At 41.7% G+C, this 57,671-nt stretch carries 35 protein-coding genes and 1 riboswitch (2 of these 36 cut by a window edge); of the genes, 9 read left to right on the top strand and 26 right to left on the bottom strand.

Translation table 11 applies throughout. The features are described 5' to 3' along the window. From proC to pfkA, 3 genes are all read right to left on the bottom strand, one after another. Nucleotides 1–562: the 5' portion of a pyrroline-5-carboxylate reductase gene (gene proC / locus C4S54_RS02750; RefSeq protein WP_103868171.1), read on the bottom strand. Its footprint begins 233 nt before the window's first position; only the first 562 of its 795 coding nucleotides appear in the window; the start codon lies at nucleotides 560–562; the stop codon falls past the left edge of the window. A 5-nt stretch (nucleotides 563–567) separates the two neighbouring features. Beyond that, the gene (locus C4S54_RS02745; RefSeq protein WP_022775862.1) at nucleotides 568–1,371 is read right to left on the bottom strand and encodes a TrmH family RNA methyltransferase; all 804 of its coding nucleotides are present in this window, start codon (nucleotides 1,369–1,371) and stop codon (nucleotides 568–570) included. 121 nt (nucleotides 1,372–1,492) lie between these two features. Beyond that, nucleotides 1,493–2,461: a 6-phosphofructokinase gene (pfkA, locus tag C4S54_RS02740; RefSeq protein WP_022775861.1), complete on the bottom strand. Its 969-nt coding sequence runs from the start codon at nucleotides 2,459–2,461 to the stop codon at nucleotides 1,493–1,495. 241 nt (nucleotides 2,462–2,702) lie between these two features. Here pfkA and C4S54_RS02735 point away from each other — a divergent pair, with 241 nt between their 5' ends. After that, on the top strand, nucleotides 2,703–6,188 hold the full coding sequence (locus C4S54_RS02735) for a DNA polymerase III subunit alpha (protein ID WP_103868170.1): 3,486 nt from the start codon (nucleotides 2,703–2,705) through the stop codon (nucleotides 6,186–6,188). Between the two features lie 23 nt (nucleotides 6,189–6,211). Here C4S54_RS02735 and C4S54_RS02730 read toward each other — a convergent pair whose 3' ends face one another. The 17 genes from C4S54_RS02730 to C4S54_RS02650 all read right to left on the bottom strand — a co-directional run bounded on the left by C4S54_RS02730 (nucleotide 6,212) and on the right by C4S54_RS02650 (nucleotide 34,037). Next, nucleotides 6,212–8,362, bottom strand: a complete 2,151-nt coding sequence (locus C4S54_RS02730) for a glycosyl hydrolase 115 family protein (protein WP_103868169.1) — start codon at nucleotides 8,360–8,362, stop codon at nucleotides 6,212–6,214. A 21-nt stretch (nucleotides 8,363–8,383) separates the two neighbouring features. Continuing rightward, a complete protein-coding gene (locus C4S54_RS02725; protein WP_103868168.1) occupies nucleotides 8,384–10,354 on the bottom strand; it encodes a hypothetical protein in 1,971 nt (656 codons plus the stop codon). A gap of 1,376 nt (nucleotides 10,355–11,730) precedes the next feature. After that, entirely contained in the window at nucleotides 11,731–12,921 is a 1,191-nt protein-coding gene (metK, locus tag C4S54_RS02720) for a methionine adenosyltransferase (protein ID WP_103868167.1), read from the bottom strand. Between the two features lie 95 nt (nucleotides 12,922–13,016). Continuing rightward, nucleotides 13,017–13,136: riboswitch (SAM riboswitch) on the bottom strand. A 170-nt stretch (nucleotides 13,137–13,306) separates the two neighbouring features. Continuing rightward, on the bottom strand, nucleotides 13,307–14,776 hold the full coding sequence (gene xylB / locus C4S54_RS02715) for a xylulokinase (protein WP_103868166.1): 1,470 nt from the start codon (nucleotides 14,774–14,776) through the stop codon (nucleotides 13,307–13,309). Between the two features lie 219 nt (nucleotides 14,777–14,995). Further along, nucleotides 14,996–17,206 carry an ATP-binding cassette domain-containing protein gene (locus tag C4S54_RS02710; RefSeq protein WP_103868165.1) on the bottom strand — a complete coding sequence of 737 codons (2,211 nt, stop codon included), beginning with the start codon at nucleotides 17,204–17,206 and terminating at the stop codon, nucleotides 14,996–14,998. 33 nt (nucleotides 17,207–17,239) lie between these two features. Continuing rightward, complete coding sequence (locus C4S54_RS02705; protein ID WP_103868164.1) at nucleotides 17,240–19,420, bottom strand: cysteine peptidase family C39 domain-containing protein; 2,181 nt, start codon at nucleotides 19,418–19,420, stop codon at nucleotides 17,240–17,242. Beyond that, nucleotides 19,411–19,923 (bottom strand): hypothetical protein, encoded by a 513-nt coding sequence (locus tag C4S54_RS02700; RefSeq protein WP_103868163.1) that lies wholly within the window; start codon nucleotides 19,921–19,923, stop codon nucleotides 19,411–19,413. Before C4S54_RS02700 ends, C4S54_RS02705 begins: the two co-directional genes overlap by 10 nt. Before the next feature lie 15 nt (nucleotides 19,924–19,938). Then, a complete protein-coding gene (locus C4S54_RS02695) occupies nucleotides 19,939–21,696 on the bottom strand; it encodes a B12-binding domain-containing radical SAM protein (protein ID WP_103868162.1) in 1,758 nt (585 codons plus the stop codon). Next, on the bottom strand, nucleotides 21,696–23,414 hold the full coding sequence (locus C4S54_RS02690; protein ID WP_103868161.1) for a YcaO-like family protein: 1,719 nt from the start codon (nucleotides 23,412–23,414) through the stop codon (nucleotides 21,696–21,698). Before C4S54_RS02690 ends, C4S54_RS02695 begins: the two co-directional genes overlap by 1 nt. Before the next feature lie 6 nt (nucleotides 23,415–23,420). Beyond that, nucleotides 23,421–24,071 carry an ATP-binding protein gene (locus tag C4S54_RS02685; RefSeq protein ID WP_103868160.1) on the bottom strand — a complete coding sequence of 217 codons (651 nt, stop codon included), beginning with the start codon at nucleotides 24,069–24,071 and terminating at the stop codon, nucleotides 23,421–23,423. Between the two features lie 9 nt (nucleotides 24,072–24,080). Then, nucleotides 24,081–25,205, bottom strand: a complete 1,125-nt coding sequence (locus tag C4S54_RS02680) for a radical SAM/SPASM domain-containing protein (protein ID WP_103868159.1) — start codon at nucleotides 25,203–25,205, stop codon at nucleotides 24,081–24,083. A gap of 4 nt (nucleotides 25,206–25,209) precedes the next feature. Further along, entirely contained in the window at nucleotides 25,210–26,643 is a 1,434-nt protein-coding gene (locus C4S54_RS02675) for a radical SAM protein (protein ID WP_103868158.1), read from the bottom strand. Nucleotides 26,644–26,660: 17 nt separating this feature from the next. Next, complete coding sequence (locus tag C4S54_RS02670; RefSeq protein WP_103868157.1) at nucleotides 26,661–28,181, bottom strand: radical SAM/SPASM domain-containing protein; 1,521 nt, start codon at nucleotides 28,179–28,181, stop codon at nucleotides 26,661–26,663. A gap of 77 nt (nucleotides 28,182–28,258) precedes the next feature. Next, nucleotides 28,259–28,498 carry a hypothetical protein gene (locus C4S54_RS02665; protein ID WP_103868156.1) on the bottom strand — a complete coding sequence of 80 codons (240 nt, stop codon included), beginning with the start codon at nucleotides 28,496–28,498 and terminating at the stop codon, nucleotides 28,259–28,261. Between the two features lie 27 nt (nucleotides 28,499–28,525). Continuing rightward, nucleotides 28,526–28,735: a hypothetical protein gene (locus C4S54_RS02660; RefSeq protein ID WP_103868155.1), complete on the bottom strand. Its 210-nt coding sequence runs from the start codon at nucleotides 28,733–28,735 to the stop codon at nucleotides 28,526–28,528. Nucleotides 28,736–28,863: 128 nt separating this feature from the next. Further along, nucleotides 28,864–31,266 carry an ABC transporter permease gene (locus C4S54_RS02655; RefSeq protein WP_103868154.1) on the bottom strand — a complete coding sequence of 801 codons (2,403 nt, stop codon included), beginning with the start codon at nucleotides 31,264–31,266 and terminating at the stop codon, nucleotides 28,864–28,866. Nucleotides 31,267–31,370: 104 nt separating this feature from the next. Beyond that, nucleotides 31,371–34,037 (bottom strand): Tex family protein, encoded by a 2,667-nt coding sequence (locus C4S54_RS02650; RefSeq protein WP_103868153.1) that lies wholly within the window; start codon nucleotides 34,035–34,037, stop codon nucleotides 31,371–31,373. A gap of 188 nt (nucleotides 34,038–34,225) precedes the next feature. On the opposite strand from C4S54_RS02650, the gene C4S54_RS02645 reads away from it, so the two are divergent. From C4S54_RS02645 to C4S54_RS02630, 4 genes are read left to right on the top strand one after another with little or no spacing between them, the layout of a single operon-like run. Then, nucleotides 34,226–34,630, top strand: a complete 405-nt coding sequence (locus tag C4S54_RS02645) for a DUF4190 domain-containing protein (RefSeq protein WP_103868152.1) — start codon at nucleotides 34,226–34,228, stop codon at nucleotides 34,628–34,630. A gap of 32 nt (nucleotides 34,631–34,662) precedes the next feature. Continuing rightward, nucleotides 34,663–35,160 (top strand): hypothetical protein, encoded by a 498-nt coding sequence (locus tag C4S54_RS02640; protein WP_022772414.1) that lies wholly within the window; start codon nucleotides 34,663–34,665, stop codon nucleotides 35,158–35,160. A gap of 19 nt (nucleotides 35,161–35,179) precedes the next feature. Then, nucleotides 35,180–35,914, top strand: coding sequence for a DUF975 family protein (locus C4S54_RS02635; RefSeq protein WP_146059958.1), 735 nt, complete (start codon nucleotides 35,180–35,182; stop codon nucleotides 35,912–35,914). A gap of 14 nt (nucleotides 35,915–35,928) precedes the next feature. Then, nucleotides 35,929–37,854 (top strand): glycoside hydrolase family 2 protein, encoded by a 1,926-nt coding sequence (locus C4S54_RS02630; RefSeq protein WP_103868150.1) that lies wholly within the window; start codon nucleotides 35,929–35,931, stop codon nucleotides 37,852–37,854. Nucleotides 37,855–37,910: 56 nt separating this feature from the next. Here C4S54_RS02630 and C4S54_RS02625 read toward each other — a convergent pair whose 3' ends face one another. The 4 genes from C4S54_RS02625 to C4S54_RS02610 all read right to left on the bottom strand — a co-directional run bounded on the left by C4S54_RS02625 (nucleotide 37,911) and on the right by C4S54_RS02610 (nucleotide 46,827). Continuing rightward, nucleotides 37,911–39,281 (bottom strand): MATE family efflux transporter, encoded by a 1,371-nt coding sequence (locus C4S54_RS02625; RefSeq protein WP_103868149.1) that lies wholly within the window; start codon nucleotides 39,279–39,281, stop codon nucleotides 37,911–37,913. A 164-nt stretch (nucleotides 39,282–39,445) separates the two neighbouring features. Further along, nucleotides 39,446–43,219, bottom strand: coding sequence for a glycoside hydrolase family 3 N-terminal domain-containing protein (locus tag C4S54_RS02620; RefSeq protein ID WP_103868148.1), 3,774 nt, complete (start codon nucleotides 43,217–43,219; stop codon nucleotides 39,446–39,448). Between the two features lie 19 nt (nucleotides 43,220–43,238). Beyond that, nucleotides 43,239–44,768, bottom strand: a complete 1,530-nt coding sequence (locus C4S54_RS02615; RefSeq protein ID WP_103868147.1) for an MFS transporter — start codon at nucleotides 44,766–44,768, stop codon at nucleotides 43,239–43,241. Nucleotides 44,769–44,874: 106 nt separating this feature from the next. Next, complete coding sequence (locus tag C4S54_RS02610) at nucleotides 44,875–46,827, bottom strand: glycoside hydrolase family 2 protein (RefSeq protein ID WP_103868146.1); 1,953 nt, start codon at nucleotides 46,825–46,827, stop codon at nucleotides 44,875–44,877. A gap of 125 nt (nucleotides 46,828–46,952) precedes the next feature. On the opposite strand from C4S54_RS02610, the gene C4S54_RS02605 reads away from it, so the two are divergent. The 3 genes from C4S54_RS02605 to arcC all read left to right on the top strand — a co-directional run bounded on the left by C4S54_RS02605 (nucleotide 46,953) and on the right by arcC (nucleotide 49,973). After that, nucleotides 46,953–47,666, top strand: coding sequence for a LytR/AlgR family response regulator transcription factor (locus C4S54_RS02605; protein ID WP_022772424.1), 714 nt, complete (start codon nucleotides 46,953–46,955; stop codon nucleotides 47,664–47,666). Between the two features lie 7 nt (nucleotides 47,667–47,673). Continuing rightward, nucleotides 47,674–48,960 (top strand): ATP-binding protein, encoded by a 1,287-nt coding sequence (locus C4S54_RS02600; protein WP_103868145.1) that lies wholly within the window; start codon nucleotides 47,674–47,676, stop codon nucleotides 48,958–48,960. A 74-nt stretch (nucleotides 48,961–49,034) separates the two neighbouring features. Beyond that, nucleotides 49,035–49,973, top strand: a complete 939-nt coding sequence (gene arcC / locus C4S54_RS02595) for a carbamate kinase (RefSeq protein WP_103868144.1) — start codon at nucleotides 49,035–49,037, stop codon at nucleotides 49,971–49,973. A gap of 67 nt (nucleotides 49,974–50,040) precedes the next feature. Here arcC and C4S54_RS02590 read toward each other — a convergent pair whose 3' ends face one another. Then, nucleotides 50,041–55,173, bottom strand: a complete 5,133-nt coding sequence (locus C4S54_RS02590) for a hypothetical protein (protein ID WP_103868143.1) — start codon at nucleotides 55,171–55,173, stop codon at nucleotides 50,041–50,043. Nucleotides 55,174–55,195: 22 nt separating this feature from the next. After that, on the bottom strand, nucleotides 55,196–56,716 hold the full coding sequence (locus tag C4S54_RS02585) for a glycoside hydrolase family 32 protein (protein ID WP_103868142.1): 1,521 nt from the start codon (nucleotides 56,714–56,716) through the stop codon (nucleotides 55,196–55,198). A 236-nt stretch (nucleotides 56,717–56,952) separates the two neighbouring features. Between C4S54_RS02585 and C4S54_RS02580 the strand changes: the two genes are divergently transcribed. Beyond that, nucleotides 56,953–57,671 carry the 5' portion of a LacI family DNA-binding transcriptional regulator gene (locus tag C4S54_RS02580; RefSeq protein ID WP_103868141.1) on the top strand. Its footprint extends 346 nt past the window's final position, so only the first 719 of its 1,065 coding nucleotides appear in the window; the start codon lies at nucleotides 56,953–56,955; its stop codon lies beyond the right edge, outside the window.

Genomic DNA, 57,671 nt, shown 5'->3' with positions numbered 1-57,671 from the left:
CAGCATCTGCCATTGCTTCGATGAAAAGAAATACATAAGCAGGTGATGAACCGCTAATACCTACTACTACGTCCATCATAGATTCCGGAACTGTGTAGGCTTTTCCAAAGCTCTCCAAAAGTTCGATAACGAAATGGAAGTCATCATCTGTAACGAGATCATTTCTACAAACTGCAGAGCAGCCTTCCAAAACAAGAGCCGGTGTGTTAGGCATTACTCTTATGATCTTAACCGGTTTCTCGAACTCTTTTGCCAGCCAGTTAATAGTCTTTCCGGCTGCGATGCTGACAATGATCTTGCTGTCATCTACGCTGTCCATGATGTCCGCAATAACAACCTTAAGATACTGTGGCTTAACTGCAAGGATGATGATGTCTGCATCCTTGGCTACTGCTTCGTTAGAGCTTCTTGTCTGAATTCCGTACTTGTTTGCAACCTTTGCTCTTGTGGTCTCAGTTGCCGCTGTTCCTATGATCTCATTTGGTCCCATAAGTCCCTTGGCTAAGATGCCACCAATCATGGCCTTTGCCATGTTTCCAAGTCCGATAAAACCTATTGTCATTTTAATTACCCCCTTCTTTGTCTTGATGCTTCAAATGTAAGTATTGCCGCTGATGTTGCAGCATTCATTGATTCAACTTCACCCTTCATTGGTATCAGAATGTACTCAGTTGCTGCATCCGCAGTCTCTTTTGTAAGGCCATTGCCTTCATTTCCTACCAAAAAAGCTGTGGGCTTCGTATAGTCGAATTCATCATAGTTTTTGGTTCCTTTAAGATGCGCAGCATAAGTATTTATGCCATTTGCAGAAAGTTTTTTTATCATTTCTGCAAGGTTTTCTACATATATAAAAGGCATTCTGAAAATTGAGCCCATGGTGGATCTGATGACTTTTGGATTGTAGATATCTGCTGAGCCTTTGCTGAGGATAACTCCGGTTACGCCCGCGCCTTCGCCCGAACGAAGCATTGTTCCAAGATTTCCCGGATCCTGAATGTTCTCAAGGATAAGAATAAGTGGCTTAGCACCTTCATCGTCCTTATTATAGCCCTCCAAAACTTCCTCTTCTGTGTAGTGATACTGGGAAACTACCGCCAGAACGCCCTGAGGTGTCTGAGTGTCTGCCATTTTTTTCATGACATCATCTGAAACTTCCTCTGCACCATATCTCCAAAGGATCTCTTTATCTTCCTCAGTAGCCTTATCAAGAAATCTTCCTGTCACATAGACTTCTCTTACCTGAAGAACAGGCGCCTCTCTGAGCATTTTCATGCCTTCAATGACAAAGACATCTCCGTCCTTGCGGGCCTTGCTCTTTTGCACATAGGCTACTACCTGTTTTACTCTATCGTTATTAGTACTTGTTATCATTATCTTTCCTCTTATTCCACTTACCCGATTAGTGTATATAGTATAACACATTAAACAAAGGATAAAAAAACGGCGGATATAAAAAATCCGCCGTTGAATCATTTCGTTATAAAATATGCTATTAAAGAATACGTGCAATTTCGTACATATACTCGTTAATATTCTTTTTCATTGCAAGAGCTTCGTCAATATCGTAGTCAACGAACTGGCCATTGCGATATCCTACAACTCTGTTTGTCTTGCCTGCTGCAAGGATATCTGCTGCATAGCATCCCATCATTGAAGCATATACACGGTCCTTACATGTTGGGCTACCACCACGCTGCATGTAACCAAGGATAGAAGCTCTTGTCTCAAGACCTGTTGCAGCCTCAATTCTACGAGCCATTGATGTTGAATGTCCGATACCCTCGGCATTTACGATGATGTGGTGTGTCTTACCTTTCTTACGGTTATCAATGATATTATCAATGATGCGCTGCTCATTGTAATCATACTTTTCAGGAAGAAGGATATCATCAGCTCCGTTAGCGATTGAGCACCAAAGAGCGATGTAACCTGCATGACGTCCCATAACTTCTACGATACTAACTCTCTCATGTGATGAAGATGTATCACGGATTTTGTCGATAGCTTCCATAGCTGTGTTGATAGCTGTATCAAATCCGATTGTATAATCTGTGCAGGAAATATCAAGGTCGATTGTTCCAGGGATACCTACTGTGTTGATGCCCTGCTGTGAAAGCTTCTGAGCACCTCTGTAAGAACCGTCACCACCGATAACGATAACTCCATCTATACCATGCTTACGGCAAATCTCAGCTCCCTTAGCCTGTCCCTCAGGTGTTGTGAACTCCATGCAACGTGCTGTTCCAAGGATTGTACCACCGCGCTGGATAATATCGGATACGCTTCTTCTGTCCATATCAATGATTTCTTCATTGAGAAGACCCATGTATCCTTTTTTGATACCCTTAACCTTAAGACCATTAGCTAAAGACTTACGAACAACTGCTCTAATCGCAGCATTCATTCCAGGTGCGTCACCACCACTTGTTAATACGCCGATTGTTTTTATCTGCTTTGCCATATGATTTCCTCGATTCCTATAATGCAATACCTTAACACAAAAATTATTGATAAATTTATGACATTTTTTCTACAATATATTAGCGCAATTAATTTAAATCTGCAACGGAAACGTTTCTTATTTCAATTTTTTTTAACATTTTCACTAATTTTTTTATCATATTGTCTGCTTTCTTGTGGTATTGGATGTTAATCCCATTGATGCTATAATCTTCTAATAATCATTAAAGTTGAGGGAAAACATGGCATTTACGCATCTTCACGTCCACACTGAGTACAGTCTTTTGGACGGATCTAACAAAATAAAAGAATATGTTAAAAGGCTTAAAGAGCTTGGCATGACCGCCGGCGCAATTACCGATCACGGAGTAATGTACGGTGTGATTGATTTCTATAAAGCCTGCAAAGAGGCCGGAATCAACCCTGTTATCGGCTGTGAAGTGTATGTTGCTCCTTCTTCACGTTTTGATAAAGAAGCTTCTGCCACTGACGACAGGTACTATCACCTTGTTCTTTTGGCTGAGAATAATGTAGGCTACGCCAACCTCTCGCATATTGTAAGCCGCGGATTTACTGAAGGTTACTACTACAAGCCCCGTGTTGATATGGAGCTTTTGGAGAAATATCACGAGGGTATCATCGCCTTGAGCGCGTGTCTTGCCGGCGAGATTCCCCGCAACATATTAAAAAGAGAAAACGCCAAAGCTAAAGAAGCTGCCATCCGCATGGACAGGATATTCGGTCATGGCAATTTCTTTTTAGAGCTGCAGGATCACGGAATTCCTGATCAGAGAACTGTGAACAACACTCTTTTAGCTCTTTCTGACGAACTTGATATTCCGCTTGTTGCAACCAACGACTGCCACTACACTTATGCTGACGACGCGGAGGCTCATGATCTTTTACTGTGTATTCAGACAGGTAAAAAAGTTGGTGACGAGGACAGGCTTCGCTATGAAGGCGGGCAGTACTACGTAAAAAGTGAAGAGGAAATGAGAGCTCTTTTCCCTTATGCAAAAGAGGCTCTTGATAATACACAGAAAATTGCGGACAGATGCCATGTAGAAATTGAGTTCGGTGTCACAAAGCTCCCGCATTTCGAGGTTCCCGAAGGATACGATTCCTGGACTTACCTGAATAAGCTGTGTCTTGATGGACTTCATGAGAGATATCCAGATGACGACGGCACTCTAAAGGAAAAGCTTGACTATGAGCTTGGCGTCATCAAGCGCATGGGTTATGTGGATTACTTCCTTATTGTATGGGATTACATCAACTATTGCCGTGAGCACGATATAGCAGTTGGCCCGGGCCGTGGCTCCGCTGCGGGAAGTATCGTCTCCTATTGCATGCACATAACCAACATTGATCCTATTAAGTATGACCTTCTCTTTGAAAGGTTCCTTAACCCTGAGCGTGTGTCCATGCCTGATATTGACGTGGATTTCGAGTACGAGCGCAGGCAGGACGTTATCGACTACGTAACCGAAAAATACGGTGCAGACAAGGTTGTTCAGATCATCACTTTTGGTACTCTTGCTGCCAAAGGTGTTATAAGAGATGTGGCAAGGGTTATGGATCTTCCTTACAGCTATGGCGATCAGATTGCAAAGATGATCCCCAACGAGCTTAACATAACGCTTGAGAAAGCTCTTTCCATGAACCCGGAGCTTAGAACCCAGTATGAAACTGACGAGACAGTGCATAAGCTCATCGACATGTGTAAAAAGCTTGAGGGTCTCCCAAGGCACACATCCATACATGCGGCAGGTGTTGTTATCTGTCAGGCTCCGGCTGAGGATTTGGTTCCTTTGTCCCGCTCTGCTGAAGGAAATATAACAACTCAGTTCACCATGACCACCATAGAAGAGCTTGGTCTTCTTAAGATGGACTTTTTGGGACTGCGAACTCTTACAGTTATCAAGGACGCTGTGCGTTTTGCCAACAATTCCATCGGTGCCAAAAAAGGTGACCCTAATTTCATCGATATAGATAAAATTGATTACAATGACCCCAACGTCCTTGCGCTTATTGGAAGTGGCAAGTGCGACGGTATATTCCAGCTTGAATCCGGCGGTATGCAGGCCTTCATGAAAGAGCTCCGCCCCCAGTCTCTGGAAGACATCATAGCGGGAATATCTCTTTATCGCCCGGGCCCAATGGATTTCATTCCTAAATATATTTCAGGAAAAAACGATGCTGCATCCATCAGCTATCAGACCCCTGAGCTTGAGCCAATATTAAAGCCCACCTATGGCTGTATCGTATACCAGGAGCAGGTTATGCAGATAGTTCAGCAGCTTGGTGGCTACACTCTCGGACGAGCTGATCTTGTAAGACGTGCCATGAGTAAAAAGAAACAGCACGTCATGGAAGTTGAAAGAGCTAACTTCGTTAACGGCAATCCCGATGAAAATGTTCCGGGATGCGCTTCAAAAGGCATTTCTCCTGAAATTGCCAATGCAATTTACGATTCCATGATGGACTTCGCAAAGTACGCCTTTAACAAGTCACACGCTGCCTGTTACGCAGTAGTTGCCCTGCAGACAGCATGGCTCAAAAACTACTATCCTGTGGAATTCATGGCAGCACTCATGACTTCAGTTATTGATAACCCCGGCAAAGTTTCAGGCTATATTATGAGCTGCAGAAACATGGGAATAACTCTTTTACCTCCTGATATCAATGAGGGGTACTCAGGCTTTTCTGTTACTGACCACGATGGCAAAAAGGCCATAAGATACGCACTCACTGCCATCAAAGGTGTCGGAAGGCCGGTTATTTCTGCCATTGTAAAAGAGCGTGAGCTTCGCGGAAAGTTCAAGAATATCAACGATTTCCTGACTCGTATGCAGGGAAGAGAAAGCGACGTCAACAAAAGAGCTATTGAAAACTTCATAAAAGCCGGTGCTCTTGACTGCTTCGAGGGAAGCCGCAAACAGCTCATGACTGTTTATGTGCAGATAATGGACCAGCTCCACAACAGCGGAAGAAACTCTATGGCCGGCCAAATGTCGTTGTTTGATTTTGCCGGAGAAACGGAGAAAAAGCAGTATGAGGTCCCACTTCCGGATGTAGGAGAGTTCCCCCGTGAGCTTCTCTTGGAATTTGAAAAGGAAGTCCTTGGAATCTATGTTTCAGGGCATCCTCTCGAAGAGTATGTGGGAATGTGGAAAAAGAACATCACAAATACCACAGCAGATTTCTATCTTGATGATGAGACAGGAGTTCCTAATGTAAAGGATAATGCCACTGCAAAGATAGGTGGAATCATAAGTGATAAAAAGATTAAGTACACCAAGACTGATCAGGTTATGGCATTCCTGTCCTTAGAAGATATGGTTGGCACTGTGGAAGTTATTGTTTTCCCAAAGACCTACGAGGCCAACGCCCCAAGGCTCAACACCGATGCCAAGGTATTTATTGAAGGCCGCGTATCTGTCGAAGAAGACCGCGACGCCAAGCTCATTGCCAGCAAGATCACGCTGTTTGATGAGATAGCCAGAACAGTGTGGATAAGATTTGCCAATATAGATGAATACTCTGCTAAGGAGCAGGAGCTCTTTTCACTGTTATCGGATAGTGACGGCAAAGACGAAGTCACTGTTTACCTCACAGACACCAAGCAGGTAAAAAAACTTGGCAAGGGCTACACCATTAAAGCCGATAAAGATATGATTGAAATGCTGTCAAATGCATTTGGAAGAGAAAACGTTCAGGTTGTTTGATACAGCCTGAACGTTTTTGTTCCTCACCTGGTCATAAGATTCCACAGCTCATCATCTGTCAAGTGCGCCTTAATTCTAAGGATAAGATGCACTTTTTCTCCACCGGATTCTTTTTGGAACTTGCGCTGCCACTTGTAAAAGTGAGGGCCATCGCCTAGTACTCTAAGATATGACATAAGGCTCTCAGCTACAAACCCGGACTGTCTGATATCTGCTTCGCAGTCATTCTCATAAAATCCTTCCCAAATGTCATGTTCATGGCTTCTCATAGCCTCATATCCTTCAAAGAATGCTTTCTTTGCCAGGCCTGCTTCATAAAAAGCTGTGAGGTAATCCACAGGCTTGCCATTTGGACCTTCTTCAAGAACATCTATAAATTTGCCACCTTCACTTTTATCATCGAGACAGGTAAGAATAGCCCTGCAAATATGGTATGCTCCAAGATAGCTGTAGTAGTGGTACTGAACCTGACAGATAAGGTTGTTATCGAATCTTTCTGCTGCCGTGAGGTTTCCTTTTGCTACCAGGTCTTCTTTTACCTTATTGCAGTCTGCAAGGTATTTTTCGTAACCATCAAGTGCTTCATTATATTTTTCCTCATGCCACTTTACCTGTTCTATCAGTGTATCTCTTTTACATATCCAGTTAAGTTCAGGTAGTGACTTGGTATTTGCTGGATCCAGCTTATTGAAATTGCTTATAAAGCCGCAGGTTAAAATCCTTGCTCCGTGATTGCTAAACTGTTCTCCCGCATGGTCGTCTTCATTTGGTCCGTACTTTGGTGTGCATTTTGGCCATTCCCTGTAGGCATCTTCTATCCTTGAAGTAAGGTCAGGTGCTGTGATGTCGCCGTAATATTTTTTTACATAGTCTTGTATATGTTCAATTTCATATTTCTGCGCATCCAGGCTCTTGATCTCGTTGGCATTTGAGCGGTCGCCTTCATGGCCGCTCCACATTTTGGCTATCAGATCAAGGTAGTAAGTGTGGGGCTTAACATTTGAGCAGTTGATTATCCAGAAATCATCTACTCCATGAGCATATACGTCTTTTAGCTCATTTACCACAAATTCAGGAGAGTTAGGAAGCATGGTCATCATGGCTGCCGCCTGAAGATCATAGAAAGACGCATGGTAGTATATTCCATGGGCGCTGTTATCTCCTTCGTGAGGAAGGGCATAAACTCTTGGGTTATGGTTGTTCTGCCTTCTTGAAACCATCTTACCAAAACCGTTATCTGCCCAGATCTTTATTACGTCACTTGGGAAAGTCAGGTATCCATCCTTGTAGAGCTCCATGGTTTCACCATAAAGGTTTGTACAGCAAACTGCATCCTTATCTGACTCTTTTACCAGATTGTACTGCTCAAGGATAAGCTCGCTCATGAGCTTGCCGCGGGCCTTTGGTGTATCGTAGGTTGGATCATCAGCCCAGAACGGCCTGTCTCCCTGACCTCTAAAGCCAAGATTCCACACCACTTTACAGTTCTTTTGGTCCTCAATCGCCTGCTGCCAAAGCCCCCTAAAAAGATCCGGATGTTTATTAAAACTCGCCTCCAGATCAGGATAAGCTCGCGCAAACATCTGGGCTCCCAAGGGCTCTGCATGATGGTGAGTTATCCACAGGCCATAATCATTAGCGAGGTCTTTGTACCTATGGGAATTGTGGTCTGTGCCGGGAATCGTCATATTTCCACCGCAGCGAAGAAGGGCTTCAAAGGCCATTTCCCACGGGAAGTTCTCACCCACCTTTTCTCTCCATCCGTCAAAAAGGACCTCATCATTAATAAACCATCCGCGAAATCTTACTTTTGATGGCTTGGACTCATAGTGATAATTATCAGGAACTATGTGCTCTGATTCTTTCGTAAGCTCCTGTTCATTCCAAAACCAGAAATTCTGAACTCCCAAAAATTCTCTGCTGACATGGTAAATGCCATAGATAAGGCCAAGACTGCTGGCAGATGTTATGGTAAGTTTGTCTTCATTTCTGACTATTGTAAAAACTTCAGATGACGCATCATAAGCAATTGACACCAGCTTGATCTCAAGTCCTGGCTCTGTGGTGTCTTTACATGTATTTTTAATATCTCTCTCCAGTGCCTGCACCGCTTTACGTACAGGTACCAGGTTAATATCCCCAATTATTTTAGTGTTGATGTTGATCTGCATCATGCATATCCCCCTTTATAAAAATTACTGCGCTTCTAATTCCATAATCCACAGATCGCACGGCTCAATGGTCATGTTTTCCACATATGTTCTGCTCTCCAGTGTATAAGGATTCCATAGTGACACCGCTCTAAACTCGCCGGATTTAATATTCACTGTTATAGGCTCCATACCTTCGTTGGCGAGGATAAGCAGGTCTTTTCCATCCTTAACTATGTGACTGCATCGAAGGTTATCAGTATCGCCGCTAAAAAAAAGCTCTCTGTAGACACTATTCAAAACAAACTGTAGTAGTTCCTGGTCATTTCTTACAGTCACTGCATCATCTTCATTAATAGCATTATTGGCGTATATCTCACCATTTACACTGGCAGCTTCACTGGCAGATGAATTCAAGAGTTTTCCACCTGCTATCAATAGTTTTCCGCCACTTTTCGCAAACTCTTTTAACAGATTCTTATCGCTTTCATTGAGAGATTCGTACTCTTCCTGCTCTGCGATCAGAACCGAATACTTCTGAGCTGCAATACTTATCTTTCCATCTGCGATCTTGCACTCAGGCAAGAGCTCCGCTTCCAAATAATTAAACTCAATCTGATTTGTAAAAAGAGACTTTGCGATTTTCCAGGACAGTGTATCTGCGCCGCACAAGATTGCAACTTGCGCGCAATTATATGAATCCGTATTGATGTAGCACATCCTCTTGATAAAATCACTCATCTTGCGGTACTGCGGCCAAAATGGATTATTAAGTCCTACCTCCGGTGGACGCTCGTCACCCCTGTCTTCTCTTATTGAATAGTAGAAAGCATGAGGATAAACAAGATTAACCCCTCTGACAAAAAGCCAGTTAAGATACCATCGCATATCCTGTTCTGTAAAAAGCTTTGGATCCTGCCTTTCGCCACAGCAGCCAAAGCACTCATTACCGTTTCTTCTTTTGCCTCGATGTCTTGCACTGTCTGAGGAGCATTTTCCCATTGTGGAATGTTCCCCTTCTATAGCATGACCATCCTCAGGCTCAACAAATCTCCAGACTATATCCTGGCAAGGTCTCTGGAAATACTTAAGATAGCCGATGTCCGTGCTCTTCTCCGGGTGGCCTGTAAGGTCGATGCCGTGGGATACGCACCAATCGGAAAGCTGTTTATAGTAGCTATTAGCAAGCCTTTCATGAATAACCTGTTTGTAGATACGTTTTGCCAAAAAAGCTCTATTTCCAGTCTCGACTGTCATAGAGTTATCACTGTTATTAACGCTTATGTTGCTGACATTGGGATTATCACTACCGTCGATATTTTCACTCTTGGCATTAAATGCCTCACTTTTATCAACACATCCACTTTCAAACAAGTACTTCAGCTCTTCTTCAGTTCCACCTGCTGACTTAAATTCTTCAAGAAGTCCCTCACTCCAAGGAATAACATCCTCTCTTGAATTTCTTCCTAATATGTTTGGTTCATCAGTAAAGAAAGCTATTATGGTATCTCCAAAGTATTCCGAGAGCTCAGAGTAGTATTTTTCATGAGTAATCTCTATAAATTTAGCTACAGCTTTTGGATTTAAAAGGTCCGCGCTCTTCGGAGCATTTTCCTCTCCGTCATCTTCACCAGGATGAACACCTCTGATCGTGCCGCCACTTGGAACAAGCTCATAACTATCACCATTTTTTAGAAGTCCCTTCGACGCAAAAGAAGGATCGGCCTTTACCACTTCCCCATGGGCTGAACCCGAAGGATACATGGCTTCGTCATAAAGCACCACCTTCATATCCATTTCTTTTGCTTTTTTCACTGCGAACTTAACATAATGAAAATACTCATCAGATAAATAACCAATGGAAGAGGGCAGCCCCTTTCTGGGATGAATTACAAAACCATCCACCCCCTTATCCTTCATCTCCTTCATCTGTCTTAAGATTTCTTCTTCAGAAAGATAATCATTCCAAAACCAAAAAGGAATTGGTGTAAACTCCTTAAGTATCTCTATTTCCATACCCTCTCCTAATACCTCGATAATACGCTAGTTCCCTATACTGATATTATCACTTACGAAAATATTTTCTTCGCATTTTTTGTCCAATAATTTGTAATTTCTTCTATTTATAATCGGTATGTTTTTTGTTACGAATGCGTACGCCACCCTTGACTGAATCTTCTGGAAACGCCGTCAATACTCTGCCGACGGTGAAGATGATGGGAACAGTAGGGGCGGCTGCTTTCAAGAATGTGTAGGGCTATATGCTCATTTTACTGTGGCAATTTATATATTAATCTGCAATCTGCACGAATATTGCCATGCTGTTACGCCTTGCAATTACAAAATTCATGACCTAATCAATGGTTTTCCTATGTCTAGGTCATGTTTTCAATAGCTCAATTTCCGATTTCTCGGCTTTGGGCATATAGCATGATATCAAGCTTCCAGCCACCTCTCTCCCAAGCTTTTATCGCAGGCAATTGGGCATATACGGCGATTATCCGTCCGCAGCCACCATTTTAAGGGGTGGCCCAAGTCTTGAAATCGGCCTATATGCCCAGTTGAGGGGTGGCTGATCTCGCAAAAAGTTGCTATATGCCCAAAATAATAAAAATCAAAGGTGGCTGGAAGCTTTCAAAAGCGCTATATGCCCAATGCAATTTCTATTGGTTGGCGATTCAAATTGGATAAAAGTGAGATTAACTGAGATGTGGGATAAGATCAAAAAACTGTAACGTTTATCCTATTATGTCCTAGCAATCCTGCTGTGATGTAGGATAAAAGCGAAAGAATTATAATACTTATCCTATTCAATCCAAGCCGATTTTCGGAGGCGTGGGATAAAAACTGAAATTCTATTGAAGTTATCCTACATTTTCAGCCTTCTGAACACTGCGCTTGAATGAAAGTAGGATAAACGCGAAAAAACTATCGTTTTTATCCCACAAATCAACAGAATTGTTAACAAAAATGATAAGAAGAGTGGGATAAAAAGCGCTAAAATCAAGCAGTTATCCTACTCATGAGAAAACACACTATACGGATTGTTAAGTCCATAGGATAAGATGAACAATATCTAAGCATTTATCCTACATCCACTCCTACATCAGTTCCTATCTCCAGATTGTCACAGTGAAATGAGCATATAGCCCTACACATTCTTGAAAGCAGCCACCTCTACTGTTCCTGGATTCAGAGCCGCAATCTAAACTTTTCCAAGAAAGTCCAGAGAGATGGTCTTATCAACAAGCTGAGATTACAAAAAAATCCTCAGCCAACCCATACAGGGTGGCTGAGGACGAATTTTTATCCTACCAAAAATCAACATGTACTATTCCAAAGTCAACATGAAACATTCCAATTGGCTCATGATAGTTCTTATTGCATTTATATTACTTAACTGCTGCCTTGAGCTCTTCAACCTTGTCTGTCTGCTCCCAAGGAAGGTTAAGGTCGTTGCGGCCGAAGTGTCCGTAAGCTGCTGTCTGCTTGTAGATAGGGCGACGAAGGTCGAGCATCTTGATGATTCCTGCAGGACGAAGGTCGAATACCTTACGTACTGCTGTTGTAAGAGCTTCATCAGAAACCTTACCTGTTCCGAATGTATCTACAAGAATTGATGTAGGTTCAGCTACACCGATAGCGTATGAAAGCTGGATCTCTGCTCTGTCTGCAAGGCCTGCTGCCACGATATTCTTTGCAACGTATCTAGCTGCATATGCTGCAGAACGGTCAACCTTTGTGCAGTCCTTTCCTGAGAAAGCTCCGCCGCCGTGACGAGCAGCTCCGCCGTATGTATCAACGATGATCTTACGACCTGTAAGTCCTGCATCACCCTGAGGTCCACCGATAACGAAACGGCCTGTAGGATTGATGTAGATCTTAGTAGCATCATCAACCATAGCACCGTCAACTACAGCATCAATAACGTACTTTCTGATATCCTCATGGATCTGCTCCTGAGTAACCTTCTCATCATGCTGAGTTGAGATTACGATAGCTTCAAGTCTCTTAACTTTTCCATTCTCATCATACTCAACAGAAACCTGGCTCTTACCGTCTGCTCTAAGGTAAGGAAGTGTTCCGTTCTTTCTTACTTCTGTAAGCTTCTTTGTGAGCTTGTGAGCAAGGCTGATAGCGTAAGGCATGTAATCATCTGTCTCGTTTGTAGCATAACCAAACATCATACCCTGATCACCAGCACCGATAGCTGAAAGCTCTTCATCAGTCATCTGGTTCTCTCTTGCTTCAAGAGCCTTGTCAACGCCCATAGCGATATCTGCTGACTGCTGATCAAGAGCTACAAGTACTGCGCATGTGTTTCCATCAAATCCCTTTGATGAATCGTCGTATCCGATTTCCTTGATTGTCTCACGGGCAATCTTAGCGTAGTCAACGTGAGCCTTTGTTGTGATCTCACCTGTAATAAGAACGAAACCTGTACAAGCTGCTGTCTCGCAGGCAACACGGCTCATAGGATCCTGTTCCATGCATGCATCAAGAATTGCGTCTGAAATGTTATCGCATATTTTATCAGGATGTCCTTCTGTTACTGATTCTGATGTGAAAATAAATTTATCCATATAATACCTTTCTGCGCCATTTTAGGCACTAAAAAATCCACTCGATTTATGACGCGTGCAAGTCACAAATGAGTGGAACTAATCATCACAAGTCCCTCTTATTGCTCGTAGTCCGAAAAAACGGAATTGCACGCTCAGGTTGGCACCTTCCTGAATGATCAAGGGGTTGCCGTGGCTTCATAGGTCCTATGTACCTCCACCACTCTGAATAAGAGAACAATAAATTGTAAAAGCGGATATATTGCTATATCCGCCTAAATATTACCTTATATGGATTATAAAATCAATAGGTCAAATGATAACATTTGTCTTATAAAAGTATAAACAAATGATAGCCACCTATCAGATAGCCTTATCAAAGGCGTGTTCACATGTCATCAAACTATCAGATGATCTTGTCAAAAGTATCAGCAAGTGCAGGATAGATGTTCTTAAACTGCTGGTATCTTGCCTCATACTTTGCAACAAGCTCAGGATCAGGCTTCTCAGTCTTATCAACCTTAACGATTGCAGCTGCTGCCTCTTCAACGCTCTTGTATGCTCCGCAGGCTACCATTGCAAGCATTGCGCCGCCCATTCCAGGTCCTTCCTCACAGGCAGGAACATCAACTTCGATGTTGAGGATGTTAGCGATCATCTTTCTCCAGAGAGGGCTCTTTGCTCCACCGCCACAGATCATTGTTCTCTTTGGAGCAACTCCGATAGACTTTGCAACTTCATACATATCTCTTGTAGCAAAAGCAACGCCCTCAAGAACAGCCTGAGTCATATCTTCTCTTGTTGTATCCATTGTGATGCCTGTAAATGTGGCACGTGCGTTAGGATTGTTCCATGGTGATCTCTCTCCCATGAGATATGGTAAAAAGAATACGTGGTTCTCACCAAGCTTCTCAATCCCCTTCTGCTCATCGGCATAATTCTTGGTCTTAAGGATTTCATCCATCCACCACTTGTTGCAGCTTGCTGCGCTGAGCATGCATCCCATAAGGTGGAAATGTCCATCTGCATGGTCAAAAGAATGAAGTGCATTGTTCTTGTCTACTGCAAATGAGTCAGCTGACATGAAGATGGTTCCGCTTGTTCCAAGTGAAATATTACATCTGTTGTTGCCAACTGTACCTGTTCCAACTGCGGCTGCTGCGTTGTCTCCAGCACCTGCTGCCACTACAACTCCTGCATTTAAGCCAAGTTCGGAAGAGAGCTCTTTTGTAAGTTCCCCAACCTTCTCATAGCTTTCAAATAGCTGTGGAAGCATATCCTCAGTAATGTGGCAGATATCGCACATCTCCTTAGACCACTTGCGGTTCTTAACATCGAGAAGAAGCATTCCTGAAGCATCTGAATAATCTGTGCAGAATGTTCCTGTAAACTTATATGCAAGATAATCCTTAGGAAGCATTATCTTTTTGATATTTTTGAAGTTTTCAGGCTCATTCTCCTCAACCCAAAGGATCTTAGGAGCTGTGAAACCTGCAAATGCGATATTGGCTGTGTACTCTGAAAGCTTGTCTTTTCCAATCTCGCCGTTTAAATAATCAACCTGTTTCTGTGTTCTTCCGTCATTCCAAAGAATAGCAGGACGGATAACATTGTCATTCTCATCAAGGATAACAAGTCCGTGCATCTGTCCGCCAAAGCTGATGCCTGCAACCTGTGACTTATCCACATCCTTAAGTAGTTCCTTAAGTCCATCTACAGCCTCTCTGTACCAGTCTTCAGGGTTCTGTTCTGACCAGCCGGGCTGTGGAAAATACAAAGGATATTCCCTTGAAGTTGTTCCATGAATAGTTCCCTTTTCATCCATAAGCACGAGCTTAACAGATGAAGTCCCCAAATCTACACCTATAAAAAACATACCTTCCTCCTATTTTATAAAAGTAATTTTCTTTCTTCTCTGATCTACCAACTCTGTGAAAACAATACTCTTACATTTTCCACATGTTAATTATACATACTTTGTATGAAACTATCATTTCAGATTTTGCTTTTCTCTAACTATTTATTTGCACAAAAGAAAGCATGTCGCAAACAACATGCCTCCTTTAAACACACCACATTTTATCAACTTATCTCATCACAGCTTTTGTCTTTCCACCATTTGAGCGAACTTGCCATTTTTAGCCATAAGCTGTTCATAGGTTCCCATTTCATCAACACTTCCATCATCTATCATTATTATGCGATCACAATCTTTAATAGTAGAGAGTCGATGAGCTATTACTATTCTTGTGCACTTCAGTTCACTAAGGGAATCCGATACCACCTTCTGTGTAATGTTATCAAGTGCACTGGTCGCCTCATCAAACAAAAGAAGTTTGGGATTTCCCGCCAAAGCTCTGGCAATAATAATTCTTTGCTTCTGACCTCCTGATATACAGGATGCATTTTCATCCACGATTGTGTGCATCTTCATAGGCATGTTTTCAATATCATCAGCAATTCCGGCTTTTCTCGCCGCTTCCCAAGCCTCTTCCTCTGTCATTTGAGGATTAGCTATAGATATGTTTTTTAAAATAGTTCCCGAAAACAGTCGGCTGTCCTGCATGACAACGCCATAATTTCTGCGAAGAGACTTTTTATCTATGTTCTTAATATTTACTCCGTTTATATAGATACTACCAAGAGTGCACTGTTCAAATCCCAAAATGAGACGCATTATCGTGCTTTTTCCACAGCCGCTTTTTCCAACTATGGCAACGTACTCTCCCTCTTTTATACTAAGATTCAGGTTCTTTATTACAAGAGGCAGGTTTTCCGCATACTTAAAAGAAACATTATCAAACTCTATTCTGTTTGGCACCACATGCTCAAGCTCATTATTATCGCTTTCTTCAGGCTTCTCCTCAAAAAGTATCTCCAAAGATTTTAGTATAGGTACTACCAGTGCTGCATTAGGAACTGTGTCCTGAAGCTGGGTAAAAACTCCCGTGAGCATACCGTAAAGTGCAGTAAAAGCAATATAGTAATTCGTATACATCTGCATCTGATTTGCAGCAATGTAAGTAAAAAGAATTCCTATAAGTGAGACTGCATTTACCAGTACGTTACCATATACAACAATGAATCCGGGTCTGTACTCAGCTACTGCTTCCTGCTTAAATATCTTGAGCCACTGAGTATATAATCTCCTTTCAGAAGATGTTACTTTAAGGGTCTGGATACCATTCATCATAGAAACCAAAATAGCATTATCTTTGGTTGCATATTCAATCCTTCGGCCATTCACATCGCTCTTTTTCCTGATTATCAGAAATGTCAGGCCAATATTAAGTATTGTAGTCACAGATGCCACTACAAACAGATCTCCACCAAGATTATATATTTGGAAAATGTAAAAGATACTTAGAATAGTCATAAGACCGGTCGTAAAAACTCCGGTAATAAGACTCTCGCAAAGCATCGGGAATATCTGCATTCGCTTGGCTATGGCACCTGCTGAATGATTCTTGAAAAAATCTGTGGGGAGAGAAAGCATTCTTTCCATTGTCGCAGCCCTTGTGTCACGATCTACCTTCGAAGCCATTCTGTAGATCATCTGTGACTGGACAGTCCTGAAAAGTGTCACAGAAAGAGATGTACACACCATAAATACAAGATAAGCAATTATCGGAGTGGTGCTTTTATAATCATCAAGATTAAAGAACAAAGACCTGATAAGAAACGGGACTATAAGGCTCACAAGTATTGCAAATAGCCCAAGAACAATGGCCATAACGATATCAGAAACAAGCAAAGACTTCACCATGAACAGAAGAAGATCTTTTATACCAAGTTTCTTTTTCTCAAACTGGCGAAGGAAACAAATTCCTGTTCTATCAAACTTCTCTTCATTCTTTTTGGTAATCTTTACACTTTTTCCGCTTTTATAATCTACATAATGATAATTGCCTAATATGTTTGGAATAGCAGCATATATTTTCTTTTCATTGTCAGAAATGATCAATGGTCCCAAAGCATTTTTCGACCACCCTTTTTTTAGCTGAACCTCATGAATACTAAGACCTCTTTTATCAAAAAATCTGGTCAGACTATGTATTCTTTCTTCCTCAGTTTTACCACTGAACTCTTCCGGGTCAACTCTTCCAGCTTTCCCGCAATATAAAAGAATCTGCTCCACAACATCTGCTGTTACAGATGAAAGATAGTTCTTTCCAAAGCGCGAATATACCTTCTTACCTTCAACTACTTCAGTAAGACCCATGAGAGCGTCCGAAAGATTCTGCTCGTCTTCCTCTATTCTGTTAAACAGTAATTCAGTTTCCGTATTGAAACTTATTGTGCTCAATATAACACCTCACATCATCTGACCCTATAACTGTTAAACGCTTGTGACAAGACTTGCATAATATGGACAATGCTCCATCAGATACTCATGCCTGCCCCTGTCAACTATCACGCCCTTTTCAAGTACAATGATCTCATCGCAGTCACGTATAATAGATAAACGATGCGAAATTACCACTGTTGAAATATTCCTGTTATATATAGCTTTCATTACTTCGTATTCTGTCTCAGCATCCAGCGCTGCGGTTGCCTCATCAAGAATGAGGATCCTTGGATTTCTTGCAAGAATTCTTGCAATAGACATGCGCTGTCTCTGACCTCCGGAGAAATTGGCTCCTCTTTCTTTAAGCTCAGCACTATATCCACCTTCACGCGAAAGAATGTCCTTATGTATCTTTACATCCCTTGCAGCCAGGATAACATCATAGCTTTCAACCGTATCGTCATACATCCTGATATTATCTCCGATAGAACTCTCAAAAAAGGTAGTGTCCTGGGTAACATACCCTATACTTATGGCACGGATTTCTCTGGGAATATTCTCTATGTCAGTTCCATCAAGCATTATGCTCCCGCTCCATGGGGTCTGTAGTCCGGAAATAAGCTTAGCCACTGTACTCTTGCCACTTCCGGATCCGCCTACTATAGCTATGCTCTTACCTGCTTCAAGAACAAGTGAAAAATCCTTAAGAAGAGGCGGCAGCAACCTGTTGTAGCCAAAGGTTATATTTTTTAGTTCCAGTTTATCGCCAAGTTTGCGGTAGTTTTTCCCTTTCTCAATTTCATCCTCGCTGAGGTCATATTCCCTGCTATAGTGCATGACGTCCTGAACACGCTCTGTTTCAGTCTTCATCTCCAAAAATAATTTCGAGACATTTTCTACTGACTTGGCAGGTGCACTAAACGAGGAAAGATACGCATTAAAAGCAACCAGGATACCGATGGTCCAGTTCCCATGCATAACCCATATAGCGCCGATTATTATTACAATATTTGAAGTCAGCATCGAGATCATGTCCGGAATCTGACCAAATCTGATGGCAAGCTTTGACAGATTCATATTCTGCTCGGAGTAATCACCATAAATATCCGCCCAGCTCTGAAAAAAGTTATTCTCAACACCTGATGATTTTATGGTCTCGATCATTTCTATTCCGCTTAGTGTGGCAACATTTAATGCTGCCGTATTTTTAGCCATAACCCTTGTAATATTGGTTCTCTGATTAGAAATAGCTCTGGTGATAAAAAGATTGACCAGCACAGAAAAAATACCAATTCCAGCCAGCAAAGGGCTATAGCTCACCATCATAAGGGCATAGAACAAAAGCGACGCCACATCGAGGACTACCGGGGTAATATTATTTATTATATTGGTCGCAAGTTCCTGGTTTGAGTTATATCTTTCCAAAAGATCACCAGTCATTCTCTGTTCATAGAAACGACATGGCAGACTCATCAGATGCCACACAAAAGAAGTACAGGCAGTAATAGACATTTTGCCCTGAAGCTTTATCATATAAGCTGATTTTATCCACAGAGCAATAAGTTGTATCAAAACGAAATTAAGGTACATGGCATAAAAGAGCAGTCCCACTGTAACATCGGGCTTGACCAGTATCTGGTCCACAAAAAACCTGTCAATTCCCGGAAGGCACATCTTAACAAGTGTCAGAATAAGGGTGGTCAGAAGTATAAGAGCAACCATCTTTCTTGTGCCTTTAAGCTGATCTTTCACAAAATCAAAAACTGTGACCGGTCTGCCGTAAGGTTCAAATTTGTCGGTGGGACTAAGCGTCATGCAAAAGCCTGAATAAATATCAATAAAATCCTGCTCAGGCATTTTGATTATTCCTTTCGCCGGATTATTGATATATACAGCATTCTTCCTGAATCCATTTAAGACAACGAAATGTCCTCCTTCAACAAAAACAATACATGGAAAAGAAGCCCTCTCTTTAAGCCTGTTGTACTCAAGCTTAAATGCCTTGGCTTCAAATCCCTGATCCTGCGCCACAAGATACATATTTTTAAGATTTGACCCGTCCCTTGATACTCCGCAGTCCTCCCGGACCTTCTCCAGGGGAATATACCTCCCGTAATAGGCAAATATCATGGCAAGGCACGCCGCTCCACACTCTACTGCCTCCATCTGCATAACTATCGGGACTCTTGCAACTCCTTTCGTCAAAGGACCTTTAACTTGTTTTATTCCCATTCTCCACTCCTATAGTTAAGAATATACTCACCAGGAGTTATCTCTCGTTCGATTATCTTGACGTCTTCAACACCATCGTGAAGTACTTCTTCAAGCTTGATGTCCACTCTGTAATACACCTCATTATCTCTGATCATCATCGCCTGGATGTTATACTCACCAACATCCTCTGCAATGTCCCTTATATTCATTCCTTTGCCGTCAATTCTTACTACTGTTCCTTTAGTACTGTTGCATATTACCTTCATCCCCGGATGGATATCCATTGCATCTGCATATTCTACCCAGCACATGACATCATCATCGTCTACATAAGCCATTGTGGTAACTGATATTTCTATTTCTCCATATGCCGCCCAGTAAAAGAACCCTATAAGCAAAATAGTTATTGCAAGCAATATGCCCCACACAGAAGGTCTTACAGCGTGCATATATGCCCCAAGTTTTTCCGGTGACTTAAGGCGCACCTCTTCTCTTTTTTCACTCTCATTATTTATGTTCATATGCCAAGGCTCCTTTTAAGCAATAAAGCTTACGTTAACAGGGACTCTTTTTAGCTTGATACCACCATTTCCCTCACGCATCAACATGAGTCTGGTGTGCTCCTTCACTCTCTTTCCGTATTTTAAATAGGCCATGATATCGTTTTCAAAATCAATTACTACCACTTCTTTATTACCGGAAGCTGTGTAATCAAAAACTGCCTTTTCAAATCTAAAAATGTCTGACCAGCCATCGTTGTGCTCGTTATCCACAATTTTTTTAAGCACTATCTCAAGCTTATCGAGAAGCTCCCTTTGGGAAACCAGTTCATAGTACTTAAAAAACAGCATCTCAAAGTCATCTTCATACTGCTTATAAATTTCATGTATCTCATATTTATTCATGATCTGATACAAAGTCATGTAAAACCTGCCGGCAAACATGCCAAGTAACATCACCACAGCCTCAATATAGGGATACTTTACCCTCACCTCAGAATCAAAGGTGTAAAACTGAAGGAAAAGCTCTTTGTTCTGCTTTATGAGATCTTTGCATCTTTTTCCACAAACTGCCCTGTTTAAGATGCTCAAATCCACTTTTTCAAAGTCAAAATACACTCTGTCTGCGACTTTATCTGCTTCTTCTGTGGCAGGAAGCGGAAAGAATTTGTGAAGCTGTACAGTCGCTTTTCCTGTTAAAAAGACCTTTCTCAGCATTGTAAGTGTCTTTTCATAATCTTCGATGGTTTCATCAGGATAGCCATAGATAAAAGAAACTGTAGGAACAATCCCCTGCCCGATCATGAAAGTTATCATATCCATGGCATTATCAAGGTTAAGATTCTTTTTTATAACCTTCTGCATTCTCTCAGACCCGGTCTCAATGCCAAGGTATATTTCAAGGCACCCGGATTTTTTCATGAGCTCTATCAGCTCATGATCAAGTACATCTACTCTTGATGAGCATCTCCATACATATGGACTATTCTTTTCTATAAGTGCATTACAAAAGCTGACAAGATGCTTTCTGTTTGCAGTGAACAGATCGTGCTGAATGGAAAAACTGGTAAGCCCATACATCTCATGGTATTTATCCATTTCTTTTATGAGAACAGAAACCGGTTTAACACGAAACTGCCTTTTCCAAAATCTTGAAGTGGAGCAAAAAGTGCACTGATACGGGCATCCTCTTCCTCCCTCAAGTAGCACCCTCGCATCTTTATATTTGAGAACTCCTCCCAGATCGTACTGAGTGTAGTTAGTCAGCTCATCGTCTGTCAAAAGAGTTGCACAGGGATTTTGCTTTATTTCATTCCCTTGGCGGTAAGAAACCCCCGGAACAGATGAAAAGTCTCTTTTTCCAAAGATCTCATCCATAAGTGGCATTATGCTCTTTTCAGACTCGCCCAGGCATATGAGGTCAACAAAATCAAAGGTTTCAAGGCATTTTTTTGCAGTGAGTGTCGCGTGGGGACCGCCATAAAAAATAAAAATGTCGCTGTTTCTTTTCCTTATAACCTCTGATACCGCCACTACCAGATGAAATGTGTCACATATTGTATAAAAGCCAACAACTCCCGGGTTCTTTTTTAGGATGACCTCCGCCATTTCATCTATCAAAGCATCAGGATCTTTATCAATATCAAACTCCCCCCTTGCTATAAGCTGGTCGAAGCTTAAAATCTCTGTATCATATTTGGGGGAAATTATATTTTTTAATATGATCTGCCCGATATGCGGTGTGGCGTTTCCTGACTTTGTAAGTTCCATCCCATTTACAAATAAAACGTCCATTAGTCTCCCTTAATCCCATCCTGGGTCAACATGTTTTTGGTCATACTTTCTATAAGCATAAGTTCCTGACTTCTCCTTACCTTTTGAAGCTCTTCGTCCTGGGCCTCTTTTTTGGCAATAAGCATGGAATTTGTCAGGTCCACATGATCAAACCAGTTCTTTAGTGCCTGGTCCGATGCCCCGTCCATTACTCTGAATATCCGTTCATATATCTTTTCATCAAAGAACAACTCGATAAGACTTTTTATTGATTCCTTTTCTCTGCCGGACTGTTCCAAGCGAAGATACTGCAAAAGACACTGTTCCTGCCTTCCTTTTTCTCCCTCCAAAAAAGAGATTGCCCTCTTTTTGTCACCAGTCATTATCGCCAAAAGAGCCTTCAAAATACCAAAGGGCAATGGCATATCCCTCAAATCACTTCTCGCGCAGACGGCGGATGAATCATCTGTTATCGCAATAAGGATTTCTTTTGCAAGTTCCATGTCCTTTACTTCCGATAAAGAAGCCGCGTTGTGCACGATGTCTCTAATCTTGGAATTCTTAAGATTTCTTTTCCCGAATTTAAATGGAAGAATTGATATTCCGGGCACATAAATTCGAACTGAGTAAATCCCGGCATACTTATACTTTCTTATGTACACATCACCTGAAAGCTTTAAGAGAAGTTCGGTAAGATTCCGGGCCCATCCACAATTGCCCGTATCCTTCTCTTCCCAGCCTGTATATTCCCATGAAGGCTTCCCTGTAAAAAAAGAATCCGGAAGATCTGCACAGTCATTTCGAAATGAATCTGAGAGGTTCCTGAATCCCATAACATTGCCACTCTCCTGCGGCCAGGAAACCATGTGCTGTCTTGTTTTTAAACTGCTCCAACCCTGGGCCATTTCAGTAAGACATCTCTCCAGCGCAATCTCAAAGACCGGGTGTGATCCAAACCTTGAGGCATACATACTGCACTGTTTGTCTGCCATGATGACGTTGACTACAGGAAGCCCCTTTCCAAGAGATGCGTCACGAACTATAAGGCTGCACCCTGACTGTTTTTCTATATCAGCTATAAGATCTGCTAGATGGGGTGCTATCTTTCTTATCTCATCAATCGGAATCAGAGGCGGAGTCAGTTCTTTTAAAATAATCTCAAACTTGGCGTATCTTTCGATGATCTCGCACAAAGCCTGCGTTGCAGATTCTGCTTCGGTATTACCTGCAGCCATCCCATTACTTCCTGAAAGTATATTTAGCAGGTCCTCAGGCATATAGACCTGCTGCCCTGTTTTCACACTATAATATGGGACAAAAGAAACATCTTCCTGCCCCGTATATTCCCTGACAAATTCTTCTCTTGAAAGATCGTCAGCGTCACTTGAAGAATTCCGAAAATCCTTCGCAATATCCTCATTTTCCCAAATCTTAGCTGCAGGAAATCTCTCTTCATCAGGCCATCTTTTGATGTTCTCACTCCCAAGACTTGTCCTGTACAAAGCCCTGTTCTGAAGCCTCTCGGCAGCTTCACCATAGGCACTGGCCATGGCATACTCTCTGCTGGCGCCTTTTCCCCAGACCTGCCATTTGCAAACAGGGTCATACAAAAGGACACTGTAGAGCTCTTTTCCAGCCCCATACTCTCTGGTTTTAATCTCAATTCCAATGGATTCTAAGGCCTTTTTTACTATTTCTACGGTTTCACCCGGATCCCTTTCCTTGCCCTTACCAACCATCTTGTGTCACCCTTCCAACAGAACATCGCTCATAGCTCTTCCGCCGCCTACGACAGGCTCTTTAAACATAACCTTCATAGGCACCTTAAATATGGGACCGTCTACAGTGATTGAATGGTACTCGCCATCCTCCCCGCATATATCCATTTTCTTTTGCCTGAACTCTTCTATAAGCTCCTTGGTTATCTGCTTTCCTATATAAGACGGATCAAGATAATCTGTTTTAACGGCTTTAATTAAGAATTTATATCCTCTATCAAGAACCTCATTCAGTATGCTTTCTGATGATTCGTTCCACAAAGGACATACAAGCTCGATATTAAGGCGCTCAGCAAGATGTTTGTTCCAGGCAGCCACGTCTTCACGATAAATGTCGCCTGTGACCATGGCGTCAGCGTGATATTTTTCAATGGCATCTTTAAGGACATTGTACATATCGTCCTCGTTGTGGAGCTCAGCTGTTTCGCAAAATATAACAGGTATTCCCAAAAGCTCCTCATACTTCTCATAGACATCTTTTCTGATGCCATGATTGTAGTTAAAGCCTCTTCTTGTAACCGTAGTAAAAAGAGCTACCGGTTCATGCCCCTGCCTGATGAGTCTGTCGAGACATAAAGTACAATCTTTCCCTCCGCTGTAAGCCATTATGAATTTCATGTCATCCTCCTATTCAAGGGCTGCAAGGCTCTTTCCAAGCTGAACTGCTGCCTTTACTTTGCCTAGATACCCGTTTTTAAAATAAGTACAAAAGTACCTGTCTTTCCCATGAAGCTCAAAGTCTTCAATTCCTGCTATAATGCGGCATCCTCCCATGCAGGTCTTGAGATACTCACATTCTTTGCAATCATGGTTTGATCTGGCATGTTCCTTAAGTGTATACCCCATGAATCCTGCATATGCCGGCGATTTCATGGCTGCCTCAATTCCTCCATCTGATATTTTGCGCATTTTCTCTCTTTGTTCTTTATAACCTGCTACGCCTGCACAGGGAAGAAGTCTTCCATCTATGTACAAAAATGGAACTTTCTCTTCTTTTGCACACATTGCTTTATCACAGTCATCCACGTACATCTTAAAGCGCTCTACCGGTATGTCCCATATTCCATTCTGGCCATCCCCATAGAAATATGCACTAAGAAAGACCTTCATTTTTATCTTATCCACAAAATAAAATGGTATATACTCACAAAATGCATCTAAAACTTCAGTTGGCGTGAGACTCTCCAAAAGCTTTCCTTTTTGCGCATTGCCTGCCATTAAAAGAGGTGAGACTTTAAGAGAACTACATCCATGTTCTTCAAGAGTCTTTATACTTTCCCTTAAATTGCCTGCATTTCCTCTATAAAAGGTCATATCGCTTGCAGTATTAAAGCCTTCTTTTCTGCACAGATCAAAGGCTGCAAGTGTTTTTTCTTTAGCTCCCTTAAAATTCCTTACTACATCGTGAGTTTCATCACCGTCATAGCTGATACTAAAGGTGGTATCATTACCAAAATCCTTAAGCATCCCTAAAAGATCTTTTGTTATCAGCGCCCCGTTTGTGATTATTCCGGTCACTTTAATATTCGCATCATAAAGAGCTTTTAAAAGCTGCCCAAGATCTTTTCTGATAAGAGGCTCTCCTCCTGTCAGGATCACTTTTTTTATCCCATAATCCTTAAAATATTCAATATACGACAACAGACTGGAAATATCCGGCTCCATTCTGTTATCTTCACCGAGGTAACAATGACTGCAGTGGTAGTTGCAGTTGCCCGTTATCATCCATTGCACAACATCCACATTTCCCATCAGGCTATTCCTCTAATATCTTTAGAAGTTTCTCGTAGTAACCCTTTTTGTAAAAAGTACATGTTAAAGGCGCCGGAAGTTTTATATCAATATCGCAGTTCTCAAAGGTATATCCGTTTGCAACTGCCTTATAGAGCATTCCGCACACACGACAGTTTCCGCCATGGCACCTTTCTTCCCAGTCGCAGCCTTTACAGTCTTTTGAATGTTCTATTACTTCTTCCGCAGTCATTCTCATAATTTCCGAATAATGCGAATCATTAATGATGTCTCTAAGGGGTCTTTTTAGAATATTGGAATTCTCTCCAAGCCATCCTGTCTGAAGTGCAACGCCCTCGCAGCCATCACATGGGAATACCATTCCTGTAGATGATACATAAAGATCATTTATCGCTTTAAAGCACCAGGCAGAATTTTTGATATCCTCAGATTCATATCTGTATGGAGATCCGCTTTTTAGCGCCTCTGCTGTTATACCTTTTGTAAGTGTCGGGCCGTTAAACCAGACGATCTCAAGGTCTTTTTTATTCTCCTGTCTGATACTTGACATTACCTCAAGCATTACAGTCCAATAATCCTCTGCTGACAGGCTTCCATATCCGCTTCTTATCCACTTTGGGCCTTCACTGGTCCTTATGAAAAAGATAGATCGTATTCCCAGATCATAGAGATAGTGGGCAGTTTCAGGGAGTCTCTCTGCCGTCTTGGAATTCACATTGACATTGGCCTTCACCTCAAAGCCGCTATCCAGTGCAAATGCTATGGATTCCTCCGCTTTTTTTTGGGCTCCCTTATAATTTCGTATCCAGTCATGAGTTCCCACACCATCAAAACTTATTACAATCTGCGGATTTAAACTGTTTTCTTTAAGGCTTTTTACTATCCTTTCATCAAGAAACATTCCATTTGTGTAAAGGCGGAACATTTCCATATTCCTGTCTGCCATGGCCTTTATGATATCTGTAAAATCAGAGCGAAGAAGTGGCTCTCCTCCTGTTATTGTGAGCTTTCTGATACCACAGTCTTTATACTGGTCAAGAATATAAGTTATCTGGTCAAAAGAAAATTCAAAGGGAACTTTCCCATATTCGGTAGCGGAAAAGCAGTGGATACAGTTTAAATTGCACCTTCCTGTCACACTAAAAAAGCCGCGAGGAATACGCCTGTTATCAAAGTGCTTATACTTCTGCCAGGTTTCAATTTCTTTTGGTTTGTTCGTCTTTTCAAGGACTCCCATTTCCATATATTTTTTTATAACCTGCTCTTGCCTGCTGCCTTCTTCGATTTCAATATCAGTTACCCCATCGCATTTATTCAGAAGATCAAAGAGCGGATATGTAAGTCTGTATGGAAGCTCCAATTCTCCGGACTTTTCCAAAAGCATCAGGTCTTTTTGATAACCTCTCAGGCACCATGGTTGCTTTAAGTAAAAAAACATCTGCCCTCCCTAATGGATCACCTAAAGATCCTTTTGTATCTGCGTAGGTATTTTTTTAGAATATCCTGAGCTTCAAGCTGTGACATGGTAGAAAAAAGTGTCTCTTTATCCTCATCTGTTATATTCCCGATAAGGTCGTACCAGCTTCCTCCAAGCTCATCTTCTCCACTTTCCTTATATTTATTACCACATATATACGGAACAACCTCTTCAAAAGCCTCTTTAAAGGTCCCGCAAAAACCTTTATCCATAGTTCCGTAGGCGTGGTCGCTTTCAATGGCACATCCGCCACCGCAAACCATCATCATAGGGCAATCAGCGCAGTTCTCCAGTCTGTCTGCGGTCCGCCCCCTCCATTTCGGGAAATTAAGATCAAAACGAAAACGCTTTGCTTCAAGATCTGTGTAACCGACTGTGTATTCTTCCATGGAAACCACATCCCAGCAGGTATATAGTTTACCGTCAGGATCAACCACCAACATATCAGCCTCCGCGCCACAAGCTGCAGGGCGGAGCGGTGGATAGGTCTCTGCCGCAATGGCACCGCCAACTCTTCTTGTAATCTGGCCATACAGCATACAGTGCTGCAGAGCTGTTTTTTTATCCATTCCAAATGCCTTCATGGTCTCATACATTTCAAGATCAGTTATGGCATTATTCGGATCATCTTCAAAGCAGCCGATTGTAGCTTTGAAATACCAGTAGAAATTCGGATATTTTAAAAATCCTCTTTTTTCAAACTCCTTAGGGAGTTCCATTACACTCTCCAGATTAGATCTGTTTATATTAGTTCTAAGATGAACCCTCAGGCCCTTTTCAAGCACAAGGGAAATATTCTTCATTATTTTCTCATAACTGCCCTGACCACCGGCAAGAAAGCGCCTTTTATCATGAACTTCTTTAGGGCCGTCGACAGTTATCTGCAAAAAGTCAAACCAGTCAGGCTCCAATATATCTATGTACTGATCTAGGTCATATCCGTTTGTGACGCATATAAGCTTGATCTCTCTGTCATGGCAGGCGTTTATTATGTATTCCACCTGCTTTTTGTTGGTTCTAAGAAGTGGTTCGCCACCATATAAAAAGACATTCCTTATGTGCCTGCCTTGCCTTATATACTCATCAATCTGGTCGAATACCGCATCTAAAACTTCATCGCTCATTGAATGCCCAAGCCACTCATTACCCTTTTCAAGGCGTTTGCGCTCATAACAGTAATCGCATCTGAAATTACAGTTATAAGTTGGCATTATAACTAAATCCATAATGGCCCTGTAGGGCAAAAGCCACCAGCACCTGGTCAAAAGAGACGCATTTTTAAGCTCCTCCTCAGCTGACTCTTTTACAAGATGGCCTCTTTTCTTAAGTCTTTCAAAAAGCTCTTCATCCAGCCATTCTCCCCCTGACTTAATACTATCTATGCATGATAATGGAACGACATCATATGCTCCATAGACTCCGTTTGCTAAAAGAGCTTTTCCTTCCACTTCTTCAAGTGGCAGGATCATATCATACCTGCTCAAATGGTAATCTGCCATTCCAACCCCCACATACTAAGTAAACCCACATATTCATACATATGTGGGTTTAGCTTTATTTTTGATATTTACGATTCTTAAAAAATGCCAAGGCCAACGCAACCAAAAGATACTGCACCGGCACAAGGCTCGCCACCCGCAATCTTCTCTGCACTATCAAGACTGATTTCTTCACTTGAAAGTTGTGCAATGAATTTCTCTGCGTCTTCAATTGGAAGATCTATAGCTTCTTTTTTGCACATATCAACAACTTCCTGAGCCGTTTTGCAAGTAGCCAGCTTTTGAAAAAGCTCTTTTGACACTTTAATCTCGCTCATTTCAACACCTCTTACTCAGAAAAAAAATCAACACTGTGCACAGGCATTTCCACAACATGCTCCACCTGCAATATCTGTCATATCATCAACGCTAAGCTCTCCACTTGAAAGCTGTGCAAAATACTTCTCAGCATCTTCTTTTGAAAGATCTACTCCTTCAGCCTTTGCAAGCTCTAACAGCTCATCAACACTCTTACATTTTGCAGCTTTCTCAATCTGTTCTTTTGTAAAGTTCATAGCCATACCTCCTATAAAAAGAAACTACTTATTTACGGTTGAATGTTTATACGAATATTCTATTACGTGTGTAAAAAAGCTGTCAACAAAATGGTTTTTATTTATAAATATTTAATTTTTGGCGATTTTTAGTCTGTTCTGAGGGCATCGATTGGCTTGAGCTTTGCGGCCTTATAAGCCGGATTTATGCCAAAGAATATGCCAAGTACAACAGACGCTCCCGACACAAGCACCACCATTACAGGGTCTACCACAAATGGAAATCCTACGAGCATGCATGCCACATAGGATAAGCCAAGTCCAAGTGCCACACCTATGAGACCACCTATAAAAGTAAGCCTTGATGCATCCCCCAAAAACTGGAGCATGATATATCCCGTTCTTGCACCAATAGCCTTTCTTATTCCTATTTCCCTTGTTCTCTCCGTTACAGTAACAGTCATGATATTCATGACGCCAATTCCACCTACCACTATTGATATAGCCGCTATAACAGAACCTACATATTTTATGGCCTTGATTATCTTATCAAATCCACTCATGGTATCTTCTCTTGTTATGGTTATTGCCCCTTTTCCTCTTACCTCCAGCAAATTTTCTGCTATGGAAGAGAGTCTCTTAAGGGCATCATCAACACTGTCATGACCAAGGACCAGCTTACAGGAAGCAACGACCTGATCCGGATTTTTTCCCAAAAACTCGCTGGCTGTAGTGAAAGGCAAGTAGACAAAATAACAGTCTGTAGCTGCATTATCAAGGTCCCAGTCCGTACTTTCAGTAACTCCCACGACTGTCAGATTATATGACTTTTGTCCAATTGTAATTGGCAGTTCTTTTCCAACAACATTGGTATAGCCAAAGATATCTTTTGCTGTAACCTCTGGTATAACACAAACCCTGTTACACTCATAAATATCTTCAAAGCTGTAGTATCTTCCTACAATGAGCTTCATGGCATTTTCATATCCAAGCGCCTCACCATCACCAAAAAGATCTGCAGTCACATCTTTTCCTCTCTTGTTGACGGTCATGGCTGGTCCGCCCACAGCTTCAAGCATGTCTATTCCATATATATCACCGGCATATATATCCTCAAGCGTTTTTAAAACATCGCGTGTTATGAACTTGTCTGTTTTGGTCTGATCGACTTTTAAAATTATGCCTGCTGCCCTCTTATTAAGATCTGCCTTCATCTGGGCCTCATAGCCATCACTCACGATAAGCACAACCAAAACAGCTGTAATACCGATAACAATACCAAGTATAGTAAGTCCACCTCTTACTCGTGTATTTTTGACATCGCTCATGAGATTTCTAAGAGCATCTATGGGTTTCATTCCGGAAGCCTTAGCAGCAGGATATAAACCGAAGAAGACTCCTATTATGACAGAGAAAAGAGCTGCCATTACAATTTCCATCGGAGAAATAATAAATTTGAAACCGAGAAAGTTACAGCCAATCTTTGCCAGTGCAAGCCCAACACCAATTCCTAAGATTCCACCGAGCAAGGTCAAAAAAGCTGATTCTGCCAGAAACTGTATCATAACAGCTCCTGTCCTTGCACCTATGGATTTTCTGATACCTATCTCCCTTGTTCTCTCTGTAACTGAGACAAGCATAATGTTCATAACGCCGATTCCGCCTACCACCAATGAAATGATAGCTATCAGGATCATGAACACACGAGCGCTGTTCATGACACTGCCAAAAACATCGCTTAGTCCCTCATATACTCTAAGCGGAATCAGTTCTTTATCCCTTATCATATGGTTCTGGGCTATGACATTTCTTGCCTGTTCCGAAAGTTCTGAAAGGCGCTCAGGATGTGCATATACACTGACTCTGGTCAAAGCATCGGCATTGACGTTGTAATCTGCGCAGTAGGAGGTATATGGAACTTCAACAGATGCCATATATTCATCCCCCGGATCATCGAACATACTAAAAACTACTGAAGCAGTATTTTGTCTCAGTCCTACTACGGTATAAGTTGCAGACTTTGCACCAATAGTAATCTCAATTTCCATACCGATACAATTTCTGGTTCCAAATATCTTGTCAGCATCTGTATCGTTAATTACGCATATCCTTGCTGCATTGTCCACCTGCTGCTCAGTAAAATATGATCCGGCTGCCATTACAGGTCCTTGAGCATAAAGTCCCCCCTCTGATCTGCCGACGATAGCTGCCAGATAAGATCCTCTTTTTGTTTTGATCTTTACTGACTCATACTCAGGAGATAAAACGGGTGTGATGCCATATATATCCGGAACACGCTCTTTTACTTCCTTAAGATCCTCACGTGTTATTCTTTCTGTTGTTTTGTTGACATTCATTGAGATATCACCGGTATTAGGCATAACGCTATCCAGTTCTCTGACCAGAAAATCCGTCATACCATTTCCCATAGTGACTACTATGACCACAGATGCAATACCGATGATAATGCCAAGCATCGTCATCAGCGTACGAGTCTTGTTACTGATTAGTTGTTTAACAGCACTTTTAATAAACTCAAAAAACTCGCCCATTTTGCAATCTGCCTCTCTTAAGATGAAGATGCCGGCAAAATTACTTTCACCGGCATCACTATTGGATTAACAAGATTTCAAAATAATTATATCATTTTTTTGTATTAGTCGTTAGCATTTCCTTTGAAAATGACAATGCCCTTTTTCTTGAACTTCTTAGGAGCCTCAGTAGTTGTTGCTGCAGGCTTTGCAGCTTCTGCAGGCGCTGATGCTGCCTTTGGAGCAGCAGTCTTTTTAACAGGAGCAGCTTTCTTGGTAACTCCTGCTGCCTTTGCAACCTGATCTACAACTGAAGTTCTCTTTGGAGCAGGCTTTGAAGCCTTATCCTCAGCTTTTACCTTTGGTGCAGGTCTCTCTGCAGCTTTTGCAGCAGCTTCTGCCGCAACCTTAGCGGGATCCTGAAGCTTCATTGAAAGAGAAATTCTCTTTTTATCAAGCTCAACATCAAGAACCTGAACATCTACAATATCTCCTACGCTTACTGCCTCAAGAGGGTGTTTGATGTACTTGTCTGTGATGTGTGAGATATGAACAAGTCCATCCTGGTGAACACCTATATCTACGAAACATCCAAAGTCGATTACGTTTCTTACTGTTCCCTTAAGTACCATTCCCGGCTTTAAGTCCTTCATATCAAGGACGTCGCTTCTAAGGATTGGTGCAGGCATGTTCTCACGAGGGTCTCTTGATGGTTTTTCAAGCTCTGAGAGGATATCTGTAAGTGTGATCTCACCGATTCCAAGTTCCTCTGCAAGTTTCTTTTTATCTGACTCAGATACTTTCTTTGACAGTGATCCTGTTGCAGAAGCTGTATTTGAAGTATTCTCAGTTTCTTTTTCCTTCTTTGAATTTGAAACCTCAGCTTCTGTGACAGCAAGGTTACTTCCTGCAAGAGCTGCAGCAAGAGCCGCCCCCATAGCTGTGCTTGTATTTCTGATAACTACCTGCTTTGCTTTTTTCTGTGGCTTTGGCTTTTCTTCCTTTTTAGCTGCAGGCTTTTCAAGTGAAGCCTTGGCAGCGTTCTTCTGAGCCTGTCTTACATCATCAAATGTGATTCCAAGCTTATCCATGAGTTTTAATGTAGCATCATAGGATTCAGGATGAACACTTGTGGCATCGAGAGGGTTCTCACCGTCAGCGATCCTTAAGAAACCTGCACACTGCTCATATGCCTTAGGTCCGAGCTTTGGTACATTTAAAAGCTCTGCTCTGCTGTTAAACTTACCGTTTTCTTCTCTATATTCAACGATGTTCTTGGCAATAACTTTGCTGATACCTGAAATGTACTGAAGAAGTGGAGCTGATGCTGTGTTGAGGTCTACACCAACTTTGTTAACGCAGGTCTCTACTACACCTTCAAGAGCTTCTCCAAGTTTTTTCTGGTTCATGTCGTGCTGGTACTGACCAACACCGATTGACTTAGGATCGATCTTAACAAGCTCTGCCAAAGGATCCTGAAGTCTTCTGGCAATTGAAGCTGCGCTACGCTGTCCTACATCAAACTGTGGGAATTCCTCTGTAGCAAGCTTACTTGCTGAGTAAACTGAAGCACCTGCCTCACTTACGATAACGTACTGAACAGGCTTATCCAGCTCTTTTATCAACTCGACGATAACCTGCTCTGACTCTCTTGAAGCAGTACCGTTACCAACTGAAATAAGGTCAACGTCATATTTGTCGATGAGCTTTTTAAGCTCGACCTTGGCCTCCTCAACTTTGTTCTGAGGAGCTGTAGGGTAGATAACCTTTGTATCAAGGACCTTACCTGTTGCATCTACGATTGCGAGCTTGCAGCCTGTTCTGAAAGCAGGGTCCCAGCCAAGGACTGTCTTGCCGGCAATAGGTGGTGCCATAAGAAGCTGAGTGAGGTTTTTGCCAAATACGGAAATAGCGCCATCCTCAGCCTTTTCTGTGAGCTCGTTTCTGATATCACGCTCGATAGCAGGAGCAATAAGTCTTTCATATGCATCCTGGTTGATCTCTTTTATTACAGGAGTTGTGACAGGATTGTCGTTTTTGAGCATCTTTTTATCAAGGTACTGCAAGATCTGCTCTTCGGGTGCCTCAATCTTAACAACCAGGAACTTCTCTGCCTCTCCACGGTTAAGAGCAAGTACTCTGTGTCCGAGAACTTTTTTAACAGGCTCTTCGTAGTTGTAGTACATCTCATACACGCTCTGAGCCTTCTCATCCTTGGCCTTACTGGTAAGCACGCCCTGCTCCATTGTAGTTTCTCTTATGTATGTTCTGAAGTCAGCGTTATCAGAAACATCCTCAGCTATGATATCCATAGCTCCCTGAAGTGCCTCAGCAGGGTCATTGACTCCTTTTTCAGGGTCAACGAATGCAGCAGCCTCCTCCTGGAGCGGCTTTGTTGTTTCCTGCGCCAAAAGAATATTTGCAAGACCTTCAAGTCCCTTTTCTCTTGCGACGCTGGCTCTTGTCTTTCTCTTTGGTCTGTATGGAAGATAAAGATCCTCCAGAGCTACCATTGTTTCTGCAGCTATGATCTTGGCTTTGAGTTCGTCAGTCATCTTGCCCTGTTCTTCAATAGAAGCAAGCACCTGTTCTCTGCGCTCTTCAAGGCCTCTTAAATACTTAAGCCTTTCATCAAGATTACGAAGCTGCTCATCATTAAGTGAGCCCGTTACTTCCTTTCTGTAACGAGAAATGAATGGGATAGTGTTGCCTTCGTCAATAAGTTTGACAGCAGCCTCTACCTGCCACTTTTCCACGTTAAGTTCTTCTTTGATCTTTAATACAATATCCATACTTCCCTCGCTTATAAAAAGCTATTTAATAATAAATTTTTGCTGAAAATTCTATAAATCAGCACACTCCCCTATTATACCAAGCATTTTGCACTGTTTTCAAGACTTACATAAAGGCCCAAACATTGTAAAAAAGCGGTTAATATTGTATATTTAATGTATGAAATTATGTTCGCGAGGAGTTTTGTATGGGCGATAACGGGGATGATAAGTACTACTACAATAATTACAACTACAACAAGAGTCACAACCAGCTTGACAGCCACGTAAACATGGCCACTGTAGCTCTTGTTACAGGACTTATAGCTATTCCTCTTTGTTTTGTCATGAATATAGGCATCGTCCTTGGCGGAGTGGCAGTTGTCCTTGGCATTTTGTCTAAGGGTTCAGAAAAAAAGCTTCTTCCTCAGGCAAAGCGCGGAATTATATATGGAACTATCGGTATAGTTCTAGGTTACATTGTTTTTGTTTCATCTATGCATACTATTCTTACTGATCCTACCTACAGACAGCAGCTCAACCAGATGTCCGAGCAGATGAACGGTCAGAGTTTTGATGATCTGTTAAAAGAGCTGGGGCTAAGCGATCTGTAACAGTAAGAGTCCTATGTTGAAAAGAGGTGCCTATGAGTATGATCGGTGCGATAGGCGGCGGATATGGAATGTTTGGAGGTTATGCAGCATCTTCCACAAGTGCTGCAGAAGCTACAAAACCTATCCTTAATCCAAACGAATCTACCCAGAAAGCTCCTGGAAAAACATCATCTCCTGCAGAGTGTGAGACCTGCAAGAACCGAAAATATCAGGACGGTTCCGATGAGATGGTTTCCTTTAAGAGCGCACAGCACATTGATCCTGCAGCGGCAGGTGCAAGAGTCCGCGGTCACGAGGCGGAACATGTGAGTAATGCATATAAAGACGCAGCCCAGAACAACGGCAAAGTCTTACAGGCTTCTGTTTCTATCAAAACAGCTGTATGTCCTGAGTGCGGACGCGTTTATGTAAGCGGTGGAACGACAGCCACCAAAATAAAATACGAAAACGAGGAGAATCCTTATCAGAAGGCGAGAAAGTCCATGGACAGACAGGGACTTGTGGGGAACAATGTAGATCTTGCCGGATAAGGCGGGGTTTATTATCAAAATGACTAATCTAAAATCATCAGCAGAACTTAAAGCAATCGCAAAAGAGCGTTCTCTTGAAAAATACGGAACACTTATATCTGCGGATCTTATCGTCATCATCATACAGCTGGTTCTGTCTGGTATTGCCACTGTTTCCAGTTCCGGAAGCATAATTCAGTATGTAATAAATGAAGCAATAGTGCTTATTGTAAGCATTCTTTTAGGTGTGCTTGTTTCAGGCAAGACATACCTTTATATGAATCTGATCTATTCACAGAATGTCTCTATTTCAGATCTCTTTTTCGGATTTAAGATATTCCCTGAAAAGGCCGTGAAAGTTCAGTCTCTTTTTGTGCTCGTAGACTTCGTTATAGGGCTTCCTGCCACATATCTTCTCTACCTCACACAGCACAACACTTCACCGAATCTGTTCCTTGGAACAATACTTGCTCTTTTCGTAGAGCTCATTGTTAATGTTTATGTTCGTCTGACTTATTCACAGGCCTTTTACCTTCTTCATGATTTCCAGGACAGAAGTGCAAAAGAGCTGTTGGCAACAAGCAGACGTCTCATGAAAGGCAACCGCTTTAAGCTTCTTTATCTAAACGTATCATTTATCCCGATCATGCTCCTTGGTGTGATAACTCTTTTTATCCCCCTTCTGTGGATAAATGTATATCGCAACGCTACACTTGCAGCATTTTATCAGGACCTTATTATGCAGTACGCGCATAACAATACAGTAGAACACTAAAAGGATGGTATGTTATGGACTTAATTGATGCAATCAAAGCTATCGATAAGCCCCACGAAGATGACATTCTAAACAGACTCTACACGACTTGGGGTGAAAACATTGATCCTGCCAATCTGTTAAAAGAATATCCTCGTCCGCAGTTCGTCCGTGATAGCTATGTTAATCTCAACGGATATTGGGAATATCTTTTTGCCCCTGTTAATTCAAAAGATGAGCTTCCTTCCCGCATGGAAGGAAATATTCTTGTACCGTTTTCACCGGAAGCCATTCTTTCAGGCGTTGAAAAAAGACTCCTTCCGGATCAGCTTCTATGGTATAAAAAGAATCTCCCCTGTATCACAAGAAAATCCCGCACTTCAAGGATTCTTCTGCATTTTGGAGCAGTCGACCAGTTTGCTGATGTATTTGTAAATGACTCCCTTGTTGGCTCTCACAGCGGCGGATATCTGCCATTTACAATTGATATAACTGATTTCCTTATTTTCAATGAGGATAACCTAAGTACAGCCGATAACACGATTTACCTAAGGGTTCGCGACACCAGTGATTCATCCTATCACAGCCGCGGCAAACAGACTTTAAAGCGCGGTGGCATGTACTACACAGCTCAGAGCGGAATCTGGCAGACTGTATGGATTGAAGAAGTTCCTGAAGTCTATGTCAGGGAGATAAAAATCCATCCCGGCGCAGACCTTCATTCCGTAACTATAGAAGTTGCAACCAACAAAAAAGCTACCGTAACAGTGAAGATTCCCGGTCACGAACTTGTTAAGTCACCTGACTCTGACACGCGTCCCGGAACAACCTTTAGTGGGGACTGGTCTTTTTCTTCAGACACGTATCCTACTATCGGTGTAGATCACTCTGCTATTGCACCTTCCTACTACAGTTTTAAATTCAAGATTGAAAGCCCTCATATGTGGAGCCCTGAGGATCCTTACCTGTATCCGATCCAGATCTTATGCGGCCAGGATCACGTAAGCTCCTATTTTGCCATGAGGTCTTTTGAAGTCAAATATGACGACAGAGGCAAATCCAGATTCTTCTTAAACGGAAGGCCCTATTTCCTCATGGGAGTTCTGGATCAGGGCTACTGGCCCGATGGCCTTTACACTGCTCCATCTGATGATGCACTTATCTATGACATAACTGAAATGAAACGCCTTCATTTCAACATGATGCGCAAGCACATAAAAGTTGAGTCTGCACGCTGGTACTATCACTGCGACAGACTTGGAATGATAGTATGGCAGGATATGGTAAGTGGCGGCTCCTCCTATGCCAAGCCCGTGGTTTCTTACCTGCCAACTCTTTTCCCTAAGGTATTCGGACGCATGTCTGACGGACCTGCCTACTACAAGACTTTCTCAAGAGGCTCAGCTGAAGGCCGCAGGGAATGGCTCGATGAAATGCAGAACACCATAAGGTATCTCTACAACGTTCCCAGTATTGCCACCTGGGTACTATTTAACGAAGGCTGGGGACAGTTCAACGCCGCAGGAGCCACCATTATGGCAAAAGAGCTGGATAGGACGCGGCCTGTTGACCAGGCCAGTGGATGGTTTGATGAGGGAAGCGGTGACTTTAGAAGTGTCCACAATTACTTCAGGCCTTTGTCTGTAGAAAACGACCCAAAAGGACGTGCATTCGTCATATCCGAGTACGGCGGCTACACCTGCCACATAGGCGGCCATTCAAGCGTAGACAGGGTTTATGGCTATAAAAAATACGACACCTTAGATGACCTTGGCGTCGCTTACTACAATCTTATAAATGCGGATCTAAAACCGCTTATTCCAAAGGGTCTGGCTGGTGCAGTTTACACGCAAGTCTCTGACGTCGAGGAAGAGGTAAATGGCCTTATGACCTACGACCGCAAGATAACCAAGATAAATCCTGACCTAGACCCAAACATGACAAAAAGAATTAATTCTTAAGCTAAAAAAGCTCCTCGATGATCAATCGGGGAGCTCTCTTATATTTCTTACAGGGATCAGTAGACTTCTACCTGACCTCCAAATATTCTGCGAAGTTTATTCCTTACCATGATGAATGCAGGGATAAGGAAAAGATCTGCAAGTATCCATGCTGCCGGTGAAGCAAGGCATATAGCTATGAATCCAAATCTAGGAACAAGGAGAATGGCAACAACGCTTCGGCCTATCATCTCCATGACTCCGGCCAGGACGGCAAACATTGAAAAGCCCATACCCTGGATCAGGAATCTCACTATATTAACAAGTGCAAGTGGCACATAAAACATGCTGTTGTAGAAAAGGAACATATGGGCATTATCAAGGCAGGCTGCCTCTCCTGCATTAAGGAATACCATTGAGAACTGTCTTCCAAAGAGGGCAAGCACTACAAATGCAAGGATAGCATAGCCGCATCCAAGCTTAACTGCTGCAACAAGTCCCTGCTGAAGGTGATCGAGCTTTTTGGCTCCAACATTCTGTCCACCATAGGTTGCCATTGTTGAACCAAGAGCATCAAAGGGAATACAGAAGAACATTCCAACCTTACTTCCTGTTGTAACAGCGGCTGCCGCATCTGTACCAAGGGCATTGATGGCGGTCTGGAGGATAACACTTCCGATGGCTGTTATTGAGTACTGAAGTCCCATTGGAACACCCATGTTAAACAGGATAACAAAGTGGTCTCTGTCAAGCTCCCAATCCTCTTTTCTCAAATGAAGAATGTCTATCTTTTTGATTATATAAACAAGACACATTGTGCCTGCAGCCAGCTGTGAAACCACAGTAGCAAAGGCTGCTCCGAATATTCCCCAATGAAGAGGAATGATAAATACAAGGTCTAAAACGATGTTGAGAACTGAAGCAATTATCAGATACTCTACAGGGTGTTTGGAATCTCCCAGCGCTCTTATTATGGCTGAGAGGAGATTGTACATATATGTAACCGGAATTCCAAGGAAGACAACAATTATATAAATATATGCATATTCAAAAACATCTTCAGGGGTCTTCATGATAACAAGTATCTGTCTGCAGAAAACGCTGACGAAAAATGTCATTACAACTGCAAATACAGAGCAAAGAATTATGGCATGTGACACGAACTTTCTCATGCTCTTATAGTCTTTGGCACCAAACCTCTGAGCTACAGGAATCGCAAATCCGTTGCAGACTCCCATGCAAAAGCCCATTATAAGGAAATTAACAGCGCCTGTTGTTCCCATTCCTGTATAGGCCTCTTTTCCGAGAAACCATGACACTATTGCAGTATCGATCATGTTGTACATCTGCTGGAAGAGCATGCCCCAGAAAAGTGACATAGCAAATCCAAAAATCAGAGACATTGGATTTCCAACTGTTAAATCTTTTATATTACTTGTCTTCTTCATAAATTACCTATTCTCTTGAATCCAAATTCATAACACGCTTCGCAAAAAGCTCTGCTCAAACAAATTTAAGTCAGAGTGCATGTAACACTCTGACTTAAAATCTACTAACAACGAGATAGTCTACTACTTTTTATCAAAATTTCAAGTGAATTTTTTATGACCAATTATTCCATTGCTGTAAAGCTTGTAACTTCACCCCAATCAGACTCTTCGGCGCCGATATCCTCATTTGCAAGGGCCTTGATTCTGAAGTAGTATGTGTTGCCAATTTCAGGTGTAAATTCAAGGTAGTTATTTATAATTCTGCCTTCTTCTACTGTTGGCTCGACGACACCACATCCGCTCTCAACTTTCTGAGTTAGCGCTTCGTCAAGATAAGTCTCAACCTGGTAACTTGTGAGTGCTTCGCTTGCAAGAGCATCCTTGAGGTCGATTTCAATTCTGTCTACAGTGTGAATATAAGGAATTCCTGGCTGATATGTAGCCTTTGGAGCAGTAAGTACACCGCACTTCTTATATCCGTTAAGGACAGCAACCTGTTTCTCATTATAATTAGCATCAAGCTCATAAAGGACTACTGCATAGTTTTCACCAAATGGCACGCAGTTAATGTTACCAACTCCACCATTTGCAGACTGTGAGCCAAGTACTACCGCACCATCGGCTACGGTTCCGTTTGAAACATCTGAATCGTTATAAACTTTGATAACATAGCTGTTATCTGATGAAGTGAAACTAAAATCACCATTTTCCTGTACTTCAAAATCTTTTACATTTCCACCAGATTCAAGCTTTGATACAGCAAATGCTGCAACTGCAACCACAGCGATAACTGCTACGATTATTGCAACTCTCTTGGCATTACTGTTTTTCTTAAGCTTTTCTGCAGACTCCTCAACTTCCTTAGGTTTTCTTACAAGCATAAAGATGCAAAGAGCAAAAAGTACTACAAATACTGCAATAAGTGCATAAAGTGCTTTCTGCCACCAAGGAAGGACAGCGACAACGATATCATTTGAAGAAATGCCATTCATTGCTGATGAATTTACAACTGCATAGCAGATACGATGACATGCTTCCCTTAAGTTAGACATTACATAAGCGTTATCTTTGTATTCATCAAGCTGGCTTGTACGACCATGATTGTCATACAGACCGTCATACATATCTGTGCCTGTACTAACTGCTCTTGGTGCATACATATAGCTTACACAGATAATTCCTTCATTGTCACTATCAGCATCAGTAATTGTGAATCCATCAAACCCAAACTCGCCTCTTACTACATTGTTGATGTATGAATGCATACCATTCCATGTAGTTCCGAGTCTGTTAAATCCTGTCATTATAGCCTTCGCATTTCCCATATCAGCTCTGAGAACCTTTGAGAATGCATTGAGATAAATCTCTCTTATAGCCTGCTCATTACTCCATGTACCAACACCTTCTCTGTGTGTCTCCTGGTCATTAAGGAAGCAGTGTTTTTCATAAACAATGATACCCTTTGACTGGATACCGATACACTCATTTGTTCCGATTGATCCGGCAATAAATGGATCTTCTGAATAATACTCATAGTTTCTTCCTGAATAAGGAGTACGATGTGTATTTATACCAAATCCATAAATACCTGAAATGTGAGAGTGTAATCCGTCTTCACCAATGAGTTCACCAACTCTTTTTACAAGTTCGTCATTGTATGTCTGTGCACGCATGCTGGCTGAAGGATAAGATGTTCCTTTACCACCGCCAACGAATGTTGTACCAAAACCAGTAGGTCCATTCTGATCTGATGTTGCAGGCTTTGAGATTGAGTTAACGGCTGCTGTTGTATGACCGCCTCTGATAAGAAGAGCTTTCATCTCCTCATAAGTCATCTGATCAAGAAGTTTGTCCCACATAGGATTATCATAAGCTTCGCCTTTTAAGGTAATGAGCTTAAGACCATAATTAGCTCCAAATACCGGCATCTTATATTCATCAGAATTAACTTCCTCAATTTCCGGGAAATAATCGCTCTGAACTTCCTCAAACATTTTGTCTGTCATGTTAAGAACAACAGATTCATGAGGATACGTTGCTACCCAATCATTTCTTGTAAGATATGTTATCTTCTGAGATTCATCATACTTATTGATATCAACATCATCAAACTGGTTTGTGATGTCTGCACCTGTAACAGCAGAGTGCGCAAATTTTTCTTTATCAAGATCAGCTACTGTGATTGTCTTTACAAGATCAGCATTTCCTTCTGCATCCATTCTCTGGTCTGTTGTCTCAGGTGAAAATCCCTTAGCAGCGAGAATGTTGTTAACAGCTTCGTGTGTTCCATTTGCAAGAGTAAAGTAGTATTCTCCGGCATCAAGAATGTATGTCTTGGCATTATTTGAATCGTAAGCAGCAAGTTCTTCTTTAGAAATTGTTATAGTAACTTTTTCACTCTGACCAGGCTCAAGTGATTCTGTCTTATCATATCCGCAAAGTTCAACAGATGCCTTCTCAACACCATTTTCTTTGTCATAGTCTGTATAAGGAGACTGGAAGTATACTTCAACTACTTCTTTACCTGCTACAGAACCTACGTTAGTAACATTAACGTTTACAGTAACATTGTTTTCATCTTCTGTTACTTCATAATCAGAATATTCAAAATCAGTATATGAAAGACCATAGCCAAATGGGAAGGCAACAATATCGTTATAAGCATACTGTCCAGGATTTCCTGTCTGCATTACATAATCTTCATATCTTGTCTCATAATATCTATATCCAATATAGATTCCTTCCTGATAAACCTGATAATTCATCTGGTTCATGAAAGCTTCAGGAATAGAACTTGATTTTACTTTTTCAAGGTAGTCTTTTCTGTAGTTTGCATACTGATGCTCACCAAAGTTCATCATTGCAGGGTTTTTAGTATTGTCATAGCAAATTGTATCTACAAGATGACCTGATGGATTGATATCACCTGTAAGAACTGCACCAAGAGAATCAATTCCGCATTCACCTGTTGTTGAGATTACAAGTACTGCATCTACGCCATAATCCTGAGTAAGGAAATCAACCTGAGGCATATTGGCTGCGTTGATTGTTACGATGATACCTTTCAATTTGCCTTCAGCTTTAAGATTCTTTAAGCCCTCAAGTACGCTCTTTTCATCGTCATTAAGTTTAAGGCCATTTCCATCCATGCCGCTTTCTGTGGCTGTGATTGCACCGAGATCAGACTGAGTAAGTGCATTGTCAAGTCCACTTGGGATATCATAGCCTTCGCCGGCAACTCTTGATACGTTGAAGATAGCAACATCATTGGCAATCATGCTGTCAAATGTGCTGTCTGACTCAAGTATAGACCAATTAACTTCATTTATAAGATAGTCAGCAGGGCTTGTGATAGAAGGGCCGCTTCTCTTAAAGTCTTTTCCTGCTCCTTCACTGTAAAACTTCCAAAGTGCACTGTTAGGTACAAGGCCTGCATGCTCCATAGAAGTATAGAATGTATACTCTCCTGTAGAAGCTGTACTACCTGAACCCGTTCCTGATGTCAAAAGATTCACAGTTGACTGGCTAAAAAGCCCTACCTTTGTCCCCTTCTGAATTGGAAGAAGTCCATCATTCATTACAAGGGCAATTCCTTCAGCCGTTACTTCTTTACAAAGTTCTTGTCCGGCTTTAACAAGGGCCGCATCATCATATACTTCACTTCCAGATGCAGTAAGCTGTGTGCTTCCGTCTGCATCCTTCTTTACAAATTCACTGGGGAAATAAACAACATTTTCCTCAACATCACTTTTGATAGTCTTGTATGGAACAACGCCTAATGCCCAGTTAATTACAGTACCATAGTGTATCGCAATCGGAGTACCTATGATGAAAACAAGCATAAGAATACCTGTTATAACTGTCAGGATTTTCCATATCAGTTTTTTCTTTTTCATTAATATTCTCCTTCTCCTATTATAATTCTTCCATCGCCTGCTGTAGTGACATTCCTGCTGCTATAGCTTCCTTACGCCTCTGATTGACTTCCTGGATTTCCTTCATTTTTTCCCCTGTAAGGATATAGCCTTTCATTGCTATTATTGTGGCAATCCACGCTACCATAGGTACTACGCAGAAAAGTATGATAACAACTACATTCATCCCTGATGAGTAGGGCGTATCTGCAGTTGGAAGAGACTTGATTCCTATCAGACTTACAGCGATTCCGACTACTGTAGCTGACAGTGAGGAAACAAGCTTATCCACAAGGGAAAAGAGTGTTCCCATGATTCCAGGAATGTATTTTCCTGATCTGTATGTTTCATAATCTGAGCAGTCTGCAACCATTGGAATGGGCATATCTGCTGTAGAATAGTAAGCACCGTAACCAACACCAAAGAACACAAGGAAAAGAACTGTGTAGATATTGATGCTGAGCTTTCCGTTTGAAATAAGTGAGAGGTTAACTCCCGGCACACCCTGCTTCCACGCAAGTAAAAGTGCAAGTACACCTACATAACAAACAAGTGCAAGTGACACATATCTAAGAAGTGACGCTCTCTGGCCTTTCTTTTGACTTGTTCTTACTGTGAGAACAAAGAAAGGAACTGAGAATACGTAACCAACTATCATCATTGGAAGGTAAAGTCCGTCGTAGTTACCCATCATGCAGCCGTAGAGCATGCACAATACTGTTGTGTTTGTGGCGATTGAAAGAGCCAGTTTGCATCCGGCGCCCGCAATCATAAGTCTCTTCATAGGGCTGTTGTTTTTGATGATCTCCACGTATTCTGAGATTTTCACTTTTTCCTGCTTGCTTCCACCGATTCCGAAGTACTTCGGCTGATCTTTTTCCCAAATACCGATGATGGCAAGTATTGTAAGAATAATTGAAACTGTGATTCCAATTGGTGTTAAAACCTTGTAAAAGTCTGCGCTTGAGTAATCTGCAACATTTGCTCTGATGATTGGTGCAAGGAACTGCATAACTCCCATTCCTGCAAGAGAACCTACTGTATTAAATATTGTGAAAAGAGGTCTCTGGTTAGGATCAGATGTAAGAACCGTCTGACCTGCTCTTGTGCAGGAGGTCTGGAATGTATAACCGATTACCCAGATCGCATATAAGCCCACAAAAGCTGCGTACCTAAGAGCCATCATTGTGTCCGGAATCTTAGGAGTAATAATGTACATTGTGATAATGCTGAGTGCCATAATGGCATTTCCGATTACCATGAATGGCCTGAACTTACCGAATTTCCCGTTTGTTCTGTCCATAAGCGCGCCGATAACAGGATCTGTAAAAGCGTCGAATACTCTCATTCCTGTTACCATCACTGACGCAAATAAAACGCCAAGTCCAAGTACGTTTGAACCAAAGGTCGCAATATAAGCAAGGACCAGGACGTAATAAACATTTGTAGCTCCATTATTCAGTGGAAAAAGCACCAGCTGATAAAGCTTTGCCCTGTTTATTCCATCATTATTGTTTACTGTTTCTGCCATAACTCTTCTCCTCTAATAACGATAGTTTATTATCTGACATAGTCCGGTCGGATGCGGATACCGTAACCGACCAAAATACGGTCGCTAACGGTAACCAGCTCCCTTATTACTTTGTCCAGTTAGCTCCCTTATCTCCTGATTCCTTAAGTGTATATTCAGGATTTGGTCTGCTAACCTTTCTAAAGACTGCTTTGTCGCGGCATGCCCCGCTTACAGCCATAAATTCATTTTCTCCTGTAAGAGAAACCTTAAACTCAAATACGTGCTGGCCATGCTTGGTCTCAAGCTTGTTTCCATCTTTGTAAAGAGTAACTTCGTTCTGATTTGAATAAACCTTTACAGTTATCTTATTTGAGGTTCTGTCCTTAAATCTCTTGGATGTGATATGAACAAAAGGTTCTTTGCTCCACCATGCTTTGTAGATGTAGAAGCTGTCTTTCTTGGTCTTCCTGTCAAAAGTAATAAGTCCCTTGTGGTTCATACCCGGCTCACCGCCCTGATTTCTTGCATCTGCTGCAAAGTCGAACATGTTCCATACGTGTGTTGCCCACATGAATGGATTTCTTTCAAAGCATCTGAGCATGTACTCGTGATAATGGGCCTGGTACTCCTCTGTGTGATCGCCTCTTCTAGGTCTTTCTGAATGAAGGTTTGGCATTCCCTCACATCCATATTCTGAGTAACCAAGGCTTCTGTCCGGATAAACGAAGTGGAAAAATCTCATCCACAGGTCATTTAAGAAAAGTCCCGGAACATACCATCCAAGATAAAGGTTCCAGCTTACAGTATCTGTGATATGCGCCACTTTATTGAATGGTCCGCAGACAGCATAACAGGCAAGTGTTGTAAATCTTGTCTTATCCATTTCATGACATAGATCGTTAAGCTCTCTGTGGTTATCCAACATATCCTTTCTATCTTTTGTGGATATTGTTATCTCATTGGAAATGCCCCAGCACACAATTGATGGATGGTTATAGTTCTGAATGATCAGTTCTTTCATCTGGCTGATGGTGTTGGCTCTTCCATTTGGCATATGCTCTGAAATATAAGGAATCTCAGCCCACACTACCATTCCCCTCTCATCGCAAAGATCATAAAATGTCTGGCTGTGCTGATAGTGGGCAAGTCTGATGGTGTTGGCTCCAACCTCGCAGATAAGATCCATATCCTCTTTGTGCATCTCATCTGTGATTGCATTACCAAGGCCTTTCCTGTCCTGATGTCTGCTAACGCCGTGAAGAGTATATTTTCTACCGTTCAGATAAAAGCCTGTCTTGGGGTGATAATGGAAATCTCTGACACCAAAACGTGTCTCTACTTCATCAACCGCATTTCCATCAACCAAAAGCTCTGCCTTTAATCTGTAAAGATATGGGTCATCGATTCCATCCCAGAGATGAACATCCTGAATGAGCATATCTGACCAGCCCTCATCCATAGATCTGTGAGACATCTCCTGACAGACTTCATTTCCCTCTTTATCAAAAATCGTGACACGCACTTCCCCTGAATCAGTGTTGAGCCACATTTTTGTGGCTACCTTTGCTTTTTTATATCCTTCAATAGGAGTTGCTGTAACCTGAAGTCCCTTGCCTCCGAAGTAATCCAGGTCAAATCTCTTTTTATTAACTACTACGAGCTTTACATCTCTGTATATACCACCGTAAAAAGTGAAATCCGCCTTCTGTGGATAAACTTTTGTATTTGGTCTGTTATCCACTTTTACAAGAAGGTTGTTTTCACCATCCTTTAAAACTTCTGTGATATTTTTTCTGAATGTGGAATATCCACCTTCATGTCTGATTATTCTTTCGTCATTTAAAAAGACGTCGCACTCTGAATTCACTCCGTCAAACTCCAGATAAACGTCTTCACTGTTTCTATCAAAAGAAGGACTTTCAAATTTCTTTTCATATGTTGCCAGTGTCCTCAGATAGTCATTTCCACCATCCTGACCGTCGATATTGTTCCAGGTGTGCGGAATATTGACTACTTCTTTTTCTTTTCCATCAATAGAAAAGTTCCAATCGTTGTTAATGTTGTGAATTTTTCTCATGCTAAATCTCCTTTATATGGTTAAATCTTACAAAATCGCAATATATGATTTCAATCATTGTGGAATAAACGACAGTTTTAACAGCATAATTTACAAGGCACAATCTAATGCTGTAAAATATACCTATGAAACAGTTCAGAGTTGCTATTGTAGAAGACGATACAGAGTATTCTTCATTCCTTGAAAGCTGCCTTAATAAATATGGGAGCGAAAAGGGATTTGATTTTAATGCAAAAATATATACCAAGGCCGAGAGCTTTTTAGATGATTACAAAAAGGCTTTCGACATTGTTTTTATGGACGTGGATTTGGGAAAAGGTTTCCTCAATGGTATGGAAGCCGCTAAAAAGCTGCGCCTTATTGACGATACAGCTCTTTTGTTCTTTGTTACAAACATGCCTCAATATGCGCCTGAAGGCTACGGCGTTGACGCACTTGACTACTGCCTAAAGCCCATCAGTTACAGTAACCTCTCAGTAAAACTCGACAAAGCCATGCGCCTTTTAGAGGGCAGGACAGGCCAGCCCGTTAAGGTAAAAGACAAAAAAGGCACTCATATTCTCTCTTCCAATGACATTATGTATATAGAAGTAATGGGACACGATCTTATGTTTCACACTGTAGATGAGATAATTGATTCCTACGGCGGGTTGAGCGAAAGGGAAACAGAGCTTGCAAACTGCAATTTTGCCAGATGCAGTGCTTCCGTCCTTGTAAATCTCGCCTTTGTCAAAGGGCTTTACGGCGATGAGATCAAGGTCGGCAGAGATATGATCAAAATCGGTCGTTCCAAGAAAAAAGCTTTTTTGGAGCAGCTTAATCTGTACCTTGGAGGTTGAGTATTAAATGAATGGTTCTTGGATAAGCAGTTTTACATCTGTTGGTTATTACCTCGAGATACTCATTGCTGAGTTTCTATTCCTTCAGACCTTTGAAAAAAGAAATCTATTTATATTTAGATTTGCAGCTCTTTTGCTGATTTCTTTTCCACTTGTATTTCTTATAGATCTTGATAGTACAGATTCTACATTCATCAGATTTTTCATGCTTCTTTTAATCATCGGAGTATCCATAATCTTTTATCTTAGTAATTACAAGGGCAATACCTTTTCAGTCATTTCTTCCTGTATCAACGGTGTTGCCACGCAGCATATCGCCAATAAGTTTACTGTACTGATATCACTAATTCCTTTTGTAAAAGAGGCAGCTTCATCAAATTATATTTTTTCCATCGCTTTAGAAATTATCATTTGTTCGATTGTTTATATTATTGTTTTCATACTGGTTGCCAAAAACTTCCATTTTGAAAAAAATTCAATAAGGCTGAATGTCCTGTCTATAACAATCGTCATCACATGTATTGGTGTAAACAGGCTGGTGGTAGACCACAGTTCTGACAATATCTACTACGAGCTTGCAGCTTGCACATACGCCATCATATGCTGTGCCCTTGCCCTTGCCATGCAGCTTTATCTGTACAGATGGCAGGAAGAAAAATCAGAGTCCCTGGTTATAAAAGGTCTTTTGTCTGCTTCTGAAAAGCAGTATGAACAGTGGAAAGCAATGGTTCAGTTTACCAACATCCAAACCCATGACTTAAAACATATGCTGGACAGAATCGAACGTCTGGCAGAAGAGAACAAGCTTGATGTGCCGGATCTTTCACCTATCAGAGATTCGATTGAAGGCTTCGCTCCCCTGGTAAAAACAGGCAACGAAGTTCTTGATGTTCTTCTCAGAAATATGAATACTCTCTGCAAACAGCAGAATATCCGCTTTAACTGCGTAAGCTACACAGATTCTCTCGGTGCCTATGACAGCATGTCTTTGTATTTTCTTTTTGCTAATGCAATTGACAATGCAAGAGCCGGCGCCGATACTGTGACTGCCCCCGACAAGCGAGTAATTGACGTAAGTCTTAAAAAGTTCGGCGATTCAGTGATCATCCATATATGGAACTATTTTGAAGGCGAAATCAAATTTGACGGCCAGCTCCCTGTCAGAGAAAAAAATGAAAGTGGTCACGGTTTTGGCGTAAAGAGCATAAAAATGCTTGTTGATAAATTCGAAGGTGCCATGAACACTTACGCAGAAGAAGATGTTTTCCATTTGAACATTATTCTTCCTATTTAACTTTTAAAACCGGGGCAATTAATGTACAATAACTTTATCTTTACTAGCACATTCCGTGCGGAAACGGGGATAAAATGGACAATATTAAGGCTGTAGTTTCTCTAGGACACGAAGCTCTCGGTGTTACAACCAATGAGCAGATGAACGCAACAAAGGTCACTGCCAAGGCATTGGCGGATCTCATAGAAGCTGGTTATCAGCTCGTCATTACCCACAGTAACGGACCTCAGGTCAGCATGATCCATAAAGCGATGACTGAGCTCCACAGAATCTATATCGATTACACAGCAGCTCCCATGTGTGTATGTAACGCTATGAGCCAGGGCTATGTAGGTTACGATATTCAGAACTCCCTAAAAACAGAACTTACAAGTCGCGGCATCTCAACACCTGTAAGCACACTCCTTACCCAAGTTACAGTAGATCCTTATGATGAGGCTTTTTACGCTCCTACTAAGGCAATCGGAAGAAACATGTCAAAGGAAGATGCTGACACCGAAATTAAAAAGGGTAATTTTGTAAAAGAAATTCCAGGCAAAGGCTATCGCAGAATAATTGCTGCGCCAAAGCCTATTGATATTGTAGAAATAGATGCCATCAGAGCACTTGTAGATGCAGGCCAGGAAGTTATCGCCTGCGGCGGCGGCGGAATTCCTGTAATTGAACAGGGCCACGTACTTAAGGGCGCTTCCGCTGTTATTGAAAAAGATGCTATTGCAGGCAAGCTTGCAGCAGACCTAAAATCAGACAAGCTCATAATCCTTACTTCTGTTCCATACGTTTACACAAACTTTGGCAAAGAGGATCAGCAGCCAATTCAGAAGATGAATGTTGAGGCAGCTAAGAAATATATCGAAGCCGGAGAATTCGGCGAAGTTGACATGCTTCCAAAAATTGAAGCAGCTATCGAGTTCCTTGAAGCAAATCATGCAGGCGAAGTTCTTATCACTTCTCTTGACTCTGTTAAGGATGCGCTCAAGGGCAAGGCAGGAACACAGATCGTATTTGAATAATAACTCAGCATTACTAAAATAGCCCAGTGCACACGCACCGGGCTATTTCTTTATCTCTTTTTACCTATCACTCGATTGGTTCGATATTAACTGAAAGTCTTCCACCATCCCAGCTATCGTTTCCATCCGGATCAATAGCAAACATGATTATATCACCCGCACTAACATCGAATTCTTGATAAAAGCCTCTGCTTCTTTCGGAATCAAAGTTCCCCTGAGTGTCTCCTCCAATCCACTCTTTTTCTTCTCCATTTAAAAAGATTCTCATACATGTTCCATTTGCATCAGGATCATCACTATTTGCAAACTTAACATATTCTCCACTGACTCTCACACTTCCATCCTGAGCTACAATCCACATGTATGCTGCATTTCTCCAGTTTCCCGGTTCAACGAAATCCCTCTTGAGTTCAGGCTTTCCGTCATTGTAATATCTTTCTGCATCCGGATCATATGTCAGCTCGCTGAAGTTTTTACCATCCCAGTCACACATTCCATAGTGCCATCCATCAACGCCCTGCTCACCAAACGCATCGTACAGGCAAGTGCTGTTGGTTCTGTCTTCAGTTCCTTCACCACTTGGGTCTTCAGGATCCACTACAGGATCACCTCCCGGTGTTGTCGGATCTACCGGCTGCTGCTCCCCAGGCTTTACTGCAGGATCAGTGGTGCCATTTTCTCCAGGCTTATCCGTTGGTTCTTCTCCGCTGTCAGGAACCTTGTCGGCATCTTCGATAGTTACGGTAAGTCGTCCACCATCATAGCTGTCATTTCCGTCAGGATCCACAGCAAACATTACTATATCTCCTGCATGAACAACATACTCTTCCTTGAACTTAACCTCGACTTCAGAACCAAAGTTCCCCTGCGTATCTCCACCAATCCACTTCTTTTCTTCGCCGTTAATGAATATTCTCATGCAGACGCCATTGGCTTCAGGGTCGGTATCATTAGCAAATTTTGTATAGCTTCCTTTGACTCTTATCTTACCTGTTTCTGCAACTTCCCACTGATATGCAGCATTTCTTCCGTTACCTGGCTCAACAAAATCTCTCTTAAGCTCAGGCTTTCCGTTATTATAGTATCTTTCTGCTTCTGGATCATAACTTAACTCTTCAAAGTTTTTACCATCCCAGTCGCACATTCCATAATGCCAACCATCAACACCTTGCTCACCAAACGCATCAAAAAGGTTTGTGCTATTAGTTCTTGTTTCCTCACCGGCAGGTTTTTCTTTTACCTCATAGGTACTAACTGACAGTTTTCCTGCATCATATGAAATATTCCCCTTTGCACCAATCACAAAGGACAAAATATCGCCCCTCTTTACCTCAAGCTCAGTAAGCATGAAATCTACTTTACTGTCATTTCCATCGCCCTGTAGTACAGGAACATCTTCTTCCTTCAAAACTTCGCCATTAAGATATATCTTAAACGCTACACCATCAGGATAATCCGGATTCTCATCGTTGTGTCCAAACTTAGTGTAGTCTCCAAGTACATCTATCTTGCCATCTTCATATACTACCCACTGATAGATTGCAGCTTTTTTCTCGCCGGGATGAACGAAATCCTTTTTCATCTCAAGATTATTATTGGTTGGTGATACAAAAGCTGTCTTGTCATCATTTGTATACGTAAGTACTCTTGCAGTTTCAAGGTCACTTCCTTCAAGGAACCACCATCCATCATGTCCCTGCTCAATCTTATCCAGGTTTCCTAAAACAGTGTTGTTGGTCCTAACTTCATCACCCAGGCAAACCTTTTTAACATTTGAATCTGCAATATCAATTTCAAGTCTTCCGCCATCCCAGGCATTGTTCTTGTTGCATCCAATGTCGAATGTGAGTATATCGCCTTTTTTAACCTTAAGCTTCTTGATATCGATGTCTCTTGTATTGTTATTACCTTCGCCCTTAGAGCAATTGCACTCTGTCTTAAAAAGACTTGTATTATTCTGGAATACTTCTACAGTTACACCGTCTGGCCAGTTTTCATTGGGATCCTGATGTCCAAACTTCACGTATTGGCCTGTCACATCGATTTCTCCATCTGCTGCCACAACCCACTTGTACATTGCATCAGCGTTAAGTCTTGGCTGAACAAAGTCTTTTTTCACTTCAAGATTCTTTAATTTTCTGGAGACATACCCTGTATCATCAGCTGTTTTCTTTGAAAGGACTTCGGCCTTATCTATGCTTCGGCCCTCGCAGTAATACCATCCATTGCTTCCCTGCTGGCCAAAGTCATGGGCAAGGTTAGCATAGTTGACGCCACTTTCGTTTACCATCTTTGTAGTTTTTATTTCAGAATCTTCTATTACAAAAGTAAAATTGCCGCCATCATACGCTGTATTCTGTCTGCCATCAACCAAAAGAGTGATAGTATCTCCCTCTTTTACCTCAACACCTTCTTCATAAAACTTCTCAGTGACTTTCTCGTCTGTAAGTGGCTTGAACTCTTCCTTATCCAGCTCTTCATCATTTTTGAAAAGATATACTGTCACACCATCGGGCCAGTCAGGATTTTTGTCTTCATTGAGAAGCTTTGTATAAGATGCCATGATATCAATCTTTCCATCCTGGGCTGCAACCCATTTTACATTTGCTGATCTTCCTTTGTTAGCAGGCATTATATAATCACGTTTTATCTCTATTCCGTCCAGTGTGACAAATTTTTCGTAGTTTATAAAGCGTTCAACATTCACAGCAAAAGAAGGCTTTAAGTAATAACCTGACTGGAAACACCAGCCATTATCACCCTGGTCATCAAAATCATCCTGAAGAGATGCGTTATTTGTTCTGCCATTTCCTTTAGCTACAACGTCCTCTTCGGTCTTTCCCACAAGTGAAGTTAAGCCCTTTATAGAAAACTCAAATTTTCCTGCATCATAGGCATTGTTTTCCTTACCATTCACAACCATAGTGATATAGTCGTCTTTTGAAACATCCACAGACTCAACATCAAGTCTTTTGGTTATCTCAGTATTTCTGTCTGCTGCAAATTCCTGCTGTGCCAGAATTGTATTGTTGTGATAAAGCGTTACTCTCGTCCCATCAGGCCAGTCTGGATTTTTATCCTCATTCTTAAGCTTTGTATAAGAAGCATCAATCCTGATTTTTCCGTCCTGTGCTACTTTCCACTTGATTACTGCTGACTTGCCTTTTCCGGGATTTACAAAATCTCTTTTTATCTCAAGTCCTCTGGAATCAATATATCTTTCGTCATCAGCTTCATATCTTCGCATGTTGTATGCCACAAACGGTGCATCACCTGTGCTTTCCTGATAAAACCAGCCATTCTTTCCAGGTTCGCCAAAATCATATTTCACATCGGCAAAGTTCTGCCTTGTCTCGCAGTCATCTATAGATATATCGTTTTCAGTAGTTGCGTTAGTGAGATCAAAAATAGAAAACTCGTACTTTCCTGCATCATAGGCGTTGTTTTCTTTTCCATTTATGACCATTGAGATATAGTCGCCTTTTTTTACAGCTAAGGACGCAACATCCATTCGCTTTGTAATTTCCTGCTGCCTGTCCGGTGCAAATTCCTCCTGGGCAAGGACCTTGTCGTTGTGATAAAGTGTAACTCTCGTTCCATCAGGCCAGTTTGGATTTTTGTCCTCATTTTTCAATTTAGTGTAAGAAGTACTAAGTTTAATTGTCCCGGTCTGCGCAACCTTCCATTTGATCACTGCAGACTTCCCCTTTCCGGGATTAACAAAGTCATTTTTTATTTCCAGATAGCTGCTGTCAAAATATCTGTACTCTTTTTCATCGAAAGTACGCATATTATAGACTTCAGAAGGGTCATCCCCATAGCCTTCCTGATAGAACCAGCCATTTTCCCCCTGCTTTCCGAAATCATATTTGACATCTGCACAGTTTTCCCTTGAAGCATCTCCTTCTATGACAATATCTTTTTCTGTGGTGACATTAGTTCTGTCAAGTATCGATATATCAAAGCATCCTCCATCATAGGATGCATTCTGATTGGCATCTACAACAAAATATAGCCTGTCGCCGGTGCTTACGCTTATATCCTTCTGTCTGAAGGAAATCTCATTTGTCCCTTTCTTAGGTGCATACACCTTCTGAGAAAAGAGCTTTTCACTATTTTTATATATAGAAACTGTTACGCCATCAGGCCACTCAGGGTTGCCATCGTTTTGTTCAAACTTTGTATAAGTCGCCCTTACTTCTACAGCGCCGTCAATAGCTGGCTGCCAACAGAGCATTGCTGCATCATTTATTGCCGGGTGGATAAAAAACTGACTAATGGAAAGATTTGGAGATGTGGCATTCATATACTCTCCATTCTTTTCAGTGGAAACAAGTTTTGCCTCTCCTACACTTTTTCCACACATGTAGGTCCATCCATTATTTCCCTGGTTGCCAAAATCATCGATAGAATAAGCATTGTTATCTATCCTCGTCACATCTTTTTTGACACCCATAACCTGTGAATCAACATCAGCTATTGAAATGTACAAAGAGCCGCCATCATAAGCATTGTTCATGTTTGGATCCACGACGAAATAAAGACTCTCCAGCTCTTCCACATGCAAAGACTTTAATGACTCCTCTACAACTTCCTCTTTATCAGTCTTGGCATCAACCTTATATCTGCCTATAGCCTCGTCTCCCTTATACACATAGAGCGTAACTCCATCCGGATACATTGGGTTTTTGTCATTATTTACGTTTTTAACATAAGTAAGATCTATGTTTATCTCACCGGCTTTAGCTGCTCTCCATTCAAGAATGGGGGCTGTCTCCCCTGCAGTGTGGATAAAATTGGACTTAACTTCAAGGCCGTTTTGTCCAATCTGGTAATATCTTTCTCCATCAAAAGACTCCAGTCTTTTTGACCTTGCAGGATCCTGAGATGATCCGTACCTGTAAAACCAGCCATTAGTCCCCTGCTCACCAAAGTCCGCTACGTTAAATGCATTGTTTGTACGATTCTCATCATCAATAAATTCCGGTTCGGAATAGGCATCAGAAGTAAAAGATGAAGGCCATTTACTTGCAAATGTCATTATCTCATTCTCTACCACTTCCACTATTGGCTGCGGATTCTCTTTTGCTATGATAAATGTTGCAGACCCTGCAAAAACTGCTGCCCCAGCCAGAATTCCTACAGTTGCAATTTTATGCTTTGCTACCATTCCTACAATACTTTTTATATCCACTCCCATATGCTTCCTCCCAAAAGCAGTTCTACTTATATGCTCTAATGTTGTCGAATTTTACTTTTGTTCCAACACCAAACACTCCCCAGTCTGATCCCTGCGACATATACATCCTTGTTGTGAAAGCCATTTTCTCATTGACATACATGCAGACAACACCATCTGAAACCAGCATGGAGACATCAAGCTGATCCGATCCTGAAATATCGAAATCGACATAGGACTGTGCCTTTCTCTCCATGATGTTTTCGCCGTTGTAAAACTCAATTCTGTTTGTTGCCCCATTAAATATGATGTTCAATCTCCCCACATTTTCATCATTGGTGTTGAAGCAAAAACCAAACATGCCGTCCTTATCGAATTCCTTTATGGTTGTCTTTATGAGATAACTCCCCAGAAGGTCCTTGAACCCTGCCATCTCATACTGATCTCCTGCAAAAGAGATACTGCCCTCTTCAGCCGATGTAGTTTCTGTCATTTTTAACGGCTCTACTGCCAGTTCATTAGAAAAGAGCTCCTCGACTTTTGGATTTAATACAGGAAAAAGGCTGCCATCTTCATTCTGTCTCAAAAGATGTGTGACCATATTTCCGCCCCAGTCATAGTCCTCTGAGTCTGCGTGCTTCTTTTTTGTTCCATTCCAGCCTACGACATAGAGATTATCCCCATCTGTCTCCATTCGGCCGGCGTAAAATCCATTACAGTCAAAAATATCCTGATCAGGAATTGTAAATGGTCCATCGATACTGTCCGCTATTCTGTAATGCACCAGCCTGTTTGGCCACTGATCAGAAAATGCCAGATACCATTTTCCCTTATATGTAAGAAGTGATGGACATTCCAGATTCGAATCCGTCCCCATGTCATTTTCAAAGAACACGCCGGCATCTTCCCAGCTCTTTAGATCATCTGATGTGAACCTGGCTATAACTCCTATGTTGTCCTTTCTTGTGGCTACCAGCATGTTATAAAGGCCATCTGATTCTACATAGTATACGTAAGGGTCTCTGAAATCGTTTTGTGCATAATTATCACCAGCATACAGCGTATCCTCTGGAATTTTTTCCCAATTCTCCATGTCTGGACTTACGGCATGCATGACTGCTTCTTTTGGCTCAAACATATCATTATGTCCAGTATAAAAAGCATGGTACTGGCCATCCTTCCCCTTAATAACTGATCCGGTACCAAGCGCTATATCCTGATCTTCAACAGATTCCCCATAATTTATGACAACTCCTTTGTCTTCATAAGAAGAGAAATCTGTAGTCTTTATAAGTCCCCAGGGGTGATACCCCTGTTTACCATCCCTTTGATCAGCCAGATAGAATACATTGTATGTCCCATCGTCATAAAAAGGCATTGTATCACCTACAAGGCCCTCCACCGATGCAGGAAAAATCACATGATCTTCTATGCTCTCCCCCAGGTAGTTTTCTTCTTTAGTTTCCACAGTATCCACTACTTCTTCATTCGTTTTTTCTGCCCCACATCCAACACTTGCCACAGCGAGAATGCCAACCAATACCAAAGTATTTAACCGTTGCATAATTCCTCCTTTGGTGCTTTTGCACTATCTTTTGACAGATTCAATATAGCATTATGTTTCATTTGTATCAATACAAAAGTGCATATGCCTCACATTTTCGTAAAATACTACATTTTTTCCGTTTTATTTTTTGTTTAATATGCACACTTGTTTCTCCAGGAATGTTGCATTTGACACATTCATATAGCTAAGATATGATATTTTAAGGTCCGACTTTAATTGATTGGGGATACATTATGAGTAAAAGAGTTACTTTACAAGAAATAGCAGATGCTCTCGGAATGTCCAGAAATACTATATCCAGAGCACTTAACAATTCCGGAAGCGTATCCATTGAGACCAGAAACAAGATATGTCAGATGGCAACAGCAATGGGATACAAACAGTTCAATCTGGTTGACACAGCCGTCAACCCTTCCACGTCACTGCCTGCCGCAAATAGCGGAAAAACAGAGATTGCACTGCTTACACATGCTTTTCCCGGAGCTTCGCACTCAGGAAACAAGCTCCTTGAAGCATTTCAAAACAGGATCGATTCTTTGGGGTACAAGCTTTCAATTAATATAATCAAGGATACTGACATTGATAACTTAACCCTTCCTACCAATATAAATCCTGATAATATTGCGGGTATTTTCTGTATAGAAATGTTTTCTGACAAGTACAGTAAATTCCTGTGCGATCTAAATATTCCTATTCTTTTTGTAGACACACCTCTTGTGCAAAAAATATCACTAAATGCAGACACACTCTACATGGAGAATATCACAAGCGTTTATCGCCTCGTAGACTCTTTTATCCAGGAAGGAAAAAAGAACATTTCTTTTGTAGGCGACAGATTTCACTGTCAGTCTTTTTACGAAAGATGGCAGGCATATGTTTCAGCAATGACTGACAACGGAATCAGTATCGAAACCGGCAACAGTATTTTGGAGGATGACTCCATGCCTTACCG

Source organism: Butyrivibrio sp. Su6 (assembly GCF_900108105.1).
In the GTDB taxonomy this organism is placed as follows: domain Bacteria; phylum Bacillota; class Clostridia; order Lachnospirales; family Lachnospiraceae; genus Butyrivibrio.
This window is presented reverse-complemented; position numbering and strand designations above follow the sequence as displayed.

Excerpts from the sequence above, each read along its gene's own strand:
- C4S54_RS02745 (WP_022775862.1), bottom strand. The coding sequence starts at position 1,371 with ATGATAACAAGTACTAATAACGATAGAGTAAAACAGGTAGTAGCCTAT.
- pfkA (WP_022775861.1), bottom strand. The coding sequence starts at position 2,461 with ATGGCAAAGCAGATAAAAACAATCGGCGTATTAACAAGTGGTGGTGAC.
- C4S54_RS02735 (WP_103868170.1), top strand. The coding sequence starts at position 2,703 with ATGGCATTTACGCATCTTCACGTCCACACTGAGTACAGTCTTTTGGAC.
- C4S54_RS02730 (WP_103868169.1), bottom strand. The coding sequence starts at position 8,362 with ATGATGCAGATCAACATCAACACTAAAATAATTGGGGATATTAACCTG.
- C4S54_RS02725 (WP_103868168.1), bottom strand. The coding sequence starts at position 10,354 with ATGGAAATAGAGATACTTAAGGAGTTTACACCAATTCCTTTTTGGTTT.
- metK (WP_103868167.1), bottom strand. The coding sequence starts at position 12,921 with ATGGATAAATTTATTTTCACATCAGAATCAGTAACAGAAGGACATCCT.
- xylB (WP_103868166.1), bottom strand. The coding sequence starts at position 14,776 with ATGTTTTTTATAGGTGTAGATTTGGGGACTTCATCTGTTAAGCTCGTG.
- C4S54_RS02705 (WP_103868164.1), bottom strand. The coding sequence starts at position 19,420 with ATGGGAATAAAACAAGTTAAAGGTCCTTTGACGAAAGGAGTTGCAAGA.
- C4S54_RS02700 (WP_103868163.1), bottom strand. The coding sequence starts at position 19,923 with ATGAACATAAATAATGAGAGTGAAAAAAGAGAAGAGGTGCGCCTTAAG.
- C4S54_RS02695 (WP_103868162.1), bottom strand. The coding sequence starts at position 21,696 with ATGGACGTTTTATTTGTAAATGGGATGGAACTTACAAAGTCAGGAAAC.
- C4S54_RS02690 (WP_103868161.1), bottom strand. The coding sequence starts at position 23,414 with ATGGTTGGTAAGGGCAAGGAAAGGGATCCGGGTGAAACCGTAGAAATA.
- C4S54_RS02685 (WP_103868160.1), bottom strand. The coding sequence starts at position 24,071 with ATGAAATTCATAATGGCTTACAGCGGAGGGAAAGATTGTACTTTATGT.
- C4S54_RS02680 (WP_103868159.1), bottom strand. The coding sequence starts at position 25,205 with ATGGGAAATGTGGATGTTGTGCAATGGATGATAACGGGCAACTGCAAC.
- C4S54_RS02675 (WP_103868158.1), bottom strand. The coding sequence starts at position 26,643 with ATGTTTTTTTACTTAAAGCAACCATGGTGCCTGAGAGGTTATCAAAAA.
- C4S54_RS02670 (WP_103868157.1), bottom strand. The coding sequence starts at position 28,181 with ATGGCAGATTACCATTTGAGCAGGTATGATATGATCCTGCCACTTGAA.
- C4S54_RS02665 (WP_103868156.1), bottom strand. The coding sequence starts at position 28,498 with ATGAGCGAGATTAAAGTGTCAAAAGAGCTTTTTCAAAAGCTGGCTACT.
- C4S54_RS02660 (WP_103868155.1), bottom strand. The coding sequence starts at position 28,735 with ATGAACTTTACAAAAGAACAGATTGAGAAAGCTGCAAAATGTAAGAGT.
- C4S54_RS02655 (WP_103868154.1), bottom strand. The coding sequence starts at position 31,266 with ATGGGCGAGTTTTTTGAGTTTATTAAAAGTGCTGTTAAACAACTAATC.
- C4S54_RS02650 (WP_103868153.1), bottom strand. The coding sequence starts at position 34,037 with ATGGATATTGTATTAAAGATCAAAGAAGAACTTAACGTGGAAAAGTGG.
- C4S54_RS02645 (WP_103868152.1), top strand. The coding sequence starts at position 34,226 with ATGGGCGATAACGGGGATGATAAGTACTACTACAATAATTACAACTAC.
- C4S54_RS02640 (WP_022772414.1), top strand. The coding sequence starts at position 34,663 with ATGAGTATGATCGGTGCGATAGGCGGCGGATATGGAATGTTTGGAGGT.
- C4S54_RS02635 (WP_146059958.1), top strand. The coding sequence starts at position 35,180 with ATGACTAATCTAAAATCATCAGCAGAACTTAAAGCAATCGCAAAAGAG.
- C4S54_RS02630 (WP_103868150.1), top strand. The coding sequence starts at position 35,929 with ATGGACTTAATTGATGCAATCAAAGCTATCGATAAGCCCCACGAAGAT.
- C4S54_RS02625 (WP_103868149.1), bottom strand. The coding sequence starts at position 39,281 with ATGAAGAAGACAAGTAATATAAAAGATTTAACAGTTGGAAATCCAATG.
- C4S54_RS02620 (WP_103868148.1), bottom strand. The coding sequence starts at position 43,219 with ATGAAAAAGAAAAAACTGATATGGAAAATCCTGACAGTTATAACAGGT.
- C4S54_RS02615 (WP_103868147.1), bottom strand. The coding sequence starts at position 44,768 with ATGGCAGAAACAGTAAACAATAATGATGGAATAAACAGGGCAAAGCTT.
- C4S54_RS02610 (WP_103868146.1), bottom strand. The coding sequence starts at position 46,827 with ATGAGAAAAATTCACAACATTAACAACGATTGGAACTTTTCTATTGAT.
- C4S54_RS02605 (WP_022772424.1), top strand. The coding sequence starts at position 46,953 with ATGAAACAGTTCAGAGTTGCTATTGTAGAAGACGATACAGAGTATTCT.
- C4S54_RS02600 (WP_103868145.1), top strand. The coding sequence starts at position 47,674 with ATGAATGGTTCTTGGATAAGCAGTTTTACATCTGTTGGTTATTACCTC.
- arcC (WP_103868144.1), top strand. The coding sequence starts at position 49,035 with ATGGACAATATTAAGGCTGTAGTTTCTCTAGGACACGAAGCTCTCGGT.
- C4S54_RS02590 (WP_103868143.1), bottom strand. The coding sequence starts at position 55,173 with ATGGGAGTGGATATAAAAAGTATTGTAGGAATGGTAGCAAAGCATAAA.
- C4S54_RS02585 (WP_103868142.1), bottom strand. The coding sequence starts at position 56,716 with ATGCAACGGTTAAATACTTTGGTATTGGTTGGCATTCTCGCTGTGGCA.